Annotated in this window: 43 protein-coding genes and 2 pseudogenes (2 of these 45 cut by a window edge); 35 read left to right on the top strand and 10 right to left on the bottom strand. The window is 71.8% G+C overall.

Going from position 1 to position 57671, the window contains the following annotated elements:
* Both AB0J04_RS02955 and AB0J04_RS02950 read left to right on the top strand, forming a co-directional pair.
* A protein-coding gene (locus AB0J04_RS02955) for a TIR domain-containing protein (protein WP_363166601.1) crosses the window boundary here: on the top strand, positions 1-736 show its 3' portion. The gene continues 5078 nt to the left of window position 1, outside the view; only the last 736 of its 5814 coding nucleotides appear in the window; its start codon lies beyond the left edge, outside the window; its stop codon occupies positions 734-736.
* Positions 737-1137: 401 nt separating this feature from the next.
* Positions 1138-2850 (top strand): sigma-70 family RNA polymerase sigma factor, encoded by a 1713-nt coding sequence (locus AB0J04_RS02950; RefSeq protein WP_363166600.1) that lies wholly within the window; start codon positions 1138-1140, stop codon positions 2848-2850.
* Here AB0J04_RS02950 and AB0J04_RS02945 read toward each other — a convergent pair.
* Together AB0J04_RS02945 and AB0J04_RS02940 are read right to left on the bottom strand one after the other, a co-directional pair.
* Entirely contained in the window at positions 2832-3557 is a 726-nt protein-coding gene (locus tag AB0J04_RS02945; protein WP_363166599.1) for a glycerophosphodiester phosphodiesterase, read from the bottom strand. The two genes, AB0J04_RS02950 and AB0J04_RS02945, sit on opposite strands and share 19 nt — an antisense overlap.
* Positions 3558-3575: 18 nt before the next feature.
* A complete protein-coding gene (locus AB0J04_RS02940) occupies positions 3576-4667 on the bottom strand; it encodes an adenosine deaminase (RefSeq protein WP_363166598.1) in 1092 nt (363 codons plus the stop codon).
* A 215-nt stretch (positions 4668-4882) separates the two neighbouring features.
* Here AB0J04_RS02940 and AB0J04_RS02935 point away from each other — a divergent pair, with 215 nt between their 5' ends.
* Positions 4883-5650, top strand: coding sequence for a DUF4190 domain-containing protein (locus AB0J04_RS02935; protein WP_363166597.1), 768 nt, complete (start codon positions 4883-4885; stop codon positions 5648-5650).
* Positions 5651-5655: 5 nt separating this feature from the next.
* Here AB0J04_RS02935 and AB0J04_RS02930 read toward each other — a convergent pair whose 3' ends face one another.
* A complete protein-coding gene (locus tag AB0J04_RS02930) occupies positions 5656-6219 on the bottom strand; it encodes an NADAR family protein (protein ID WP_363166596.1) in 564 nt (187 codons plus the stop codon).
* Between the two features lie 211 nt (positions 6220-6430).
* Between AB0J04_RS02930 and AB0J04_RS02925 the strand changes: the two genes are divergently transcribed.
* The 7 genes from AB0J04_RS02925 to AB0J04_RS02895 all read left to right on the top strand — a co-directional run bounded on the left by AB0J04_RS02925 (position 6431) and on the right by AB0J04_RS02895 (position 14166).
* On the top strand, positions 6431-7945 hold the full coding sequence (locus AB0J04_RS02925; RefSeq protein ID WP_363166595.1) for a gamma-aminobutyraldehyde dehydrogenase: 1515 nt from the start codon (positions 6431-6433) through the stop codon (positions 7943-7945).
* A gap of 79 nt (positions 7946-8024) precedes the next feature.
* The gene (locus tag AB0J04_RS02920) at positions 8025-9272 is read left to right on the top strand and encodes a spermidine/putrescine ABC transporter substrate-binding protein (RefSeq protein ID WP_363166594.1); all 1248 of its coding nucleotides are present in this window, start codon (positions 8025-8027) and stop codon (positions 9270-9272) included.
* Positions 9269-10429, top strand: coding sequence for an ABC transporter ATP-binding protein (locus tag AB0J04_RS02915; protein ID WP_363166593.1), 1161 nt, complete (start codon positions 9269-9271; stop codon positions 10427-10429). The genes AB0J04_RS02920 and AB0J04_RS02915 overlap by 4 nt, the downstream gene beginning before the upstream one ends.
* A gap of 1 nt (position 10430) precedes the next feature.
* Positions 10431-11360, top strand: a complete 930-nt coding sequence (locus AB0J04_RS02910; protein WP_363166592.1) for an ABC transporter permease — start codon at positions 10431-10433, stop codon at positions 11358-11360.
* On the top strand, positions 11361-12161 hold the full coding sequence (locus tag AB0J04_RS02905) for an ABC transporter permease (RefSeq protein WP_363166591.1): 801 nt from the start codon (positions 11361-11363) through the stop codon (positions 12159-12161). It abuts the gene before it with no gap.
* A gap of 5 nt (positions 12162-12166) precedes the next feature.
* Positions 12167-13570, top strand: a complete 1404-nt coding sequence (locus AB0J04_RS02900) for an FAD-dependent oxidoreductase (protein WP_363166590.1) — start codon at positions 12167-12169, stop codon at positions 13568-13570.
* A 137-nt stretch (positions 13571-13707) separates the two neighbouring features.
* A complete protein-coding gene (locus AB0J04_RS02895; RefSeq protein ID WP_363166589.1) occupies positions 13708-14166 on the top strand; it encodes a hypothetical protein in 459 nt (152 codons plus the stop codon).
* Positions 14167-14432: 266 nt separating this feature from the next.
* Here the strand turns inward: AB0J04_RS02895 and AB0J04_RS02890 are convergent, their stop codons facing one another.
* Complete coding sequence (locus AB0J04_RS02890) at positions 14433-16028, bottom strand: PucR family transcriptional regulator (RefSeq protein WP_363166588.1); 1596 nt, start codon at positions 16026-16028, stop codon at positions 14433-14435.
* Positions 16029-16120: 92 nt separating this feature from the next.
* The gene (locus AB0J04_RS02885) at positions 16121-18469 is read right to left on the bottom strand and encodes an ATP/GTP-binding protein (RefSeq protein WP_363166587.1); all 2349 of its coding nucleotides are present in this window, start codon (positions 18467-18469) and stop codon (positions 16121-16123) included.
* Between the two features lie 237 nt (positions 18470-18706).
* Here AB0J04_RS02885 and gabT point away from each other — a divergent pair, with 237 nt between their 5' ends.
* The 4 genes and pseudogenes from gabT to AB0J04_RS02865 all read left to right on the top strand — a co-directional run bounded on the left by gabT (position 18707) and on the right by AB0J04_RS02865 (position 23765).
* Positions 18707-20041, top strand: coding sequence for a 4-aminobutyrate--2-oxoglutarate transaminase (gabT, locus tag AB0J04_RS02880; protein ID WP_363166586.1), 1335 nt, complete (start codon positions 18707-18709; stop codon positions 20039-20041).
* A gap of 466 nt (positions 20042-20507) precedes the next feature.
* Complete coding sequence (locus tag AB0J04_RS02875) at positions 20508-21473, top strand: alpha/beta hydrolase (RefSeq protein WP_363166585.1); 966 nt, start codon at positions 20508-20510, stop codon at positions 21471-21473.
* A 13-nt stretch (positions 21474-21486) separates the two neighbouring features.
* Positions 21487-22086, top strand: a pseudogene (locus AB0J04_RS02870) (phosphatase PAP2 family protein); the annotation flags it as partial.
* Between the two features lie 233 nt (positions 22087-22319).
* Entirely contained in the window at positions 22320-23765 is a 1446-nt protein-coding gene (locus tag AB0J04_RS02865) for an aldehyde dehydrogenase family protein (RefSeq protein ID WP_363166584.1), read from the top strand.
* A gap of 116 nt (positions 23766-23881) precedes the next feature.
* Here AB0J04_RS02865 and AB0J04_RS02860 read toward each other — a convergent pair whose 3' ends face one another.
* Positions 23882-26737 carry a glycoside hydrolase family 3 C-terminal domain-containing protein gene (locus tag AB0J04_RS02860; protein WP_363166583.1) on the bottom strand — a complete coding sequence of 952 codons (2856 nt, stop codon included), beginning with the start codon at positions 26735-26737 and terminating at the stop codon, positions 23882-23884.
* Positions 26738-27071: 334 nt separating this feature from the next.
* On the opposite strand from AB0J04_RS02860, the gene AB0J04_RS02855 reads away from it, so the two are divergent.
* From AB0J04_RS02855 to AB0J04_RS02825, 7 genes and pseudogenes are all read left to right on the top strand, one after another.
* Positions 27072-28751, top strand: coding sequence for an extracellular solute-binding protein (locus tag AB0J04_RS02855; RefSeq protein ID WP_363166582.1), 1680 nt, complete (start codon positions 27072-27074; stop codon positions 28749-28751).
* A complete protein-coding gene (locus AB0J04_RS02850) occupies positions 28751-29830 on the top strand; it encodes an ABC transporter permease subunit (protein ID WP_363166581.1) in 1080 nt (359 codons plus the stop codon). Before AB0J04_RS02855 ends, AB0J04_RS02850 begins: the two co-directional genes overlap by 1 nt.
* On the top strand, positions 29827-30753 hold the full coding sequence (locus tag AB0J04_RS02845; protein WP_363166580.1) for a carbohydrate ABC transporter permease: 927 nt from the start codon (positions 29827-29829) through the stop codon (positions 30751-30753). The genes AB0J04_RS02850 and AB0J04_RS02845 overlap by 4 nt, the downstream gene beginning before the upstream one ends.
* A gap of 88 nt (positions 30754-30841) precedes the next feature.
* Positions 30842-33034 (top strand): 1,4-beta-glucanase, encoded by a 2193-nt coding sequence (locus AB0J04_RS02840; RefSeq protein WP_363166579.1) that lies wholly within the window; start codon positions 30842-30844, stop codon positions 33032-33034.
* On the top strand, positions 33034-35016 hold the full coding sequence (locus tag AB0J04_RS02835; RefSeq protein ID WP_363166578.1) for a beta-galactosidase: 1983 nt from the start codon (positions 33034-33036) through the stop codon (positions 35014-35016). Before AB0J04_RS02840 ends, AB0J04_RS02835 begins: the two co-directional genes overlap by 1 nt.
* A pseudogene (locus AB0J04_RS02830) lies at positions 35013-37238 on the top strand (glycoside hydrolase N-terminal domain-containing protein); the annotation flags it as partial. The gene AB0J04_RS02835 and the pseudogene AB0J04_RS02830, both read left to right, overlap by 4 nt.
* Positions 37239-37295: 57 nt before the next feature.
* Complete coding sequence (locus tag AB0J04_RS02825) at positions 37296-38009, top strand: hypothetical protein (protein ID WP_363166642.1); 714 nt, start codon at positions 37296-37298, stop codon at positions 38007-38009.
* 27 nt (positions 38010-38036) lie between these two features.
* Here AB0J04_RS02825 and AB0J04_RS02820 read toward each other — a convergent pair whose 3' ends face one another.
* The 3 genes from AB0J04_RS02820 to AB0J04_RS02810 all read right to left on the bottom strand — a co-directional run bounded on the left by AB0J04_RS02820 (position 38037) and on the right by AB0J04_RS02810 (position 42585).
* The gene (locus AB0J04_RS02820) at positions 38037-39263 is read right to left on the bottom strand and encodes a sulfotransferase (protein WP_363166577.1); all 1227 of its coding nucleotides are present in this window, start codon (positions 39261-39263) and stop codon (positions 38037-38039) included.
* Between the two features lie 98 nt (positions 39264-39361).
* The gene (locus tag AB0J04_RS02815) at positions 39362-41410 is read right to left on the bottom strand and encodes a glycoside hydrolase family 31 protein (protein ID WP_363166576.1); all 2049 of its coding nucleotides are present in this window, start codon (positions 41408-41410) and stop codon (positions 39362-39364) included.
* Positions 41411-41571: 161 nt separating this feature from the next.
* Positions 41572-42585: a LacI family DNA-binding transcriptional regulator gene (locus tag AB0J04_RS02810; RefSeq protein WP_363166575.1), complete on the bottom strand. Its 1014-nt coding sequence runs from the start codon at positions 42583-42585 to the stop codon at positions 41572-41574.
* Between the two features lie 554 nt (positions 42586-43139).
* Between AB0J04_RS02810 and AB0J04_RS02805 the strand changes: the two genes are divergently transcribed.
* The 9 genes from AB0J04_RS02805 (at position 43140) to AB0J04_RS02765 (ending at position 53953) form a co-directional block, all read left to right on the top strand.
* Entirely contained in the window at positions 43140-43532 is a 393-nt protein-coding gene (locus tag AB0J04_RS02805; protein WP_363166574.1) for a hypothetical protein, read from the top strand.
* 111 nt (positions 43533-43643) lie between these two features.
* Complete coding sequence (locus AB0J04_RS02800) at positions 43644-45581, top strand: acyl-CoA dehydrogenase family protein (protein ID WP_363166573.1); 1938 nt, start codon at positions 43644-43646, stop codon at positions 45579-45581.
* 84 nt (positions 45582-45665) lie between these two features.
* Positions 45666-46994: a 1-deoxy-D-xylulose-5-phosphate reductoisomerase gene (gene dxr / locus AB0J04_RS02795; RefSeq protein WP_363166572.1), complete on the top strand. Its 1329-nt coding sequence runs from the start codon at positions 45666-45668 to the stop codon at positions 46992-46994.
* Entirely contained in the window at positions 46991-48295 is a 1305-nt protein-coding gene (locus tag AB0J04_RS02790) for a site-2 protease family protein (RefSeq protein WP_363166571.1), read from the top strand. Before dxr ends, AB0J04_RS02790 begins: the two co-directional genes overlap by 4 nt.
* Positions 48296-48522: 227 nt before the next feature.
* Entirely contained in the window at positions 48523-49107 is a 585-nt protein-coding gene (locus AB0J04_RS02785) for an RICIN domain-containing protein (protein WP_363166570.1), read from the top strand.
* Positions 49108-49342: 235 nt separating this feature from the next.
* Complete coding sequence (gene ispG / locus AB0J04_RS02780; RefSeq protein ID WP_363166569.1) at positions 49343-50500, top strand: flavodoxin-dependent (E)-4-hydroxy-3-methylbut-2-enyl-diphosphate synthase; 1158 nt, start codon at positions 49343-49345, stop codon at positions 50498-50500.
* Between the two features lie 259 nt (positions 50501-50759).
* Positions 50760-51608, top strand: coding sequence for a GNAT family N-acetyltransferase (locus AB0J04_RS02775; RefSeq protein ID WP_363166568.1), 849 nt, complete (start codon positions 50760-50762; stop codon positions 51606-51608).
* A gap of 20 nt (positions 51609-51628) precedes the next feature.
* Positions 51629-52165: a GNAT family N-acetyltransferase gene (locus AB0J04_RS02770; RefSeq protein ID WP_363166567.1), complete on the top strand. Its 537-nt coding sequence runs from the start codon at positions 51629-51631 to the stop codon at positions 52163-52165.
* An 84-nt stretch (positions 52166-52249) separates the two neighbouring features.
* Positions 52250-53953: a proline--tRNA ligase gene (locus tag AB0J04_RS02765; RefSeq protein ID WP_363166566.1), complete on the top strand. Its 1704-nt coding sequence runs from the start codon at positions 52250-52252 to the stop codon at positions 53951-53953.
* A 40-nt stretch (positions 53954-53993) separates the two neighbouring features.
* Here the strand turns inward: AB0J04_RS02765 and AB0J04_RS02760 are convergent, their stop codons facing one another.
* Complete coding sequence (locus tag AB0J04_RS02760) at positions 53994-54449, bottom strand: hypothetical protein (protein WP_363166565.1); 456 nt, start codon at positions 54447-54449, stop codon at positions 53994-53996.
* Between the two features lie 15 nt (positions 54450-54464).
* Between AB0J04_RS02760 and AB0J04_RS02755 the strand changes: the two genes are divergently transcribed.
* The 5 genes from AB0J04_RS02755 to AB0J04_RS02735 all read left to right on the top strand — a co-directional run.
* Complete coding sequence (locus AB0J04_RS02755) at positions 54465-55433, top strand: FAD:protein FMN transferase (protein ID WP_363166564.1); 969 nt, start codon at positions 54465-54467, stop codon at positions 55431-55433.
* Positions 55430-56011 (top strand): ferric reductase-like transmembrane domain-containing protein, encoded by a 582-nt coding sequence (locus AB0J04_RS02750; RefSeq protein WP_363166563.1) that lies wholly within the window; start codon positions 55430-55432, stop codon positions 56009-56011. Before AB0J04_RS02755 ends, AB0J04_RS02750 begins: the two co-directional genes overlap by 4 nt.
* A complete protein-coding gene (locus AB0J04_RS02745) occupies positions 56008-57225 on the top strand; it encodes an NADH-ubiquinone oxidoreductase-F iron-sulfur binding region domain-containing protein (RefSeq protein WP_363166562.1) in 1218 nt (405 codons plus the stop codon). Before AB0J04_RS02750 ends, AB0J04_RS02745 begins: the two co-directional genes overlap by 4 nt.
* Positions 57226-57227: 2 nt before the next feature.
* Positions 57228-57449: a ferredoxin gene (locus tag AB0J04_RS02740; protein WP_363166561.1), complete on the top strand. Its 222-nt coding sequence runs from the start codon at positions 57228-57230 to the stop codon at positions 57447-57449.
* 197 nt (positions 57450-57646) lie between these two features.
* Positions 57647-57671, top strand: the 5' end (the start) of a protein-coding gene (locus tag AB0J04_RS02735) for a hypothetical protein (protein ID WP_363166560.1). Its footprint extends 110 nt past the window's final position; the window shows 25 of its 135 coding nt (coding positions 1-25); it begins with the start codon at positions 57647-57649; its stop codon lies beyond the right edge, outside the window.

The following is a 57671-nucleotide window of genomic DNA, read 5'->3' as shown; positions in this document are numbered from 1 at the left end:
CGACACGGTGTGCCTGTGGTACCGGGCGACCGGCGCGCACGTCGTCACCATCGGCGAGCACTTCGGACGGGTCCGCTCGGTCGCCTTCCGGCCCGACGGCGCGCTCCTGGCCACCGGCTGCGACGACCGCAAGGTGCGCCTCTGGGACCTGGCCGAGCGCCGGGTCACCGCCGTCCTCGACGGGCACACCGACCGGGTCTACGCCGTCACGTTCGCGCCCGACGGCTCCTGGCTGGCCAGCGCCTCCTGGGACGGCCGGGCGGTGATCTGGCGCGACGGCGTGGCCGCGCACCGGCTCACCGGCCACACCGGCAAGCTGTGGACGGCCGCGGCTCACCCGAGCCGCCCGCTGCTCGCGACCGCGGGCGACGACCGGACGGTCCGCCTCTGGGACGCCCGCACCGGCCGCCGGCTCGCCGCCCTGACCGGCCACACCGGCCGCGTCCTCGCGGTCGCCTTCAGCCCCGACGGCTCGACCCTGGCCAGCGGCGGCGAGGACGGCACCGTCCGGCTGTGGCAGTTCCCCGCCGACGGCGGCCCGGCCGCGCTGCGCGCCACCCTGGTCGGCCTGCCGGGCGGCTGGGCCGCGCTCGCGCCGTCCGGCGGCTACAAGTACGAGGGCGACGTCACCGGCGAGTTCTGGCACGCGGTGGGCATGTGCCGGTTCGAGCCCGGGGAGCTGGACGGCCATCTCCCGGGCCTGCGCAACGTGGCATTGGAGGACCCGCTGGAGTGAGCCACCGGGAATCATTCGCAGTGCTCCGGCCTTCAGGCCGGGGGTGAAGCGATTCCTGTGGTCGCGTCGCGGAGCGTCGCGGTGGCGTTCCGGCCGGCTGGAACCACGGGAGGCGGCGAGGACGGTGGTGCGGCGCCGAGCGCGCCCGCGGGGACTCCGGGCAGGGGGTGTCGGAAGATTCGTGATGATCCTCCGGCGGTGGGGGACCGTTCCGGATCGTCGCCGAGGGGGGTGCCCGCCCCCGAAGGAACCCTGAGCAACTGCCTTACGAGATGGGCGAGTTGCCAGGAGCGTCCCCTGCGGGTGCCGAAAAACTGTTATCCGGAGGCCGCCCGGCCCGTCCCCTGGGGTGTGATCTGCGACATTGCCAGGAGCGGGGGCCCGGCTGAGAGGGTGCGGGCATGAGGACGTACGCCGACGCCGAGGCCGCCCGGCACTGGCGTGCCACCATCGCCGAGGCGCAGGGAGGCGACCGGCAGGCGATGGACGAGTTGGTGGCGGGCTGGCTGCCGCTCGTCTACAACATCGTCGGCCGCGCCCTGAACGGCCACGCCGACGTCGACGACGTCGTCCAGGAGACCATGCTGCGCGCCGTCGACAACCTCGGCTCCCTGCGCGACCCCGACAGCTTCCGCTCCTGGCTGGTCGCGATCGCCATGCGGCAGATCCGGGACCGCGCCCGCCGTGGGACCACCCAGCGCCTCGACGACAGCGTGCCGCAGGGCGAGACCGCCGACTTCGCCGAACTCACCGTGCTCCGGCTCCAGTTGGAAGGCCAGCGGCGCGAGGTCGCGGAGGCGGTGCGCTGGCTGGACGACGAGGACCGGCAACTGCTGTCCCTGTGGTGGCTGGAGGTCGCGGGCGAACTCAGCCGCCGCGAACTGGCCGCGGCCGTCGGCATCAGCCGGCAGCACGCCGCCGTGCGCGTCCAACGGGTGAAGGAGCGGCTCGAGGTCTCCCGGGGCATCGTGCGCGCCCTCGACGGCGCCTGCCCCGACCTGCGCGAACTGACCGCCCGCTGGGACGGCCGGCCCGACTCCGTCTGGCGCAAGCGGCTGGCCCGGCACATCCGCGGCTGCGGCTACTGCGGAGACACCCGCGAGTCCGTCGTCCCCGCGGAACGGCTGCTCGTCGGGATCGCGCTGGTGCCGGTCCCGGCCGGCTTCACGATCTCCCTCGCCCTCGGCGGCAAGACGGCCGCCGCGGCCGCCGGCACGGCCTCCGCCGGCTGGTCCGCGAAGGTGCTGACCGCGTTGACCAAGCCGGCCGTCGCGGTCACGGCCGGCGCGACGCTCGCCGCGGGCGGCGCCTACGTCGTCGTGCAGACCCCCGACGACCCGCCCGCCCGCGCGGCCGTCTCGCCCACGGCGGCGAGCGCACCGGCCACCGCACCCCCGCCGTTCTCCCCTCCGTCCTCGGCCTCCGCCTCACCGTCGAAGTCCGCGTCCCCGTCCGCGTCCGCTTCGGCGGGCGAGCAGCGGACGGCCCGGTACGGCGGTGTCGTCGACGCCGTCGACAGCGCGCCCGACCCGGCCGCACCGCCGGCCGCCCTGCCGCAGCGGCCCGCGTCCGGCGTCACCAGCAGCGGCGGCGCGCACGCCACCATGAACCACCGCGGGGACAGCGTCACGCTCAGCGGCCAGGGCTATGTCCTCGTGCGCTGGCAGATATCGCCGCAGTACCGGCCCGGCAGCCTGGTCATGCCCAGCTGGACCGGCCTCAAGGGCAAGCTCTTCCACGTCGCCTCGGGCGGCGGTCGCCGAATGGACGACCCCGTCAGCGACACGGACAGCACGGCCACCGGCATGGGCAGCAAGACCACCGGCTACCTCGTGCTGCCGTCCGGCGCCCAGCAGATGTGGCAGAACGAGTACTTCTACGTCGCCGGCACCGTCACCCTCACCGTGAACGAGCGGGGCGGCGACTACGGTCTCAACGTCTTCCCGACGACCTGGGACGCCGTCGAGAAGGACGTCACGACCGGCCCCGCCCAGGGCGCGACCCGCTACGGCCTGGTCCGCGACACCGGCGCGGACGACACCCCGGTCCCGCAGTACCTCACGCGCGCGACCCCGGCCGACCCGGCGACGGTGGCTCAGACCTCGCGCGTGTAGTCCGGCGCGCCGCCACGCTGCCAGCCCTGTTTGCGCAGGGCGGTCAGGACGTCGATGCGGTTGGTGGTGAGGGAGTCGACGCCCGCGTCGATGAGCCGGCGCATGGAGCGGCGGGTGTCGGGGGTCCAGACGGAGAGCAGGTAGCCGTCGTGGTGGACGCGGTCCGCGAGGCCCCGGTCCACCAGGGAGAAGCGGTAGTTGAGCCAGCGCGGCCGCACCGCCGCCAGCAGCGTGGGGCGCGGCGGGGCCAGGCTCGTGCAGGTCAGGGCGATCTCGGCGGCCGGGTCGGCGCTGCGCACGGCCAGCATCGCGGTCGCGTCGGCGCAGTAGTAGACCCGGTCCGCCGCCCCGGCCTCGCGGACGGCGTCGACGATCCGGCGGGCCGTGCCCGCCTCCCGGGTGCCCGGCAGGTCGAGCATCAGCCGGCTGCCCTCGGTCGCCGCGAGCGCCTCCGCGAGGGTCGGCACCGCGCCGGCCGTCAGCCCGTGCACCTCGGCGGCGGACAGCGACCGCAGCGGCCGGTCCAGCTCCCAGAGCCGCTTCAGCGTCGCGTCGTGCAGCAGGACGGGCACGCCGTCCTTGGTGAGCCGCACGTCGAACTCGACGGCGTCCGCGCCCTGGTCGAGCGCGGAACGCAGCGAGTCGATCGTGTTCTCACGGAAGCGGTAGGGGTCGCCGCGATGGGCCACGGCCGTCACGTTCTGCATGGGCCCATTGTGTCCACGTCAGGCATCGAGCCATGCGGTGGTGTACGTGTCGATCTCGTCCTGGACGCCTCGCTTGCCGGCCGCGTCCAGGAAGGAGGCGTCGACCGCGTTCCCCGCGAGGTCGGCGAGACCCCGCTCGTCGAGGTCGAGGAGACGGGCGGCGACCGCGTACTCGGTGTTCAGGTCGGTGCCGAACATGGGCGGGTCGTCGGAGTTGATCGTGACCAGCACGCCCGCCTTCACGAACTCCTTGATCGGGTGCTCGTCGAGGGTGCGGACCGCGCGCGTGGCGATGTTCGAGGTCGGGCACACCTCCAGGGCGATGCGGTGCTCGGCGAGGTGCGCGAGCAGCTTCTCGTCCTGCGCGGAGCTGGTGCCGTGTCCGATGCGCTCGGCGCGCAGGTGGGTCAGCGCGTCCCACACCGTCTGGGGCCCGGTGGTCTCGCCGGCGTGCGGCACCGAGCGCAGGCCGGCGGCGATGGCACGGTCGAAGTAGGGCTTGAACTGGGGGCGCGGTACGCCGACCTCGGGGCCGCCGAGCCCGAAGGAGACCAGTCCCTCGGGGCGGACCCGGTCGTCGGTGGCCAGGCGGGTGGTCTCCTCGGCGGCCTCGAGTCCCGCCTCGCCGGGGATGTCGAAGCACCAGCGCAGGACGGTCCCGAACTCCGCCTCGGCCGCCTTGCGGGCGTCCTCGATCGCGTCCATGAAGGCGAGTTCGTCGATGCCGCGCCTGGTGGAGGAGAACGGCGTGATGGTCAGCTCGGCGTACCGCACCTGCTGGCGGGCCAGGTCCCGGGCGACCTCGTAGGTCAGCAGCCGGACGTCCTCCGGGGTGCGGATCAGGTCGACGACGGACAGGTACACGTCGATGAAGTGGGCGAAGTCCGTGAACGTGAAGTAGTCGACCAGGGCCTCGGGGTCGGTGGGCACCTTGGAGTCGGGGTGCCGGGCGGCCAGCTCGGAGACGATGCGGGGGGAGGCGGAGCCCACGTGGTGGACGTGCAGTTCGGCCTTGGGCAGCCCGGCGATGAAGGAGTGCAGATCTCGGGGGCCGGTGGATCCGGCGGATCCGGTGGCGGCTGCTGCGGCTGCGTCGAGGCGGTCGGTCATGGGGTCCTCCCCGGGACGGCGCCCCGGGCCAGGCGGGCCGGACGGGACGCGGGTGATCGGCTGATCGGCGAGTCGGGATCCCGAGATCCCGGGATCATCGTAGGCGGAGGGGGCGGGAGACCGCCGTGGGCCCCGCCGACTGCGGGCCGTAGCATGACGGAACGCTCGACAGCGGGCGACCGAGGGCGACCGAGTGCGACAGAGGGGATCCACGCATGTCCGACGACGCGCCGACTCCGGCGGACGGTCCGCAGGACGCGGTTCCCGAAGTGCGGTTGGACAAAGGCGCGCCGAACCCCTGGGCGGCGCCGGGCGACAGCGCGCAGAGCGGTCCCGGACACACCGTCGCCGCGAACGAGCCGCTGGCTCCCGAGGACCGACCGCTCCCGACCGTCCACGACCAGCAGACGGTCACCTCTCTGCCCAGCGTGACCCCGCAGCCGCAGCCCTGGGCCACCCCCTTCGGCGGCCCGCAGACCGGCGGCCCGCAGGCAGGCGCCCCGCTCGGCTCCTACCCGCCGCCCAACCCCGCCACGGCGGCGGGCGGCCCGCCCCCCAACCTCTTCGCACCGCCCCCCGTGCAGGGCGGGGCCGTCCCGCCGCCGCCGATAGCCCCCGACGGCCCCGGACAGGTCCCCTACGGCTACCCCGGCGGTTACGCCCATCCCGCCCATCCCTCCCAGCCCCACTACGGGGGCGGCGCTCCGGGCCTCTACGGCTGGGGCGGAAACGGGGCGGGGGACAGCAACGGCATGGGCGTCGCCGGACTCGTGCTCGGGATCCTCGCCGCCGTGGTCTTCTGCCTGTGGCCGCTGGCCATCGTCCTCGGCATCCTCGGCGTCGTGTTCGGCGCGATCGGCCGCGGCAAGGCGCGCCGCGGCGAGGCATCGAACCCCGGCCAGGCCCTGGCCGGGATCATCTGCGGAACCGTCGGCACCGTCCTCGCGATCGCCCTGGGAATCTTCGTCATCGTGTCCCCCTGACCGCCTCAGGCCGTCCCCGCCCGCAGCCGCTCCCGGGCCTGCATCAGGGCGAAGCCCAGGAGGTTCTGGCCTCGCCAGTGTTCCGGGGTCGTCGCCGCCTCGTCGGTCGCGGACAGGCCGATGCCCCAAACGCGGTCCACGGGGCTGGCCTCCACCAGTACCCGGTCGCCGGTGCCCAGCAGGAACGAGCGCAGCGCGGGGTCCGAGGCGAACTTGTGGACGCTGCCCTCGACCACGATCCGCAGCCGCTCCCGCTCCCAGACCGCCTCGTCGAAGCCGCGGACCAGCCGCCCCGCCTTCTTCGCCTGCGAGGGGTGTCCGGCGGCCAGCGCCCGCTGCTCCGCCTCCGCGTCTTCGAAAAGCCTCGCCTTCTGCGCCATCATCCAGTGCTCGGCCGTCGCATACGCGACTGATTCGACCACGAACGGTGACGGCCACCACTGACTGAGGCAGCTCGGGCCCACCCGCCCGCCGGGCAGCGGCCGGTGCCCCCAGAAGTGCAGGTACTTGATCCTCGCCCCCGCCCGGACCGCCCTGACCAGGGCTTCCAGGCCATCGATCTGCTCCATGGACCCGAGGATGGCACGCGCCACTGACACAGCGTCCTGCCTTTTCCCTCTCCGGTTCGACGCCCGCCGACAGATTTCGTCGCGTAACCAAAAGGCAACAACGGAATCCCTTGTTGGAGTGCCCTTGCTCTGTCAGGATCGGCAATCAAATCAGGCTGGAGCTACGCAACCCGCCCCCGCGCACAGCGGGGCGAAGGCGGAGGAGAGCGACATGCAGGACCGGTTCCCCGCGCAGGAGCGCCTCTCGGGCGGCGCCCAGTACATCGCGGGCCGCCTCACCCGCGGCACCTCGGGCCGTGCCCACGCCGTGGTCGACCCGGCCACGGGAGAGGAGGTGTACCGCTACGAGCCGGCCTCCACGGTGGACGTCGACGCCGCCGTCGCCGCCGCCCGCGCCGCCTTCCCGGCCTGGTCCGGCCTCACCCCGGGCGAGCGCTCCGACGCCCTGCACCGCTTCGCCGCCGTCCTCGCCGACCGGGCCGAGGAGTTCGCCCGGGCCGAGTCCCTCCAGTGCGGCAAACCGCTGAAGCTGACCCGGGAGTTCGACGTCCCGGGGACGATCGACAACACCGCGTTCTTCGCCGGCGCGGCCCGCCATCTCCAGGGGCAGGCGGCCGGCGAGTACTCCGCCGACCACACCTCCTATGTCCGGCGTGAGCCCGTCGGCGTGGTCGGCTCCATCGCGCCCTGGAACTACCCCCTCCAGATGGCCGCCTGGAAGATCCTCCCGGCGATCGCCGCGGGCAACACGATCGTGCTCAAGCCCGCCGAGCCGACCCCGCTCACCTCGCTCCTCTTCGCCCTGGCGGCCACCGAGGCCGGTCTGCCCGACGGTGTCGTCAACATCGTCACCGGGACCGGGAAGGAGGCCGGCGAGCACCTGGTCGGGCATCCCGACGTCGCCATGACCTCCTTCACCGGGTCCACCGCCGTCGGCAAGCGGGTCGCCGAGATCGCCACCGGGACCGTCAAGCGCCTCCATCTGGAACTCGGCGGCAAGGCGCCCTTCGTGGTCTTCGACGACGCAGACCTGGAGGCCGCGGCCAACGGCGCGGTCGCGGGCGCGCTCATCAACACCGGGCAGGACTGCACCGCCGCCACGCGCGCGTACGTGCAGCGGCCCCTCTACGAGGCGTTCGTCGAGCGGACGGCGGCGCTGATGGAGACCGTCCGGCTCGGCGATCCCTTCGCCGCCGGCACCGACCTCGGCCCGCTGGTCTCGCACGCGCAGCGCGACCGGGTCGCCGCGTTCGTCGACCGGGCGCGTGCCTACGCGCGCGTGGTCACCGGTGGCGTGGTTCCACAGGGCGATCTGGGGAAGGGCGCGTACTATCCGCCCACCCTGATCGCCGACGCCGCCCAGGACAGCGAGGTCGTCCAGTCCGAGATCTTCGGGCCGGTCCTGGTGGTCCTGCCCTTCGACACCGACGAGGAGGGGCTGGCGCTCGCCAACGACACCCCGTACGGGCTGGCGGCCTCGGCCTGGACCCGGGACGTGTTCCGGGCGAACCGCGCGACACGCGAGCTGAAGGCCGGGTGCGTGTGGATCAACGATCACATCCCGATCATCAGCGAGATGCCGCACGGCGGATACAAGGCCTCCGGCTTCGGCAAGGACATGTCAGCGTACTCGTTCGAGGAGTACACCCAGGTGAAGCACGTCATGTTCGATAACACGGCGGTTGCCCGCAAGCCCTGGCACCGCACCGTCTTCGGGGACGCGTAAGCGAGACGCACCAGCGACGACTCATCAGCGAAGATCGGCCGCCGACCACGGCCGGACCTCCCGAAAGGGCACCACGAGCATGGAGCAGTACGAGCCCGACCGCCTCAGCGCGGCCCAACTGGCCGCCATACGGCGCAGCTTCCGCAACGGCAGGGCGGCCATGACCCGCCGCTCGCTGCTGCGCGCCTCCGCCGGCGGCGCGCTCGCCCTGGGCGGCCTCGGAGCGCTGAGCGGCTGCGGGATCCCCGCGGCCGGCAAGACCGAGGGCGGCACGTCCGCCGACGACCACTCGGCGAAGGAGAAGACCGTCGACTTCTCCAACTGGACCGAGTACATGGACGTCGACGACAGCGGCAAGCGCCACCCCACCCTCGACGCCTTCACCAAGCGGACCGGCATCAAGGTCAAGTACACCGAGGACATCAACGACAACAACGAGTTCTTCGGCAAGATCAAGCCGCAGCTCGCCGCGGGCCAGGACACCGGCCGCGATCTGATCGTCCTCACCGACTGGCTGGCCGGCCGCCTCATCCGCCTCGGCTGGGTCCAGAAACTGGACGCCGCCAACCTGCCGCACGCCTACGCCAACCTGTCCCAGCAGTTCCGCAGCCCCGACTGGGACCCGGGCCGGGCGTACTCCTACCCCTGGCAGGGCATATCCACCGTCATCGCCTACAACAAGAAGGCGCTGGACGGCGTCGAGGTGAAGTCGGTCTCCGACCTGCTCGACAACCCCAAGCTCAAGGGCCGCGTCGGCTTCCTCACCGAGATGCGCGACAGCATGGGCATGACGCTGCTGGACATGGGCAAGGACCCGGCGAAGTTCACCGACGACGACTACGACGCGGCCATCGCCCGCCTCCAGAAGGGCGTCGACAGCGGCCAGATCCGCCGCTTCACCGGCAACGACTACACGTCCGACATCACCAGCGGCGACTTCGCGGCCTGTATCGCCTGGGCCGGCGACGTCGTCCAGCTCAAGGCGGACAGCCCCGACGTCGACTTCGTCATCCCGGACAGCGGCTATCTGACGTCCAGCGACAACATGCTGATCCCCAACAAGGCGCGTCACAAGACGAACGCCGAACGGCTCATGGACTACTACTACGAGCCGGAGCCGGCCGCCGAGCTCGCCGCCTACATCAACTACGTCTGTCCCGTGGACGGCGTGCAGGCGGCGCTCGCGAAGATCGACGAGGATGCGGCGAACAACCCGCTGATCATCCCCGACAAGGCCATGCAGGCGAAGTCGCACTCCTTCCGCTCCCTGAGCTCGAAGGAAGAGACCGACTACGAAGCCAAGTTCGCGAAGCTCACTGGGGCGTGACGACGATGAAGACGAACGACAACGGCAGCGGCGACGTCCGCCTGACCGGCATCAGCAAGACCTACGGCTCCTTCACCGCCGTCCACCCGCTCGACCTGACCGTCCCGCAGGGCTCGTTCTTCGCCCTGCTCGGCGCATCCGGCTGCGGCAAGACCACCACCCTGCGCATGATCGCCGGCCTGGAGGAACCCTCCTCCGGGACCGTCCACCTCGGCGACCATGACGTCACCGCGCTCCCGCCCCACAAGCGCCCGGTGAACACCGTCTTCCAGTCCTACGCCCTCTTCCCGCACCTCGACATCTTCGAGAACATCGCCTTCGGTCTGCGCCGACGCGGCATCAAGAGCGTGAAGAAGCAGGTCGAGGACATGCTGGAGCTGGTCCAGCTCGGCGAGCAGGCGCGCAAGAAGCCGCACCAGCTCTCCGGCGGCCAGCAGCAGCGCGTCGCCGTGGCCCGCGCGCTGATCAACACGCCCAAGGTGCTCCTCCTCGATGAGCCCCTCGGCGCCCTCGACCTCAAGCTGCGCCGCCAGATGCAGCTGGAGCTCAAGCGCATCCAGACCGAGGTCGGCATCACCTTCGTGCACGTCACGCACGACCAGGAGGAGGCCATGACGATGGCCGACACGGTCGCCGTCATGAACGGGGGCCGCGTCGAACAACTCGGCTCGCCGACCGACCTCTACGAGAACCCGCACACCACGTTCGTCGCCAACTTCCTCGGCACATCCAACCTCATCGAGGCCGAGGTCGACTCCAAGAGCGGCGACGACATCGTGCTCAAGGCGGGCGACGGCAAGCTCGTCCTGCCCGAGGCACGCTGCTCCGCGCCGACGACGGCCGGCGGCAAGGTGCTGGTGGGCGTGCGCCCGGAGAAGATCTCCCTCACCCACGCCGACGACGCGGGCGAGGTCCCCGAGGGCCGCAACCGCATCACCGGGAAGATCGCCGACTCGTCGTTCATCGGCGTCAGCACGCAGTACGTGATCGACAGCCAGGTCTGCCCCGAGTTCGAGGTCTACGTCCAGAACATCGACCGCGACGCCCGGCTGAGGCCCGGCGCCGACGTCGTCCTGCACTGGAACCCGGCCCACACCTTCGGCCTGGACGCCGCCCAGGACATCGACGCCGGCATCCAGGAAGAGGCGGCGGTCTGAAATGGCGACGCTCACCGAGGCGCCCCCGCCTCTCTCCCCGACGGCCCCCACGAAGAAGCCGCCGCGCAGACGCGGGCGCTGGACGCCGTACTGGCTGCTGCTGCCCGGTCTGCTCTGGCTGATCGTGTTCTTCGCGCTGCCGATGCTCTACCAGGCCTCCACCTCCGTGCAGACGGGCTCCCTGGAGGAGGGCTACAAGGTCACCTGGCACTTCGCGACCTACTGGGACGCGCTGAGCGAGTACTGGCCGCAGTTCCTGCGCTCGATCCTGTACGCCGGCGCCGCGACGGTCCTCTGTCTGGTGCTGGGCTATCCGCTGGCCTATCTGATCGCCTTCCGCGCCGGGCGCTGGCGCAACCTGATCATGATCCTGGTGATCGCGCCCTTCTTCACCAGCTTCCTGATCCGCACCCTCGCCTGGAAGACGATCCTCGCGGACGGCGGCCCGGTCGTCGGGGCCCTCAACACCCTGCACGTCCTGGACGTCACCAGCTGGCTGGGCTGGACCGCCGGCGACCGGGTCCTGGCGACGCCGCTCGCGGTGGTCTGCGGTCTGACGTACAACTTCCTGCCGTTCATGATCCTGCCGCTGTACTCCTCGCTGGAGCGCATCGACGGGCGGCTCCACGAGGCGGCCGGCGACCTCTACGCCAAGCCGAGCACCACCTTCCGCCGGGTCACCTTCCCGCTCTCGATGCCCGGCGTCGTCTCCGGCACGCTGCTGACCTTCATCCCGGCGGCCGGCGACTACGTCAACGCGGAACTCCTCGGCAGCACCAACACCCGCATGATCGGCAACGTGATCCAGACGCAGTTCCTGAACGTCCTGGACTATCCGACGGCCGCGGCTCTCTCCTTCATTCTCATGGCCGCGATTCTGCTCATGGTCACTTTCTACATCCGCAGGTCCGGGACGGAGGATCTGGTCTAAATGCCCTTCGTCAACTGGCTCAAGCGCCATTTCGCGGTCATCGCGGGACTCATCACGCTCGCGTATCTCCTCCTGCCGAACATCGTCGTCACGGTGTTCTCCTTCAACAAACCGAAGGGGCGTTTCAACTACACCTGGCAGCAGTTCTCCACGGACGCCTGGAAAGACCCGTGCGGGGTCTCCGGCCTGTGCGGCTCGCTGTCGCTCAGCCTCCAGATCGCGATCTGGGCGACCATCGGCGCGACGGTCCTCGGCACGATGATCGCCTTCGCGCTGGTCCGCTACCGCTTCCGCGCGCGGGGCGCCGTCAACTCGCTGATCTTCATGCCGATGGCGATGCCCGAGGTCGTCATGGCGGCCTCGCTGCTCACCCTCTTCCTCAACCTGGGCGCACAGCTCGGGTTCTGGACGATCCTCATCGCGCACATCATGTTCTGCCTCAGCTTCGTCGTGACGGCGGTCAAGGCGCGCGTGATGTCCATGGACCCGCGGCTGGAGGAGGCCGCCCGCGACCTCTACGCCGGGCCCGTGCAGACCTTCGCCAGGGTGACCCTGCCCATCGCCGCCCCCGGCATCGCGGCGGGCGCGCTGCTCGCCTTCGCGCTCTCCTTCGACGATTTCATCATCACCAATTTCAACGCCGGCTCGACCGTCACCTTCCCCATGTTCGTCTGGGGTTCGGCACAACGCGGAACGCCCGTGCAGATCAATGTCATCGGCACGGCGATGTTCCTGGTCGCCGTAGTGCTGGTCCTTCTCTCGATGGTCATCGGAAACCGCCGCAACCGGCAGAAGGCGTGATTCCCGTGAACCGGTGGATCGACTCCCTCTCCGACGCGCAGCCGGTCCCCTACTGGCTGGAGGACTCCGGCAGGCCGCGTCCCGAGCCGGCGCTCACCGGCGCCGAGAGCTGCGATCTGCTGGTCGTCGGCGGCGGCTACAGCGGACTGTGGACCGCGCTCGTCGCCAAGGAGCGCGACCCGGGGCGGGACGTGGTGCTGCTGGAGGGCCGCGAGGTGGGCTGGGCCGCCTCGGGACGCAACGGAGGCTTCTGCGCAGCCTCCCTCACCCACGGTCTGCCCAACGGGCTGGCCCGCTGGCCCGACGAGATCCACACACTCCAGGAACTGGGCGCGCGCAACCTCGACGAGATCGAGGCGGCGATCGCCCGGCACGGCATCGACTGCGACTTCGAGCGCACCGGCGAGATCGACGTCGCCACCGAGACGTACCAGGCGTGGGAACTGCGCGACTGGTACGAGGAGCTCGAGCGCAAGGGCCTCGCCGACGGCATCGAGTTCCTCGACGCGGACGCGGTGCGCGCACAGGTCGCCTCGCCCACCTTCGAGGCGGGACTGTACGACCGCCGGGGCGTGGCCATGCTCCACCCCGCCAAGCTGGCCTGGGGTCTGAAGCAGGCGTGCGTGCGGCTCGGCGTCCGCGTCCACGAGCACACGCCCGCCCTGACGCTGAAGCCGTACGGCGCCGGGATGGCCGTCCGCACCCCCTACGGGCAGGTCCGCGCCCGGCAGGTCGCGCTCGGCACGAACATCTTCCCCAACCTGGTCAAGCGGGTGCGCGCGTACACCGTCCCGGTCTACGACTACGCGCTGATGACCGAACCGCTGACCGCCGGGCAGCTCGGCTCGATCGGCTGGAAGAACCGGCAGGGCCTCGGGGACTCGGCCAACCAGTTCCACTACTTCCGGCTGTCCGCCGACAACCGGATCCTGTGGGGAGGCTACGACGCCGTCTACCCCTACGGGGGCCGGGTGCGCGCCGAGTACGACGACCGGCCGGAGACCTACGCCAAGCTCGCCGGACACTTCTTCACCTGCTTCCCGCAGCTGGAGGGCGTCCGCTTCACGCACGCGTGGGGCGGCGCGATCGACACCTGCTCGCGGTTCTCCGCGTTCTTCGGCACCGCGCACCAGGGGAGGACCGCGTACGCGGCCGGGTACACCGGCCTGGGCGTCGGGGCCACCCGCTTCGGGGCCGAGGTGATGCTCGACCTGCTCGCGGGCGAGAGCACCGAGCGGACGCGGCTGGAGATGGTCCGCAAGAAGCCGCTGCCCTTTCCGCCCGAGCCGTTCGCCTGGACCGGCATCGCTCTCACCAAGTGGTCGCTGGCCCGCGCGGACGCGCACGCCGGCCGCCGCAACCTCTGGCTGAAGACGATGGACCGACTGGGCCTGGGCTTCGACAGCTGACGCCCGGCGGGTGACCCGCCCGACCAGGTGTGACCTGGTTCACCCCTACGGGTCGTCGAAACCCGCGTAATGCTCGGCCCGGACCTCCCTCTCCCTCCTGACGCGATCGCGTCCAGAAGCGAAAGGGAGGTCTTCACATGGCTGGGGCGAAGACGGCAGTCGAATGGCTGGCATCCGTCGCACCGGATCCCGAGGCATGCCGCTGGGAATGGGAGCGCAACCCGATGGGGGTGGCGCTGCTGCCCGCCGGCCGCGCCTGGGACGTACTCATCCTGCCGGGCCGGCTCGGCTATCCCACCCTCGACGTGCTCACCCGGATCCTCGACCGGCCGGGCCCCGTGCTCGTCGACTTCGGAGACGACCGCATGGGCTTCTTCGTGGCGCCCGGCACGGCCGCCCGCTGGCTCGGCACCGGCATCCGCACGGCCGGGGCCGGCACCTGGATCGTCGTGCCCTACCCGGGCCGCTCGACCGGAAGCGTGCGCTGGCTGGTCCCGCCGGACGGCTCCGGCACCCTGACCGACGCCGCGCTCCTCGAACTGGCGATGCACGAGGCGGCCGCCGGCCTGGCAGGCGGAGAGGACCTGGACGGCTGACCGACCCGGACCACCCGGCCCCGCCTCCGGCCACCGACCTGGTCGGGGTCCCCGAGCCTCCACGTTCCCCGGACCGGGAGGCCCGCCAAACGCTCCGCGGGGAGCGCCGCGCTACGCCCCGGGTTGTCTGCGGCGCCATCGTGGCCGGTCGCGCAGCTCCCCGCGCCCCTTCAGAGCACCGTCCGCTCGGACCCCTTCACGTCGGCCGCCCGTGCGGCCGACGCGGGGTACCTGACAACAGCCCAGCCGGCCCCCAGCCCCGCACTTCAGTCCGACGACGTCGCCTTCAGGGCCAGCCACAGCTCCATGCGGACGTCCGGGTCGTCCAGGGAGCGGCCGAGGATCTCCTCCACCCGGCGCATCCGGTAGCGCAGGGTGTGGCGGTGGACGCCCAGATCGGCGGCTGCCGCGTCCCACTGGCCGTGGCGGGAGAGCCAGGCGCGCAGGGAGGCCACCAGATCGCCGCGGCCGGTCGCGTCGTGGTCGTGCAGGGCGCGCAGCAGACCGTCCGCGAACGCCTTGACCGCGTCGTCCGCGAGGAGCGGCAGGACCGAGCCCGCCGCGAGCTGCTCGTGCTCCACGAAGACCCGGCCCCTGCGCCGCGCCACGGACAGCGCCTGCTCCGCCTGCTTGTACGCCCCTGCCGCCGTGATCGGCCCGGCCGGCGCGGACAGCCCCACGACGAGCCCGTCCTCGTCGGCGGGATCGGGCGCGCCGTCCCCGGAGGACCGGGCGCAGGCCGCCGCGGCCGCGCCCCCGTCCCTGACCAACGCCACCAGCCGACCGCCCTCGGGCACCGCCAGGACGGCCTCCCCGGCCCGGGCCGCCGCCGACTCGACCGCCTCGACGAGGTCGCCGAAAGGGTCGGCGGAGGGGTCGGTGGAGGGCTCCACCGACGTCGACGCCGGCTCGGCGAGCAGCATCCGGAACGGGGCGTCGAGGAGATCGCCGTACAGGTCGCCGGCCACGGCCCTCGCGTGGTCCGGCTCGCCCGCCAGCAGCATCCGCAGCACCGCCGCGCCGATCCGCTGCTGCGCCGCGTGCAGCGGGCGCGAGCGCTCCGTGGTGAGGGTGAGCAGGGCGATCGCCGAGTGGACGGCGTACCGCTCGGCGGTGCCCAGGGCCGACGCGGTGCCGACGGCGAGCGCGGCGCGCGGGCGCCGGCCGGTGCCCAGGGAGTGCAGCTCGACCCGGTCGTCCTGCCCGGGGTGCTCCGGTCCGCCGCCGCCCCCGACCACCGCCGAGGCCGGGGCGGGCCGCTCCCGCAGCCGCTCCACCTCCGCCGTGAGCCGCGCGGCCCGCCGGACCGCCCACTCCGGCGCGGCCGCCACGACGGCGCCCGAGGCGTCGTACAGCGCCGCCCACCCGTCGACCTGGGCGGCGAGCGCGCCGAGCAGCCCCTCCGGGCCGTCCGTCAACGCCTGCTTCGTCAGCTCGCGCTGGGCCGCGAACCCGGCCGTGACCGCCCGGTACTGGTCGGCCGCGATCGCCGCCGACACCGCCTTGCTTATCGCGAGGAAGGGCGTGCGGCGCGGCACCTCCAGCAGCGGCAGGCCCTCCTCCTCGGCCGCGTCCACCAGCGCCTCGGGGATCTCCTCGTAGTTCACGCCGACGGCGAAGCCGAGCCCGACCACACCCGCCTTGGCCAGCCTCCGCACATAGCGCCGCATGGCCTCCGGGTCCTCCGCGTCCAGCTTGAGCGCGGTGATCAGCAGCAGCTCCCCGCCCTCCATGTAGGGCACGGGGTCCGCGAGCTCGCTGACGTGCGCCCAGCGCACCGGCACGTCCAGCCGGTCCTCGCCCGCCCGCACGGTGAGCTTCAGCGCGGAGTGATGGACGAGCGAGGCGAGCGTGGGGGGCATGGGGCCTTCAGTGGGAGAGCGTGATCATTTGGCCACCGCGTATGAACGGGCTGTATCGATTCTGCCTCACCGGCGGAGTCCCAGGGGACTCTTCAGCCCCGCAGGTCCACCAGCAGCGGCGGTGCGTGCTCGCCCCGCACGCTCGTCAGGGACAGCACCGCGTGTCCGGGCGGGACCTCGTGCGCCAGCTGGGACGCCGACCACCGCTCCCGCTCGACCTGGCGCACGGTCACCGCGTCCGTGGTCACCGCCTTGCCGGTCACCAGCTTGCGCAGCGCGTGGATGGCACGGGTCATCGGCTGGTCGGCGAAGACCGTGTGCTTGGCGACCTCCGTGGTCTCCACCCACTCGGTGCCCCAGGTCTGCGCGAACCTGCTGCCGTCCCAGGTGGTGATGCCGGAGAACGCCATCCGGCAGCCGACCGCCCCGTACAGCGGCCCGTGCAGGGCCTCGGGGACGTCGCCGACCGTGCGCAGCGCGAGCACCACGCCCGCGTTCTGCGAGCGCAGCCGCTGCAACCTGCGCACCGACCCGTCGGTGATCGTCCCGGTGGCGTCGTCCAGGACCAGACAGACGAAGTGGTCGTGCCGCTCCCGTACGACCGTGTGGAACTGGGCGAGGACCAGCCGGGTGATCAGTCGGGCGGCCTCCTCGTGCCCCCGCTCGGGCAGGTCGACGCGGACCCGCAGCGGGTGATGGGCGACGGCGCGCAGCGAGAACGCCCGGTGCGCCTCGCCGCCCCCGCCGAAGAACTCCGCGAACACCGGACGGTTCAGCAGCGCCAGCCGGTCGGCGAGCGCACGGCCAGGGTCGCCCGCCGACCCGGTCTGGCGGACGCGCGCCTCCAGCTCACGGCGCATCACGTCGTCGTCGGCCACCGCCTCGCGCAGCGCGGACAGCGCGCCCGGCTCGCCCTCCAGGAGCTCGCGCAGCTCGGGGAACGTGGGGAAGCGGGCGTGCGCCGCCCGGTAGGGGCCCAGCAGCTGGGCCAGCGCCGTGGCCGCGCCCTGCCCGCTCACCGCGTCGAGGTCGCCGACCAGCGCCTCGGCGAGGATCCCGGCCGCCTCGTCCGGGTCGTCGGAGCCCGCGTACGGGTCCAGGTCGTGCACGGACGACGGGTCGCCGATCCGGACGATCACGTCGAACGCGGAGTCGGCGCCGAGCGGTCCGCCGCCGGGCGACGACACCGCGACGACGGCGCACGCCCCGGTGAGCGCCTGGAGCGCCAGCGCCTCGGTCAGCGGTTCGAGCAGGGTCCGCGTCTTGCCGGAACCGGACGGTCCGACCGCGAGCAGCGAGGTGCCCAGCACGTCCGGGTCGAGCGCGGCGCCCGCGTCCCGGTAGCCGACCGGGGTGCGCTCGGCGGCCGCCCAGCGGCCGATGCGCACCTGCCCGGCGAGCACGTCGTGGCGTGCGCCGCGCCGGGGCAGGTCGCGGGCGCCGGAGGGGTGGGTCCAGGCCGCCCCGCCCTGGCGCAGCACGGTCTCCCGGAAGTCCGGGAGCCTCGCCGTCCACGCCCGCCGCACGCGCACGCAGTCCACGTCGTTCATCCGGCCGGCCGTGACCTCGCCGGTGAGCAGGTCGGCCGCCTCGTACTGTCCCGCGTCCCGCAGCTCGGGCCACTGGGAGCGGGGGCGTTCGGCGGCGGGGGCGGCGGCCTGGGGCCCACCACCGGTGGCGCGTCGTGCCTTCAGATACGGCAGCCAGTCGCCGACCTTCGCGAACGGCCACACCACCAGCAGGGCAATTGCCGCATACAAGGTGTTGTCGAACAGTGGAGATTGGAAGAGTTCGTAGCCGCCGGAGACCAGTGAAATCAGGGCGAAGATTGGTTTTTGGACCGGCAGCGCGTCCCAGCCGACCCCGAAGGTGCCGGGGAACACGAGACTGAGAGAGGCTAGCGCGCACAGCAGGGCGAGCAATGCACGCGAGGGCTGGGAACGTCGGCCCACGAAGTGCCGTAGGGCGTCCGGCCAACTGCCCAGTCGCCCCATGGCGTAGACGAGAGCCGCGAAGAAGAGGCCGTCATAGAGGACTCGGGCTTCTTCGCCCTCCCAAGTCTTGTCGGAGGCGATCGTGCCGCCCCACCACCAGTCCTCGGGGGTGAACAGCCGCAGCAGCGTGAACTGGTACGGCAGAGCGCCCCTGCGCCACAGGGACCACAGCACGAGCGCCACGACGAGCGGTACCAGCATCCCGACGACCGTCACCGGCGCGAGGCGCTCCGCCGCCCGCGCCGCCGTCTTCGGCAGCCGGTACCCGAACCGCCAGACACCCGGCTTCGCGGTCGGCCGCTCCTCGTTCAGCCATTCGGCAGTGGAGGAGAAGGACTGTGCGGCCGGCGCTTGCGCCGGCCGTGGCGGCACCTGCGGAGGCCCCGCCGGGCGCGGCACAGGATTCGCATGCGTACCCCGCATGTCCTGCGTCCCGTCGCTGTCCATCGCCCCTGCCCCCTGACCAGCCGTTCCGTGTGCACTCAGCGAGTCAATCTAACGCGCCCACAACGGGAGTTCACCGTTTACCTGGCCGGACCCGCGACGATCGCCGTCCACCGGCACTGTCCACGACGGACAAGCCTGCCGGCCGACACCGCCCACATGGAGCATGCCCACCCCCCTCGCCCCGTCCTAGCCTGCGAGAAAAGAAGGCACGTGTCCGCGAAACCCCAGGAGCCCCTCATGACCGCCCTTCCGCAGGAGCGCCGCGTCGTCACCGCCATCCCCGGCCCGAAGTCGCAGGAACTGCAGGCCCGCCGCACCGCCGCGGTCGCGGCCGGGGTGGGCTCCGTGCTGCCCGTCTTCACCAAGCGCGCGGGCGGCGGCATCATCGAGGACGTCGACGGCAACCGTCTGATCGACTTCGGCTCCGGCATCGCGGTGACCTCCGTCGGCGCCTCCGCCGAGGCCGTCGTACGCCGGGCCACGGCCCAGCTCGCCGACTTCACCCACACCTGTTTCATGGTCACGCCGTACGAGGGCTATGTGGAGGTCGCCGAGGCCCTCGCCGAGCTCACGCCGGGCGACCACGCGAAGAAGTCCGCGCTGTTCAACTCGGGCGCCGAGGCCGTCGAGAACGCCGTCAAGATCGCCCGGTCCTACACCAAGCGCCAGGCGGTCGTCGTCTTCGACCACGGCTACCACGGCCGGACGAACCTGACGATGGCGCTCACCGCCAAGAACATGCCGTACAAGCACGGCTTCGGCCCGTTCGCGCCCGAGGTCTACCGCGTCCCGGTCGCCTACGGCTACCGCTGGCCCACCGGCGCCGAGAACGCCGGCCCCGAGGCCGCCGCGCAGGCCGTCGACCAGATCGTCAAGCAGGTCGGCGCGGAGAACGTGGCCGCGATCATCATCGAGCCGGTGCTCGGCGAGGGCGGCTTCATCGAGCCCGCCAAGGGGTTCCTTCCGGCCATCAGCAAGTTCGCCTCCGACCACGGCATCGTCTTCGTCGCCGACGAGATCCAGTCCGGCTTCTGCCGCACCGGCCAGTGGTTCGCCTGCGAGGACGAGGGGATCGTCCCGGACCTGATCACGACGGCCAAGGGCATCGCCGGCGGGCTGCCGCTCGCCGCCGTCACCGGTCGCGCCGAGATCATGGACGCGGCGCACGCGGGCGGCCTGGGCGGCACCTACGGCGGCAACCCGGTGGCCTGCGCGGGCGCGCTCGGCTCGATCGAGACGATGAAGGAGCTCGACCTCAACGCCAAGGCCAAGCACATCGAGTCCGTCATGAAGGCCCGGCTCACCGCCATGGCCGAGAAGTTCGAGGTCATCGGCGACGTCCGCGGCCGGGGCGCGATGATCGCCATCGAGCTGGTCAAGGACCGTACGACGAAGGAGCCGGACGCCGCGTCGACCGCCGCGCTCGCCAAGGCCTGCCACCAGGAGGGCCTGCTGGTCCTGACCTGCGGCACCTACGGCAACGTGCTGCGCTTCCTGCCCCCGCTGGTCATCGGCGACGATCTGCTGACCGAGGGCCTCGACATCATCGAGCAGGCCTTCGCCCGCATCTGACGCGTATCCGGGCAGGGGCGCCGCACAGCGGACTCCCATCCGCCGCAGAGCGTGTGAAGAAGGTGTGGGAGGAGGATGGCGGGACGGAATACGGTCTGTCGTACCGCCTGTCACTGCCGTACGTTCTACCCAGATGAGAGATACACCCCGTCCACAGGGAACTGTGGACGGAACCCAGGCCGGGGCCTCCCCAGCTTCGACCTGGTCGTGCCCTCGCGCACACAACCGGAGTTTCCGGCTTCGGATCTCCACACCGATCGGACGGCCGCCCGCCCCAAACCCCCCGGGGCGGCCGGCATTCCGGTCCGGACGGCCACCCCGGAACTACCCCCCCCTGTTCCGGGGTGGCCGACCTCCTTCTCTCCTGGCGCAGACCCCGGACTCGTTCCGGGGTCTTTTTGCAGGGTTTTTTCGGAGGCCATGCGATACGGTGCGTATCGTCTCGCATCGCCGGCCGGAGGAACCGATGGAACGCTTTGTCGACGCAGCGCCCGGCATCCGGCTCTGGGCGGAGGAACGCGGCCCCGCCGGGGCGTCGCCCCTGCTGCTCGTCATGGGTGCGCAGGCATCCGGGCTCGGCTGGCCGGACGAGTTCGTGGACCTCCTCGCCGCCCGCCACCGCGTGATCCGCTACGACCACCGCGACACCGGCCGTTCCACCTGGGCGTACGACGAGCGTCCCTACCCCCTCACCGCGCTCGCCGAGGACGCCGTCGCGGTCCTGGACGCCTTCCGCGTCGACCGGGCGCATGTCGTCGGCATGTCGATGGGCGGCACGCTGGCCCAACTCCTGCTCGCCGACCACCCCGACCGGCTGCGCACCGCCACCCTCATCGGCACGGGCGCCCTGAGCGGCACGCCCTACCGGGCACCGGACGGCAGCCGGGTCCCGGTGGAGGAACTGCCCGGCCCCGCACCCCGGCTGCTGGAGCTGTGGACACATCTGGAACACGAACAGGAGGGCCCGGAACAGGAGGGAGCTGGACACAAGGGCCTGGAACTGGACGGCTCGGAGTCGGAGGGCCCGGAGAGGGAGGCGGAACTCGACCGGCGGGTCGAGCACTGGCGGCTGCTCGGCGGCGACGGGATCCCCTTCGACGCCGAGGACGCCCGCGCCCTGGAACGCAGGATCATCGCGCACACCGGACACCACCGCTCCGGCACCGCGCATGCCCGCGCCGACACCTCCGGTCTGCTCCGTACCGAACAGCTCGCCCGCAACACCGTCCCCACCCTCGTCGTGTCCGGGCCGGCCGAGCCCGTCTACCCGCCGCCCCACGCCCGGCACCTCGCCCAGGTGATCCGGGGCGCCCGCCTGGTGGAGATCCCCGGCATGGGGCACGCCCTGCCCCGCCCGGTGCACGCCCCGCTGGCCGCCGCGGTCCTGGACCACACCGCCCGGACCCCCGTTCCCGAGGGTGGCCGCTCCTGAGAGGCTGGAGCCCATGTCGCCCCGCTCCCGCCCAGGCCCGCGCGCACTCCTGCTCGGCCTGCCCGCGCTGCTCTTCGCGCTGATCACCTGGCAGGTGGCCGCCGACGGCCCTCTCCTGAGCCTGGACGAGCGCGTCAGCCGCGCCCTCGTCCACCCGGACCGGGCCTCCGAACTGCTGTCCGACCTGGGGAACGTGCCGGTCGCGGTGCCCGTCCTGGTGCTGGTCGCGGCCTACGTGGCATGGCGACGGAGAGCGGCGGGCGAGACGCGGTGGTGGGCGCCGTCCGTCGCCGCGCTCGCTCTGCTGGTGCTGGTGCCGCTGATCGTCGTCCCCCTCAAGGAGTGGACCGACCGGCCCGGCACGCCCGCCGTGCCGCCGGCCACCGGCTACTACCCCTCCGGGCACACGGCGACGGCGGCCGTCGTCTACGGCTCCGCGGCGCTGATCCTGCTGCCCTGGCTGCGCACCGCGGCCGCCCGGCGGCTGGCCGTCGCCGTGAGCGCGCTCCTCGTGCTGGCCGTCTCCTTCGGACTGGTCCGGCGGGGCTACCACTGGCCGCTGGACGTCGTGGCCGGCTGGTGCCTGTGCACGGTGCTGCTGGGCGCGCTGTGGCTCTTCCTGGAACGGGAACGGGAACGGGAACAGGAAGGGCAAGGGCGAGGGGAGCGGCAACGCGGGCGGGAGCAGGGGCGGCAGCGGGAACCGGGCCGTCGACCGCGCCAAACCGGCGCACCCTCGCCGCCCACCCGTACGACTCGGACAAGCGCTCCTTCGGCTTCCCGCCCCTACCGTGGTGCACGCAAGCCACAGGACACCCCCAACGCGGAAGGGCCGGGAACGCCACTATGACTTCCACCCATGCCTTCTGGCTCGCCGGCCGCCAGGCCACCGGCGAGGAAACCTTCGACGTCACCTCCCCGTGGGACGGTCGGCTCGTCGGGAAGGTCAGCGTGCCGACGGACGCGCAGGTCGAGGAGGCCGTCGCCGCCGCCCACGCGGTGCGGGACGAGTTCGCCGCCACCCCGGCCCATGTGCGCGCCGCCGCCCTCGACCACGTCAGCAGGCGTCTCGTCGAGCGCACCGAGGAGATCGCGCAGCTGATCTCCGCCGAGAACGGCAAGCCGATCAAGTGGGCGCGCGGCGAGGTCGGGCGCGCGGTCTCGGTGTTCCGGTTCGCGGCCGAGGAGGCCCGGCGGTTCAACGGCGGCGAGGCCCAGCGCCTCGACACCGACCTCGGCGGCCAGGGGCGCCTCGCCCTCACCCGGCGCTTCCCGAAGGGCGTCGTGCTCGGCATCGCGCCGTTCAACTTCCCGCTGAACCTGTGCGCCCACAAGATCGCCCCGGCGATCGCGGCCGGTGCGCCGATCATCCTGAAGCCCGCCCCGGCGACCCCGCTCTCCGGCCTGCTCATCGGCGATCTGCTCGCCGAGACCGAGCTGCCCGCCGGCGCCTGGAGCATCCTGCCGGTCGCCAACGACCGGATGCCGGCCCTCGTCCAGGACGAGCGGCTGCCGGTCATCTCCTTCACCGGCTCCGAGAAGGTCGGCTACGCGATCATGGACTCGGTGCCGCGCAAGCACTGCACCCTGGAGCTGGGCGGGAACGGCGCGGCCGTGGTCCTCGGGGACTACGCGAGCGACGCAGACCTGGACTGGGCCGCCGGCCGTATCGCGACCTTCTCCAACTACCAGGGCGGCCAGTCCTGCATCTCCGTGCAGCGGGTCATCGCGGACGCCGCCGTCTACGACCGGCTGCTGCCGCGCATCGTCGCCGCCGTCGAGGCCCAGGTCCCCGGCGACCCCGCCGACGAGGCGACGGACGTCGGCCCGCTGGTCAGCGAGGACGCGGCCAAGCGCGTCGAGACCTGGGTGGACGAGGCCGTCGCGGCCGGCGCCTCCCTGCTCGCGGGCGGCAAGCGGGACGGCGCCTCCTACGCGCCGACCGTGCTCGCCGACGTGCCAGCCGACACCACGATCGCCTGCGAGGAGGTCTTCGGGCCGGTCCTCACCGTGCGCAGGGTGGACGGCGAGGCGGAGGCCTTCGCGGCGGTCAACGAATCCAAGTACGGCCTCCAGGCGGGCGTGTTCACCCACGACCTCCAGGTCGCCTTCCGCGCCCACCGCGCGCTGGAGGTCGGCGGTGTCGTCGTCGGCGACGTGCCCTCCTACCGCGCCGACCAGATGCCGTACGGCGGCGTCAAGCAGTCCGGGGTCGGCCGAGAGGGCGTCAGGTTCGCGATGGACGACTACACGTACGAGCGGGTGCTGGTCCTGACCGGGCTGGCGCTCTAGCCCGTCCCGCTCTGGCTAATGGGAACCATTTTCAGATAGGCTTCTCGAAGAAGGGGCTCGGCGCCGATGCCTTCCGGTGCCGAGCCCCTTCTCCGTGTCGGCTCTGTCCGGGCCCCTCAACCGGTGAAGCCGACATGCGCGAGCCGCAGCGGGCCGCGCAAGCGGAGGCGCAGGTCGTGGACGCCCTCGGCGGGGAAGGGAGCGTCGACGCTCACATAGTCGTACGGGCCCGGGGTGGGCGTCGCGACCGTCAGCGTGGCCAGGGTCGGACCGCCGTCCAGGGCGAGTTCCACCGTGCCCGCGCCGGCCACCGCCAAGGCCGCCACCGCCGTCGCGCTGCCGAAGTCGCAGGCGCGGTAGACCAACTCGCCCGTCCCGCCCGCGACCGGGGACACCGCGTCGCCCGACGTCTTCGTGCGGTCGACGATCTCGGTGCCGCTCTGCTCGTCGAAGTCGACGGCCGCCAGGCCGCGCCCGCGGACCGGGCGGGGCACGGACGGCTCGCCCTCCAGCGTGATCGTGGCGCGCAGGCGGATGTCCGCGCTGGACGCGCCGACCAGCAGGTCGTAGGGGCCGGATTCCAGCCGCCACCGGCCCTGTGTCACGTCCCAGAACGCGAACGCGGACAGCGGGACCTCGAAGGACAGCTCCGCCTTCGCGCCCGGGGCGAGCCGCACCCGGCGGTGGTCGAGCAGCTCGCGGCGCGGGCGGGTGACCGAGGGGTCCACGGCGCGCGTGTAGAGCTGGACGACCTCGTCGGCGGCCCGGTCCCCGGTGTTGGCGACCGTGCAGGCGAGGTGCGCCGAGCCGTCCTCGACGCGCACCGCCAGGTCGGCGTAGGAGAACGACGCGTACGACAGGCCGTGCCCGAAGGGGAACAGGGGGGCGCCCTCGAAGTACAGATACGTCTGGCGGGCGCCGATCACGTCGTAGTCGAGGAGGTCGGGCAGATCGGCGTCGTCGGCGTACCAGGTCTGCGGCAGGCGGCCCGCGGGGGAGACGTCGCCGGCCAGGACGCGCGCCAGGGCGGTCCCCGCGGCCTGGCCGCCGTGCGCCGTCCACAGCACCGCCGACAGCGGGCCCGGCTGAAACGCGTACGGATACGCCGACACCAGGGCCAGCACCGTGCTCGCGTTCGCCGCCCGGGCGGCCGCCAGCAGCCGCTCCTGGTGGGGCGGCAGCCGCAGCGTCGTGCGGTCCTCCGTCTCCCGGCCGTTGATGTGCGGGTCGTTGCCCGCCACCACCACGACCACATCGGCCTCGGCCGTGACACGGGTCACTGCGTCCTCGCCGGATTCGACGACGATGAGCTCGAAGACCTCGGGATTCGCCCCGCTCCGCTCGTCCTCCCCGGCAACCCTGACGCCGTCGGCGGCGACACAGACATGGCGACCCGTTCCCACGTGCAGCAGGAGGTGACCGTTTCCATGGGGTTCGAGGCGGAACGTCTCCTGGACCACCCAGCCGCCGGGCTGGTCGGCGGCGGCGCGCAGGAAGCCGTCCTCGGCGACCGAGAGATAGCGGCCGTCGGGCGCGCGGAGCGTCAGCACGTCCTCGCCCCAGTCGACGAGCGCGAGCTCCGTGCCGACGGCGTCCGTGGTCAGCGGCGGGAGGTCGGTGCGGCCGGCGAGCAGCGCCGGGTCGAGGGCGCCTTCCGCGCCGCGCACCTCGTCGGCGGCCTCGGGGGCGGTGGGGACCTTCAGGAACGTGTCCGCCGAGGTCTTGAGCAGGACCCGGTCCACGCCCTCCGCGAACGCGACGCGCTCCGCGCCGAACCGCTCGTACAGCCCCTCCAGGGGAGTGGAGCGGTGGAGCAGCGTGCCGCTGTACCAGTCGAGCTTGCACTCGTCGGCGAGCAGGCCGACCACCGCGATCCGGGTGTCGGCGGCCAGCGGCAGCACCCCGTCGTTGCGCAGCAGGACGACGGCCTGCTCGGCGGCCTCCCCGGCGAGCGTGCGGTGGGCCGGGGTGTCGAACTCGCCGGTGCCCGCGTGCGGGTCGTAGTGCGGGTCGAACTCGCCCAGCCGGAAGCGGACCGAGAGCTGGCGGCGCACCGCCGCGTCGACGTCGGCCTCCGTCAGCAGGCCCTGCTCCAGGGCGCCGGTGATCCGGGCGACGATCTTCGAGCCGTCGGTGCCGTGGTCGGTGAAGCTGTCCACCCCGGCGACCAGCGCCGCCGCCGTCGCCGCCTCGTGGGTGTCGAAGTAGTGCTCGGAGTCCACCAGGTTGGAGGGCGCGCCCGCGTCCGAGCAGACCAGCAGCTCGTCGTCGGTCCAGGCGCGCAGATGCTCGCCCAGATACGGCGAGACATGGTTCGGCCGGCCGTTGACCAGGTTGTACGCGGGCATCACGCCGGCCACCGCGCCCGCCTCGACGGTCTCCTTGAAGGCGCGCAGGTCGTACTCGTGCAGCACGCGCGGGCGGACCGAGGACGAGGTGACGTCCCGGCCCGTCTCGTTGTTGTGGGCCAGCCAGTGCTTGAGCACCGGGGCCGTGCGCCAGTACGTCGGATGATCGCCGCGCAGACCGTGCGTGTAGGCGGTGGCGATGGCGGAGGTCAGCTTCGGGTCCTCGGAGTAGCCCTCCTCGTTGCGGCCCCACAAGGGGTGGCGCAGCAGGTTGACCGTGGGGGACCAGACGTTGAGGCCGACCCGATCGTCGCGGGCGCGCATCGCCCGGACCTCCTTGGACACCGCCTCGCCGACCCGGTGCACCAGGTCCGTGTTCCACGTCGCGGCCAACCCCACGGCCTGCGGGAACACCGTCGCCGGGCCCATCCACGCGACGCCGTGCAGCGCTTCTTGGCCGGTGCGGAACGCGGCGATGCCGAGACGTTCGACGGCGGGGGCGAACTGGTGCAGGAAGGAGACCTTCTCCTCCAGGGTCAGTCGGGACAGCAGATCGTCGATGCGCTTCGCGAACGGCAGCTGCGGATCGCGGAAAGGCGGCGTGGGCGGCGTGTGTGCGGTCACGTGGGGATCCCTTTGCGGTGGAGCGGGGAGGGCTCTTTCGAAGCGCTTCGATGCTCATTCGACGGTGGGGTGGGTGTCAAGGGACCTCGCCACTATTTCAAGTGGCGCATAAGAACAGGTCACTCCCCGATACCTCGGAGGAATTTGGATGCGACCCTTGTGCGCCCCTTCCCCTTCACTTAACCTCGCAGCAACATCGAAGCGCTTCGACTAAGAGCCCTGGTCAAGGGTCGGTAATGGTCGGAGGACCGCTTCAGCTCAGCCAGATCCACTGAAGACACCGCAGCCGACGGCCACCGCCGGGTGTCCTGGTGCGCCATGAAGGGTTGACGCAATGACGCCGAACGCCGCTTCCGCCTCCTCCGGACCCAGCCGGAGAAGCTTCCTCGCCTCCACCGCGGTAGCCACCGCAGCGGTGGCGGGAGGGATGCCGCTGCTAGCCGCCTGCGGCGGCACGGAGAGCGGCTCGCGAGACGGCACCACGTCGGGCAAGGACGCGAACAAGCTGCTGCCGACGTACGTCGCCAGCACGGTCGCCCAGCCGGACCTTCCGTCGAAGAACGGTTCGGCGTCCGGCTACACCGGCAAGGTCGACCTCGCGGCCCTGACCGCCTCGGTCCCGAAGAAGCTCGGCACCGGCGCCTCCTTCAAGATCATGTCCCCGTTCTGGGGCTCCCCGCCGAAGGCCGGCTGCGCCTACTACACGGCGCTCGACGCCGCCGCGGGCACCAAGATCACCTGGCAGAACCAGGACGGCAACACCTACGGCCAGAAGCTCGGCGCCGTCCTCGCCTCCAGCTCCGTACCCGACATGGTGGTCGTGCCCGGTTGGGAACTGGTCGGCAAGATCGCGAACGCGGTCACCGCGAAGTTCATGGACCTCGGCCCCTACCTGGCGGGCGACAAGGTCAAGAAGTACCCGAACCTGGCCGCGATCCCCTCCGACGCCTGGCGCATGGGCATCTTCGGCGGCGCGCTGCGCGGCATCCCGATGCCGGCCGCCACCGCGTCCTTCATCGTGCCCTACTACCGCAAGGACATCTTCGACAAGAAGGGCTACTCCGTCCCCAAGTCGCCCGACGAGTTCCTCAGCTGGGCCAAGGAGGCCACCAGCGCCAAGGCCAAGGTGTGGGCCTGCGGCGACATGAACTGGACCGCGTGGAACATCTTCGGCGTCCGCGCCTCCGGGACGGCCGGCTGGAACATCGGGGACGACGGCAAGCTGACCTACCGCGTCGAGCAGCCCGAGTACCTCGAAGCCCTGGAGTGGACCCGCAAGCTGTTCGACGCGGGCGTGGTGCATCCCGACGACAAGGCGCGCTCGGGCGACGCGGGCAATCGTTTCACCGCCGGGCAGATCCTGGTCTTCAACAACGACATGTCCCACTGGTACGGCAAGACCGCCGAACAGGCCGCGTCCAACCCGGACTTCGTGATCGAGGGCATGGACATCTTCGGCGCCGGCGGCGGCGACCCGAAGCTGTGGGCGGCCCAGCCCGCCGGCATCTGGTCGCTGATCCGCAAGGGCGCCTCGAAGACGACGGTCGAGAACGCCCTGGCCGCCGCCGACTTCGCGGCCGCGCCCTACGGCACCAAGGAGCGGATGCTCGTCGACTACGGCGTCGAGGGCACCCACTACACGGTCAAGGACGGCGTCCCGGTCAAGAACGACCTCGGCAACTCCGAGGTGGTCAACGCCTGGGTGATGCTGTCCGCGCCGGCTGCCTACTACGCCCACCCCGACTACCCCGACGTCGCCCGCAAGCAGGTCGAGTGGCAGCAGCGGATGGGCGCCTTCATGAAGAAGACGTCCACGTACGGCATGAACATCGTCGAGCCGACCCAGTACGCCAACCTCTCCAGCCAGTTCGAGCAACTGGAGATCGACTACGTGCGCGGCAACAAGAAGCTGTCCGACGTGCAGGCCGCCGTCTCCACCTGGAAGTCCTCCGGCGGCGACAAGCTGCGCGACTGGTACAAGCAGCTCATCGACCAGAACGGCAGCGGCAACTGATGTCCCTCACGGCCGGGAGCAGGCCCGACGGAACCCGTCCCCCCGCGGCCGTCGAGGAACCGGCGGCCGCGGTCGCCACGGCCACGGCGCAGGAGCGGGCGGCGCGCAAGGGCGGCAAGCTGGGCAAGGCGAGCAAGGCGAACAAGGCCGCCAAGGTTCCGTGGCGGATCCGGCTGCGCCGCGACCGCGCGCTGATCCTGATGACGCTGCCCGTCATCGTGCTGCTCCTGCTCTTCAACTACGTCCCGTTGCTCGGCAACGTCGTCGCCTTCCAGAACTACGACCCGTACGTCTCCAGCAACGGCGTCACGGCGATCTTCCACAGTCCCTGGGTCGGGGTGGAGCAGTTCTCGCGGATGGTCGACGACCCGCTGTTCTGGGACGCCGCCCAGAACACCATTCTCCTGTTCGTGCTCCAACTGGTGCTGTACTTCCCGATCCCCATCGCCCTCGCACTGCTCATCAACAGCGTGGTCCGGCCCCGGGTCCGGGCCGTGGCGCAGGCGATCATGTACTTGCCGCACTTCTTCTCGTGGGTCCTCGTGGTCACCGTGTTCCAGCAGATGTTCGGCGGCGCGGGCATCATCGCGCAGACCCTCGAGGACCACGGGTGGAGCGGCTTCGACCTCATGACCGACGCGGACCTCTTCAAGTACCTGGTCACCGCGCAGACCGTCTGGAAGGACGCCGGCTGGGGGATCATCGTCTTCCTCGCCGCGCTGGCCGCCGTCAGCACCGACCTCTACGAGGCCGCCGCCATGGACGGCGCGGGGCGCTGGCGGCGCATGTGGCACGTGACGCTGCCCGCGCTGCGCCCGGTGATCGCGTTGCTGCTGGTCCTGCGGGTGGGTGACGCGCTGAGCGTCGGATTCGAGCAGTTCCTGCTCCAGCGGGACGCGGTCGGAGTGGGCGCCAGCGAGGTCCTCGACACGTACGTGTGGAACATGGGTATCCAGAACGGCGACTTCAGCTACGCGGCCGCGGTCGGCCTCGTCAAGGGAGCCATCGGAGTGTGCCTCGTCCTGGCCGCGAACAAGTTCGCGCACCTGCTGGGCGAGCAGGGGGTGTACCAGAAGTGAGCCTCAACACGCAGCTCGTCCGCAGCCTCCAGGCTCCCGCCCGCCCCGTGTGGGAGGAGCCGCCGGGCAAGGCCGGACTCACGTTGAAGAGCGCCTTCCTCGCGCTCTGCTGCCTGGGCGTGCTCGGTCCGCTGTGGATCGTGATCGTCACCAGCCTCTCCCCGAAGCCGGTGATCGACCGGGCCGGCGGCCTTGTCGTGATCCCCGAGGGCATCACCTTCGTCAACTACACAGAACTGCTCAGCGGCGGCCAGGTCAGCCGGGCGATCATGGTCTCGGTCGGCGTCACGCTCTTCGGCACGCTGTTCTCGATGACGGTGTCGGTGCTCGCGGCCTACGGGCTGTCGCGGCGCGGGAGTCTGGGACACCGGTTCTTCCTGGTGACCATGTTGGCGACGATGTTCTTCGGGGCCGGGCTCATCCCGACGTACCTTCTGGTGCAGTCGCTGGGCCTCACCGACACCTATCTGTCCCTGGTCCTGCCCAGCGCGGTCAGCGTCTTCAACATCCTCGTCCTGCGGGCCTTCTTCATGGGGATCTCCCCCGAACTCACCGAGTCCGCGCGCATCGACGGGGCCAGTGACCTGCGCATCCTGCTGACCATCATCATGCCGTTGTCGCGGGCCGTGCTGGCCGTCATCTCGCTGTTCTACGCGGTCGGGTACTGGAGCGCCTGGTTCAACGCGTCCATCTATCTCACCGACCAGCAGATGATGCCGCTGCAGAACGTGCTCATCCAGCTGGTCCAGAAGAACACCGAGGCGCCGACCGGTCTTCAGCAGGCCGTCCGGACCGGGCAGCTCTCCGCCCTCGGCCTGCAGATGGCCGTCATGGTCCTCGCGCTGATCCCGGTCGCGGTCGCGTCGCCGTTCGTCCAACGCCACTTCAAGAAGGGGATGCTGACGGGCGCGGTGAAGGGCTGAGTTCCGGCTGCGCGAGCAACCACGAATCATCCGCAGGCGAACTGCGACCGGACGTCCCCGAACTCACTTCACCCACCCGAGGTACTCCATGCACGTCACCCACCTCACGCGCCGCACCGTCCTCGCCGGCACCGCAGCCGCCGCCGCGCTCGCGAGTCTCCCCGCAGCGCAGGCCCGCGCGGCCGGCGCGGGCGCCCCCGCCTACCGCTGGCGCAACGCCGTGGTCGGCGGCACCGGCTTCGTGACCGGCGTCCTCTTCCACCCCGCCGTCCGCGGTCTCGCCTACGCCCGCACCGACATCGGCGGCGCCTACCGGTGGGACGACAGAGCCGCCCGCTGGACCCCGCTCACCGATCACCTCGGCTGGGACGACTGGAACCTCCTCGGCGTCGAGGCCCTCGCCGTCGACCCGGCGCACCCGAACCGCGTCTACCTCGCCCTCGGCGCCTACGCCCGGTCCTGGGCCGGCAACGGAGCCGTCCTGCGCTCCGAGGACCGCGGCGCGACCTGGACCCGTGCCGACCTCACCGTGAAGCTCGGCGCGAACGAGGACGGCCGGGGCATGGGGGAGCGGCTGCTGGTCGATCCGCGGGACAGCGACACCCTGTGGCTGGGCACGCGCCACGACGGGCTACTCAAGTCGACCGACCGGGGAGCCACTTGGGCCGTCGCCGACGGCTTCCCGGGCGCCCCCACCGCCTCCGGGCAGGGCGTCTGTCTCCTCGTCGCCGTCGGCCGCACCCTCTACGCCGGCTGGGCCGACTCCGACGGGACGACGCCCAACCTGTACCGCACCGCCGCCGACGGCGTCACCTGGGAGGCCGTCCCGGGCGCCCCCGCCGGCGCCGCCGCCGCCAAGGTGCCCGTCCGCGCCGCCTACGACTGCCACACCCGTGAGCTGTACGTGACGTACGCCAACGCTCCCGGCCCCAACGGCCAGTCCGACGGCAGTGTCCACAAACTGGCCGTCACCAAGGGCACATGGACGGACGTGACTCCCGTCGAGCCCGGCGGGACCGACGCCTTCGGCTACGGCGGCGTCGCCGTCGACGCCCGCCGCCCCGGCACCGTCGTCGTCTCCACCAACAACCGCTGGGCGGCCGTCGACACCCTGTACCGGACGACCGACGGGGGCCGCACCTGGACGTCCCTCAAGGACTCCGCCGTCCTCGACGTCTCCGAGACGCCCTATCTCAAGTGGGGCGCCGACGCGCCCAAGTTCGGCTGGTGGATCCAGGCGGTCGCCATCGACCCGTACGACTCGAAGCACCTCGTCCACGGCACCGGCGCCACCCTCTACGGCACCCGGGACCTGAAGCACTGGGCGCCGCAGATCCGGGGCCTGGAGGAGGCGTCCGTCGTCCAGCTGGTGTCGCCGCCGGTCGGCGAGGCGCACCTGCTCAGCGGGTCGCGGGACATCGGCGTGCTCTACCACGACCGGCTCACGGCCTCGCCCTCGCGCGGCATGGCCACGAACCCCGTCTTCGGGTCGGCGACCGGGCTCGCGCAGGCCGCTGCGAAGCCCTCCTACGTCGTGCGCACCGGCTGGGGCGACCACGGCAACGGCGCGTACTCCGAGGACGGCGGCCGGACCTGGGCGCCCTTCACGGCCCAGCCCGCCCTCGCCGAGGAAGCCCCCGGACCGATCGCCACGAACGCCGACGGCAGCGCGCTGCTGTGGTCCTTCGTGCACTGGGACGGCACCCGGTACCCCGCCCACCGCTCGGCGGACAACGGCGCGACCTGGACCGAGATCGCCTCCTTCCCGAAGGGCGCCACACCGGTCGCCGACCCGGCCGACCCGACCGTCTTCTACGCCTACGACATGGACGCCGCAACCGTGCTCGCCAGCACCGACAGCGGCCTCACCTTCACCGCGCGGGCGACCGGACTGCCCTTCGGGGACAGCCAGTTCAAGCTGGTCGCGGCCCCCGGGCGCACCGGCGACCTGTGGCTGAGCACCAAGTGGAACGGGCTCTACCGGTCCACCGACGGCGGCGCGACCTTCGCCGAGGTCGACAGCTGCCGGGCCTCCTACACCCTCGGCTTCGGCAAGGCCGCCGCCGGCGCGGACTACCCCGCGATCTACCAGGTCGGCTCGACCGAGGCGATCACCGCCGTCTACCGCTCCGACGACGGGGCGAAGAGCTGGGTGCGGATCAACGACGACGCCCACCAGTGGGGCTGGACCGGCGAGATCATCGTCGGCGACCCGCGCGTCCACGGCCGGGTCTACCTCGCCACCAACGGACGCGGCATCCAGTACGGGGAGCCCGTCTGATGCCCGGACACAAGCGGCCCACCCTCGGCGACGCCACCCGCGGCCGCATCCTCTTCGGCGGCGACTACAACCCCGAGCAGTGGCCCGAGGAGACCTGGCACGAGGACGTCCGCCTGATGAAGGCCGCCGGCGTCAACTCCGTCACCCTCGGCGTCTTCTCCTGGGCGAAACTCGAACCGGCACCGGGTGCACGGGAGTTCGGCTGGCTCGACACCCTGATGGACCTGATGCACACGGCCGACGTCGGCGTCGTCCTGGCCACCCCCACCGCCTCCCCGCCGCCGTGGATGGGCCATCTGCACCCCGACACCCTGCCCGTCGACAGGGACGGCCGCACCGAATGGTGGGGCGGCCGCCAGCACTTCTCGCACTCCAGCGCCACCTACCGCCGCTACGCCGCCGCCATCACCGAGGACCTCGCCGCCCGCTACGGCGACCACCCGGCCCTCACGATGTGGCACATCAACAACGAGTACTGCACCTACGACTGGAGCGAGCAGGCCGCCGCCCGCTTCCGCGACTGGCTCCGGGAGAGGTACGGCGACCTCGCCGCCCTCAACGAGGCCTGGGGCACCGCCTTCTGGAGCCAGGGCTACGGCGACTGGGCCGAGATCCACACGCCCCGCCACGCCCACTACATGAAGAACCCCGGCCAGGTGCTGGACTTCAAGCGGTTCACCTCCGACATGCTGCTGGAGTGCTACACCGCCGAGCGGGACATCGTCCGCCGGGCCACCCCGCACCTCCCCGTCACCACCAACTTCATGCCGCTGTGGGTGGGCCAGGACGCGTGGCGCTGGGCCGAGGAGGAGGACGTCGTCTCGGTCGACCTCTATCCCGACCCGCGTGACCCGCTCGGCGCGCAGCACGGCGCCCTCGTCCAGGACCTGACCCGTTCGCAGGCCCGCGGCCCGTGGATGCTGATGGAACAGGCCGCCGGACCGGTCAACTGGCGGGGCGTCAACCATCCCAAGCCGCACGGCCTCAACCGGCTCTGGTCGCTCCAGGCCGTGGCCCGGGGTGCGGACGCCGTCTGCTACTTCCAGTGGCGGCAGTCCCGGCAGGGCGCGGAGAAGTTCCACTCCGCAATGGTCAGCCACGCGGGCGAGGAGGGCCGGACCTACCAGGAGATCAAGCGGCTCGGCGCCGACCTGGCCAGGATCTCCGCCGAGGTGACCGGCAGCCACAGCGCCGCCGAGATCGCGATCCTGCACGACTGGCACGCCTGGTGGGCGGGCGACCAGGAAGGCCGCCTCTCCCACGAGGTCGACCACCCCGCCGTGCTGCGCGCCTGGCACCGCGCGCTGTGGGAGGCCGGTCTGGCCACCGACTTCGCCCACCCCGAACACGACCTCACCGGTTACAAGCTGGTCGTCGTCCCCCAGCTGTACGCCGTGACGGACACGGCGATCGACAACCTCCTCGCCCACGTCCACGCCGGCGGCGCTCTCGTGGCCGGCTTCCTCACCGGCGTGGCCGACGCGGACGACCGGGTCCGCCCCGGCGGCATGGACGCCCGCCTGCGCGAGCTGTTCGGCATCCGCACCCTGCACGAGTGGTGGCCGCTGGACGCGGACGAGCGCGTCGAGACCGACGGCTTCCGCGGCACCCTGTGGTCGGAGGAGCTGGAACAGACCGGGGACGCCACGGTCGAGGCCGCCTACAAGGGCGCCGAGCTCGACGGTCTGCCCGCCGTGCTGCGCAACGGCCGCGCCTGGTACGTCTCCACGCTCCCCGAGCCCGACGCCTTCCGCACGCTGCTCGCCCGCATCGCCGCCGACGCGGGCGCCCGGCCGGTCCTCGACGGCCTCCCGCCGGGCGTCGAGGCCGTACGCCGGGGCGAGCTGCTGTTCCTGCTCCACCACGGCCGCGACCCGGTGACCGTCCGGCTCCCGGGCGCCCACCACGACCTGCTGACCGGGACGACCTTCACGGACGAGGTCACCCTCGGCCGCTACGGCGTGGCGGTGCTGCGCCCGTGACCGACGTCCCCCACAACCTCGTCACCGGCGACCCGACCGCCACCGGCCCCGTGCACGGAACCTGGGAGTACCGGCCCGCCGCCCGCTGGGAGGACGCCTTCCTCAGCGGCAACGGCCGACACGGCGCCCTCGTGTTCGGCGACCCGTACGACGACCGGGTCGTCGTCACCCACCACACCCTGGTCCGCCCCAACGGCGCCGAACACGCCCGACCGCCCGAGCTCGCCGCCGAACTCCCGGCCCTCCAGGACAAGTTGCTGGCCGGCGAGACGGCCGCCGCCGAAGGCTTCACCGACCACCGCCCCCTGCAGTGGGTCCAGCCCTTCCACCCGGCCTTCCAGCTACGGCTGTGCCGAACGCCCTCGACCGAGCCGCGCCGCCACCGCCGTTACCTGCGCACCGTGGACTTCACCACCGGCGAGACCACCGCCGGCCGCGTGAGCGGCGCGAGCCGGGTCTTCGTCTCCCGCGCCGACGACGTGATCGTCCAGCAGGTCACCGGCCTCGACCTGGACGTCTCCCTGGACCACCGGCTCCCGGGCGCACCCGACGACCTCGCCGTCGGACAGGGCGCGGTCCTCACCCCGGACGGCGCGCTGCTCACCCTGCGCGCCCGCTACCCGGACAGCGACCGCGCGTACACGGGCGTGACCCTCGTCGTCGCCGGCGGCGGCCGCACCGAACCCGTCCACCCCGGCGTGCGGGTCACCGGCGCCGAGTCCGTCCTGCTGCTCACCCGCGTGCACCGGCACACCGGCGAGTTCGACGTCACCCGCGAACAGCGCGCCCTGAGCGCCCTGCCGCACCGCTACGACGACCTGCTCGACCGCCACCTCGCCCGCCACCGCACCGCCTACGACCGCGTCCGTCTCGACCTGCACGCCGACCCGGCCGAACGTGCCCTCCCCGGCTCCGAACTGCTGGAACGCCCCCGCAGCACGGCCCTCCTGGAGCGCCTCTTCGCCTCCGGCCGCTACCACCTGCTGTCCTCCTCCGGCCTCAACCCGCCCCGGCTGCCCGGCCTGTGGACCGGCGACTGGGACACCGCCTGGTCCGGAGCGTTCACCAACGACGCCAACGTCAACCTCCAGACCGCCTCCGCCACCGCCGCCGCACTCCCCGAAGTCACCGACGCCCTCGCCGAGTTGATCCACCGTCAGTTCGACGACTGGCGGGAGAACGCCCGCGCCGTCTTCGGCGCCCGGGGCGCGGTCGCGCCCGCGCACAGCGACGGCGAGTCCGGGCTGACGTACCACTTCAGCCGCGAGTACCCCCTCCACCTGTGGACCGCCGGGGCCGACTGGCTGCTCAAACCGCTCGTCGACCACGACGAGGCCCGTGGCGACCGCGACCCGCGCACCGCCGCCGCCCTCGCCGAAGTCGCCCTGTTCTACGAGGACTTCCTCACCCGCACCGACGCCGACGGCCGACTCGTCGTCGTCCCCTCCTACTCGCCCGAGAACCGTCCGGCGAGCGCCGGTCGGGGGACCCTCAACGCGGCTATGGACCTCTCCGCCGCCCGGCACGCACTGCGCACCGCCGCCGCCTACCACCCCGACCGGGCGCCCGGATGGCTGGCCCTCGCCGACCGCCTCCCACCCCACCGGGTCAACGCCGACGGCGCGCTCGCCGAATGGGCCCGGCCCGGCCTCGACGACACCTACGACCACCGCCACCTCAGCCATCTCTACGGCGTCTGGCCGCTCGACGAGATCACCCCCTACGACACCCCGGACCTCGCGGCCGCCGCCCACCGCGCCCTGGAACTGCGCGGAGCCGAGAACGACTCCGCGCACGGCCATCTCCACCACGCCCTGATCGCGGCCCGGCTGCGCGACGGCCGGCGGGTCGCCGACGCCCTCGGAAGCGTCCTGGACGGCGACTTCTTCCACGCCTCCCTGATGAGCGCCCACTACCCGCGCCGGGACGTCTACAACGCGGACGCCGCGCACACCCTCCCCGCCGTGCTCGTCGAGGCGCTCGTCCAGTCGACCCCCGACCGGCTGGTCCTGCTGCCCGCGCTCACCGCCGCGACTCCCTCGGGCGAACTCCGGGGCGTCCGCACCCGGTTCGGCGCGGAAGTCGACCTCGCCTGGGACCCCGACGGCGCACGCGCGGTCGTCCGCCCGCACCGCACCCACCGCATCGAACTGAGGACTTCCGCCGACGACAAGGAGTTCCTCGACCTGGTCGCCGGAGAAGACCACGTCCTCACCTGGGGACGCGGCAACCCCCCCATGAAAGACACCGCACTTCCCCCCACCCATGGAAGGGACACCATGGCAACACGCACCCGCAGCAAGGTCGCCAAGGCACTGCTCGCCCCCGCACTCGCTCTCGGCGTCACCGTCACAGCGGCCTCCGCCCCCGCCTCGGCCGCCGTCTGGAGCTCCTGCGATCAGTGGGGCAACACCAGCCTGAACGGCTACACCCTCTACAACGACATCTGGGGCTCCGGCGCCGGCAGCCAGTGCGTCTGGGCGAACTCCGGCACCAACTGGGGCGTCTGGGCCAACCACCCGAACACCGGCGGCATCAAGTCGTACCCCAACTCCAAGAAGGTGATCAACAAGACGATCACCTCGCTCGGCTCGCTCTCCAGCGGCTACAACGTCACGGTCCCGTCGTCCGGCGCCTACAACACGTCGTACGACATCTGGGACACCGACTACGACTACGAGATCATGCTCTGGGTCAACTACAACGGAGCCGTCGGCCCCCTCGGCACCTCCCAGGGCAATGTCACCCTCGGCGGCCACACCTGGACCGTCTACAAGGGCGACAACGGCGCGAACGAGGTGTTCTCGTTCCTGCGCACGTCCGACTCGTCGTCCGGCACCGTCAACATCCTCCCGATCCTCAAGTGGATCAAGGACACGAAGGGCTGGTTCGGCAACGAGACCATCGGTGACGTGCAGTTCGGCTTCGAGATCACCTCGTCCTCGGGCGGGCTGGACTTCGTGACCAACAACCTGACCGTCAGCAGCAGCTGACGGACGGCGCGCCGAGGCCGGCCGTCCCTACACCCGGTCGACCTCGGCGCGCAGCGCGTCGTATTCGGCGAACGCCGAGTCGACGTCGGCGCGGGTCAGTCCGTACCGGGACAGGTCGTAGCTGTGCGGCCGGGCGCCCTTGGGCCGGGCCGCGACCCGCGGGAGCCGCGCCGCGTCGGCCTCGGTCCACGGGGCGCCGACGGCGTCGTAGAGCTTGGGGGCGCCGCTCGCCGGATCGGAGCCCAGCCAGGAGTAGGGGACGTCGACGAGCGCCTCGCGGGGGATCGAGGCCCGGGCGGCGAGGCCGCGCCGCGCGGAGTCGCTCAGCAGCTCCAGCCAGGTCGCGCCGAGGCCGTGCAGGTCGAGCGGGCGCAGCGTGATGGCCATCCCGTGCTCGATCAGACTGCAGAAGGACGCCACGACGGCCGCCGGTTCACGGTGCGTCCACACGAGCGTGGCATCGGGGAAGACGGCGAGCAGCGCGTCGAGGTTGCCGGTGTGCAGCGGCGACTTCAGCACCCAGCGTCGCCGCGGCCGCCCGTACTGGAGCACCTGGTAGATCTGCTTGAGGTACGCGTAGTCGGGGACGAAGTCCCGCGCGTCGAGCGCCGCCCGGTACGCGGGGATACGGGCCTGGGACAGCGGCATGATCGTGTGCGGGAGGGCGAAGGTGCACTCCTCGGGGCCCTCCGCGACCAGCGGATGGATGTCGCGGTAGCGCGGTGCGAAGAGGTCGATGCCGCCGACCATCAGACGCGCGGCCCGGACCGCCTTCCGGCGCTGCTCGGGCGTGCCCTCCAGATCCGGTGTCAGTAACTCCCACAACAGGGGACATCGGTGCTGCTCCGACAGGGACAGCACCCCGTGGGTGAGCGTGGTGGCGGTGCGCGGCAGGCCGACGACGAACACCGGCCGCTCGATGGGTTCCCGCGCGATCTCGGGGTGCTCGGCGATCAGCCGCCGGACCCGGGCCCGGTTGGCGAGATGTCTGCGGACATGGCCCTGCGCCGACATCCAGCCGACCGGGGTGAGGTTCTCGTCCCGGGCCCAGTGGTCGAGCAGCAGCCGGAAGTCGTCGGAGAAGCCCGCGTCCACCGGGCCGGCGTCGGCGGCCAGCCGGTCGAAGACGGGGTCGGGGGTGCGGCGGGAGGAGAACCCCGGTCTGAGGAGCAGATTGGCCAGGGCGAGCGGGAGGGGGACGGGGAGCGGGACGGAGCCGGAGGACGCGGAGGACACAGCGGACGCGGCGAACACGGCGAACACCCTTTCGTGGAGCGGTGGAGGTAGCGGATCCCAGCCCTCTACCCCACCGACCCCCTTCTGTCACACGGGTGTTCACCCGCTCCTGGTGACTATTCGGCCACCGGCAGCCGCGCCCCGTCCCGCAGGAACAGCGGGAGACGGTCCAGCGGGGCGTCGACCGTCACCGCCGTGCCGCCCTCGTACGTGTCGCCCGTCCACGCGTCCGTCCAGGTCGCGCCCGCCGGAAGGTAGGCCGTGCGGGCCGTGGCGCCCGCCGTGAGCACCGGGGCGACGAGCAGGTCCCGGCCGAACAGGTAGGAGTCGTCCACCGACCAGGTCGCCGGGTCGTCCGGGAACTCCAGGAACAGCGGCCGCATCGGCGGCAGCCCCTCCTCGTGCGCCTCCCGCATCACCTGAAGGACGTACGGCCTGAGCCGCTCGCGCAGCCGCAGGTACTTCTCCAGGACCGCGCCGGCCTCGTCGCCGTACGACCACACCTCGTTCGGGCCGCCGGTCATGTCCGGGCCCAGCGGCATGCCCGGGTCGCGGAAGCCGTGCAGCCGCATCAGCGGGGACAGCGCCCCGAACTGGAACCAGCGGACCATCACCTCCCGGTACGCCGGGTCGTCCGGGTCGCCGCCGTGGAAGCCGCCGATGTCGGTGTTCCACCACGGGATGCCGGACAGCGCGGTGTTGAGACCGGCCGCGATCTGCCGGCGCAGGGTCGGGAAGTCGGCGCCGATGTCACCGGACCACAGGGCCGCCCCGTAACGCTGACTGCCCGCCCACGCCGAGCGGTTCAGGGTGATGATCTCGTCGTCCCCGGAGCCGGACGCGCGCAGCCCGTCGTAGAACGTGCGGGCGTTGTCGGCCGGGTAGACGTTGCCGACCTCCAGACCCGGGCCCGCCCAGTAGCGCAGGTTCTCCTGGAAGCCGGGCTTCAGCTCGGGCTCGCAGGCGTCCAGCCAGAACGCGGTGATCCCGTACGGGGCGAGGTAGTTGTCGCGGATCCGCGACCACACGAACTCCCGGGCCTCGGGGTTCGTCGCGTCGTAGAACGCCACCTGGACCGTCGAGGCGACCCCCTTGTCCGGCCAGTCGGCGTGCGCCATCGGACCGTACTGCGTGCCGATGAGGTAGCCGCGCTGCTCCATCAGCTGGTGGTTCTCGCTCAACGGCGACACCGACGGCCAGACGCTCACGACCAGCTTGACGCCGAGCTCCTCCAGCTCCCGGACCATCGCCGCCGGGTCGGGCCACTCGCCGAGGTCGAACTTCCAGTCGCCCAGGTGCGTCCAGTGGAAGAAGTCGCAGACGATGACGTCCAGGGGCAGGCCCCGGCGCTTGTACTCCCGGGCCACGCCGAGGAGTTCGTCCTGCGTGCGATAGCGCAGCTTGCACTGCCAGAAGCCGGCCGCCCACTCCGGCAGCATCGGCGTACGGCCGGTGGCCGCGCTGTAGCGGCGCTGGGCGTCGGCCGGGGCGCCGGCGGTGATCCAGTAGTCGATCTGGCGGGCCGAGTCCGCGACCCAGCGGGTGCCGTTGCCGGCCAGCTCGACCCGGCCGATCGCCGGGTTGTTCCACAGCAGCGTGTAGCCGCGGCTGGAGGTCAGCACCGGGATGCCGACCTCGGCGTTGCGCTGGATCAGATCCAGGACCAGGCCCTTCTGGTCCAGTCGGCCGTGCTGGTGCTGGCCGAGCCCGTACAGCTTCTCGTCGTCGTAGGCGGCGAAGCGCTGCTCCAGCCGGTGGTGGCCGTTGCCGACGGCCGTGTAGAGGCGCGAGCCCGGCCACCAGAAGTGGGCGCGGTCCTCGGCCAGGATCTCCGCGCCGTCGTCGGTGCGCAGGAAGCGGATCAGCCCCTCGGCGTTCACCTCGACGGTCAGCGCGCCGACCGTCAACTGCCCTTCGCCGTCGACGATCTTGACGCTGCTCTCGGTGGCCGGCGGCTCGTCGAGCAGTGCGCCCGGCAGCCCGTCGAGGATCGGCCCGCCGAGCCGGGCCCGCACCCGGACGGCGTCCGGACCCCACGGCTCGACGCGCAGGGTCTCCTGGCGGCCGCTCCACTCCAGCGCGCCGCCGCGCTCACGGAAGATGCCGACGGTGGGCGACGACTGCGCGAGACTGACCTGAGACTGGTGTTCGACAGGCTGGTTCACGTGGGGTGCTCCCTTGAAGGAGTGCAGGCAGAAGTGGTGCAGGCAGAAGGGGTGCAGACATGGGGGTGCCCTGAGGCACTGCTGGTGCGGCCCGGCGTCAGGCAGGTCGGGGAAGCCAGGCGGGTCAGGCAGGTCGGGCAGGTCGCGCAGGCCGGGCGGGGTCAGGAAGCGGCGGGCGCCGGTCCCGTGCTCGCCCGGACCGTCAACTCGGGGGAGATCAGCACGACTTCGTCGCTGCCGCGGCCCTCCAGCTTGGCCACCAGGCGTTCCACGGCGTGCCGGCCCATCTCCTGCGCGGGGATGGCGACCGAGGTCAGCCGCACCGAGGCCTGGACGGCGACCTGGTCGGGGCAGATCGCCACCACCGACACGTCCTCCGGCACGGCCCGGCCCTGCTGGCGCAGCAGCGCGAGCAGCGGCTCGACCGCCGACTCGTTCTGCACGACGAATCCGGTGGTGCCGGGCCGTTCGTCGAGCACCCGGGCCAGTGTCACGGCCATCGCGTCGTACCCGCCCTCACAGGGGCGGTGCAGCAGCCGCAGGCCCAACTCCCTGGCCCGGTACCGGAGTCCGTCGAGCGTGCGCTCGGCGAAGCCGGTGTGCCGTTCGTAGACCGCCGGCGCCTCGCCGATGACAGCGATGTCGCGGTGGCCGAGCGTCGCCAGATGCTCCACGCACAGCGCGCCGGTCGCCGCGAAGTCGAGGTCCACGCAGGTCAGGCCCAAGGTGTCGGCCGGCAGCCCGATCAGCACGGACGGCTGGTCGGTGGAGCGCAGCAACGGCAGCCGCTCGTCGTCGAGTTCGACGTCCATCAGGATCATCGCGTCGGCGAGCCCGCTGCCGGTGACGCGACGGACGGCGTCGGGACCCTCCTCGCCGGTGAGCAGCAGGACGTCGTAGCCGTGGCTCCGCGCACTGGTGGCCACCGCGATGGCGATCTCCATCATCACCGGCACGTACATGTCGGTGCGCAGCGGGATCATCAGCGCGATGATGTTCGACCGGCTGCTGGCCAGCGCGCGGGCGCCCGCGTTCGGGTGGTAGCCGAGCGTGCGGATGCTCTGCTCGACCCGCTGCCGGGTGGTCGTGGAGATGGACCGCTTGCCACTGAGGACATAGCTCACCGTGCTCGCCGAGACTCCGGCGTGCTGGGCGACCTCGGCGAGGGTGACCATCCAGCTCTCCAAGTTTTGTGAAGCGCTTCGACAGTGCGCATTGCGAACAGGGGCGGGTGAGGGTGGTTCGACAGTAGCTCTAGCGGGAGTGGGTGTCCATAGGTTGTCGAAGCGCTTCGACAGCGAGTTGCGGGGGATTGGTGGAGAAGGGTACGGCAACCTGTTCCGGCCCCGGCGGCCACTGGAGTCACGTAAGCACGATCCGCCCCCGGAAGGACCCCCGTGCGGCACCGTCGTCCCCGCCTGTCGAAGAAGGCCAGGGCGCTCACCGCCGCCGCGGTCGCCCTCGCGGCCGCCGCAGGCGTCACCGTCGCCGAGGCGGGCGAGTCGAGCGGTGTGGCTACGCCGTCGTGCGCGAATCGCGCGGGGTGGCGATCGTTGCGCTGCGCGCTCCACCGTGCGCAAGGGGTGATGTCGTCGGAGCGCTCTGATCGACGTCAACGCAGTCGGCCAGGCCTGCCGCCGGGCTGGCGGAACGTCAGGTCTGTGGAGCTGACGTAAGACCGATGGTCCGCACTCCGACCCTTGCCGTTCATCCGGGTCCGCGGCTGGCGATGAAGCAGAGAGCTCAACCCGCGAGGACAGAGCGCTCCCGGCTACGGCTGGGGGAGAAGCCGAGATCTGGCTCAATCGCCACCGTCGCCCCCACCCTTGTCGGTGGGGGCCAGGGCGGCGCGGGCCCGCTGGGCGCCAAGTACGGCAGCGCCGGCCTGGGCGGCGCGATGTGGGACATCTACCAGGCAGACATCGGCTGGAAGGTCTTCGCCTTCGTCCGCCGCGCCAACACCACCGAGGCCACCCTCGATCGGGACGACTTCACCCAGGCACTCGTTCGGCGCAAGCTGCCGAGCAACGACAACTACGTCTCCGGCATCGAGTCCGGCACCGAGGTCTGCAAGGGAACGGGCCGTCTGGACACCAGGTCCTGCTCGGTCGCCATCGGCTGAACCCCCGCGTGCGGGGTGGCCACCTCGCCCCGGATCGGGTACCAACGATCGAGTAGCACTCATCGGTAACCAATGTGGTCCGAGATCCCGATTCGCGGCGAGGTGAGCCTCATGTCCGCACCACCCCTCAAGAAACCCACCGTCACCGAGCGCGAGGCCCGCCAGGTCGCCGAGGCCGCCCGGGAGCAGGACTGGCGCAAGCCCAGCTTCGCCAAGGAACTGTTCCTGGGACGCTTCCGCCTCGACCTCATCCACCCCCACCCGGTGCCCTCCGAGGAGGCCGTCCGGCGCGGCGAGCAGTTCCTGACCAAACTCCGCGACTTCTGCGAGACGAAGGTGGACGCCGCCCGCATCGAGCGCGAGGCCCGCATCCCCGACGAGGTCATCAACGGGCTCAAGGAGCTCGGCGCCCTGGGTATGAAGATCGACCCCAAGTACGGCGGCCTCGGTCTCACCCAGGTCTACTACAACAAGGCGCTCGCCCTGGTCGGCTCGGCCAGCCCCGCGATCGGCGTGCTGCTGTCGGCGCACCAGTCGATCGGCGTGCCCCAGCCGCTGAAGCAGTTCGGCACCGACGAGCAGAAGCAGCGGTTCCTGCCGCGCTGCGCCACCACCGCCATCAGCGCCTTCCTCCTCACCGAGCCGGACGTCGGCTCCGACCCGGCCCGCCTCGCGACCAGTGCGGTGCCGGACGGGGACGACTACGTCCTGGACGGCGTGAAGCTCTGGACGACCAACGGCGTCGTCGCGGACCTGCTGGTGGTGATGGCCCGGGTGCCGAAGAGCGAGGGCCACAAGGGCGGCATCACCGCCTTCGTCGTGGAGACGGACTCGCCCGGCATCACCGTCGAGAACCGCAACTCCTTTATGGGCCTGCGCGGCATCGAGAACGGCGTCACCCGCTTCCACCAGGTCCGGGTCCCGGCCGCGAACCGCATCGGCGCCGAGGGCACGGGCCTGAAGATCGCCCTGACCACCCTCAACACCGGCCGGCTCTCGCTGCCCGCGTCCTGCGTGGCCGCCGGCAAGTGGTCGCTGAAGATCGCCCGCGAGTGGTCGGCGGCGCGCGAGCAGTGGGGCAAGCCGATCGCCCACCACGAGGCGGTGGGCGCGAAGATCAGCTTCATCGCCGCGACGACCTTCGCCCTGGAAGCCGTCCTGGACCTCTCCTCCCAGATGGCCGACGAGGACCGCAACGACATCCGCATCGAGGGCGCGCTGGCCAAGCTCATCGCCTCCGAGCTGGGCTGGCGGATGGCCGACGAACTCGTCCAGATCCGCGGCGGCCGCGGCTTCGAGACGGCCGAGTCGCTCGCCGCCCGCGGAGAACGCGCGGTACCGGCCGAACAGGTCCTGCGCGATCTGCGCATCAACCGCATCTTCGAGGGCTCGACGGAGATCATGCACCTCCTGATCGCCCGTGAGGCCGTCGACGCCCACCTCTCGGTCGCCGGCGACCTCATCGACCCCGACAAGTCCCTCCAGGACAAGGCGAAGGCGGGCGCGAACGCCGGCGTGTTCTACGCCAAGTGGCTGCCGAAGCTGGTGGCGGGATCCGGCCAGCTGCCGGGCACCTTCGGCGAGTTCAAGAACGGCGGGGTCGACCTCTCCCCGCACCTGCGCTACGTCGAACGGCACGCCCGCAAGCTCGCCCGCTCCACGTTCTACGCCATGTCGCGCTGGCAGGGCCGGATGGAGACCAAGCAGGGCTTCCTCGGTCGGATCGTCGACATCGGCGCGGAGCTGTTCGCGATGAGCGCGGCCTGTGTGCGCGCGGAACTGCTGCGCTCGCGCGGCGAGCACGGTCGCGAGGCCTACCAGCTCGCCGACGCCTTCTGCCGTCAGTCCCGCGTCCGCGTCGACGAGCTCTTCACCCGCCTGTGGAGCAACACCGACGGCGTGGATCGCAAGGTCGTCAAGGGCGTCATGGCGGGCGCCTACGAGTGGCTGGAACAGGGCATCGTCGACCCCTCGGGCGAAGGCCCCTGGATCGCCGAGGCGGTCCCCGGCCCGAGCGAACGGGAGAACGTCCACCGCCCGATCAGGTGACCGACCGCACACCAGAGCGCAGGGTGTCCCCCTTGGGGGGACACCCTGTCCCGGCGACCGCCCCGTGCGGCGACAATGGGGGGCATGAGTGACAGTCCACCCCCCCCAGGCGCCGAGAGCACGCACCTGACGCCGCAGGGCCCGCCCTCCGGGCGGACGACGGGGCTTTCGGCCCCTGCCCTGGCCGACCCGCACCTCGTCTACGATCCCGTCGCGGGCGACGGCCCCAAGGACGTCGTGATCCTCGGCTCCACGGGTTCGATCGGCACCCAGGCCATCGACCTCGTGCTGCGCAACCCGGACCGGTTCCGGGTGACCGGCCTGTCCGCCAACGGCGGCCGGGTCGCGCTCCTCGCCGAGCAGGCCCGCCGGCTGCGGGTGCGGACCGTCGCGGTCGCCCGCGAGGACGTCATACCCGTCCTGCGCGAGGCGCTCGCCGCCGAGTACGGGGCGGGGGAGCCGCTCCCGGAGATCCTGGCCGGCCCGGACGCGGCCGCCCAGCTCGCCGCCGCCGACTGTCACACCGTCCTGAACGGCATCACCGGCTCCATCGGCCTCGCGCCCACCCTCGCCGCCCTGGAGGCGGGCCGCACCCTCGCGCTCGCCAACAAGGAGTCGCTGATCGTCGGCGGCCCGCTGGTGAAGGCGCTGGCCGAGCCCGGCCAGATCATCCCGGTGGACTCCGAGCACGCGGCGCTCTTCCAGTCCCTGGCCGCCGGCACCCGCGCCGACGTCCGCAAACTGGTCGTCACCGCCTCCGGCGGCCCCTTCCGCGGCCGCACCAAGGCGGAACTGGCGAACGTCACCGTCGAGGACGCCCTCGCCCACCCCACCTGGTCCATGGGCCCGGTCATCACGATCAACTCCGCGACGCTGGTCAACAAAGGGCTGGAAGTCATCGAGGCGCACCTCCTCTACGACATTCCCTTCTCGCGGATTGAGGTGGTCGTGCACCCGCAGTCGTATGTCCACTCGATGGTTGAGTTCACGGACGGATCGACACTGGCCCAGGCGACGCCCCCCGACATGCGCGGGCCCATCGCCATCGGCCTCGGCTGGCCCCGGCGCGTCCCAGAGGCGGCGCCCGCCTTCGACTGGAGCAGGGCGTCGACCTGGGAGTTCTTCCCGCTCGACAACGAGGCTTTTCCCTCGGTGAACCTCGCCCGGCACGTGGGCGAGCTCGCGGGCACGGCCCCGGCGGTGTTCAATGCCGCCAACGAGGAGTGCGTGGAGGCGTTCCGAAAGGGCGCGCTCCCGTTCAACGGGATCATGGAGACCGTCACCCGGGTCGTGGAGGAGCACGGCACGCCGGTCACGGGAACTTCACTGACCGTGTCGGACGTCCTCGATGCGGAGACCTGGGCACGGGCCCGGGCCCAGGAACTGACGGCTACTGCGGAGGCGCGTGCATGACAGCCCTGATGATGATCCTCGGCATAGTCATTTTCGCGGTCGGCCTGCTCTTCTCGATCGCCTGGCACGAGCTGGGACACCTGTCCACCGCCAAGTACTTCGGCATCCGCGTGCCGCAGTACATGGTCGGCTTCGGCCCGACGATCTTCTCCCGCAAGAAGGGCGACACCGAGTACGGCGTCAAGGCGATCCCCTTCGGCGGCTACATCCGCATGATCGGAATGTTCCCGCCGGGCGACGACGGCAAGATCACCGCCCGCTCCACGTCACCCTGGCGCGGCATGATCGAGGACGCCCGCTCGGCCGCCTACGAGGAGCTCCAGCCGGGCGACGAGACCCGCATGTTCTACACCCGCAAGCCGTGGAAGCGGTTCATCGTGATGTTCGCGGGCCCGTTCATGAACCTGGTGCTCGCGGTGGCCCTGTTCCTCACGGTCCTGATGGGCTTCGGCATCCAGCAGCAGACCACCACGGTCAGCTCGATCTCCCCGTGCGTCATCTCCCAGACCGAGAACCGTGACGCGTGCAAGTCGACCGACCCGGCCTCCCCGGCCGCGGCCGCCGGCATGAAGCCGGGCGACGAGATCGTCTCCTTCGCCGGCCGGCGTACGGACGACTGGAACACCCTCTCCGACCTGATCCGCGTCAGCGCCGGCAAGGAAGTGGCCATCGTCGTCGACCGCAAGGGCCAGGAAGTGACCCTGCACGCGAAGATCGCCACCAACCAGGTCGCGAAGAAGGACGGCGACGGGGCGTACGTCCAGGGCGAGTACGTCAAGGCCGGCTTCCTCGGCTTCAGCTCGGCCACCGGCGTCGTCAAGCAGGACTTCGGCGACTCGGTGTCCTGGATGACCGACCGGGTCGGCGAGGCCGTCGACTCCCTGGCCGCCCTGCCCAGCAAGATCCCGGCCCTGTGGAACGCGGCCTTCGACGGCGCGCCCCGCGAGCCCGACTCACCCATGGGCGTGGTCGGCGCGGCCCGCGTCGGCGGCGAGATCTTCACCCTGGACATCCCGGCCTCGCAGCAGCTCGCCCTGGCCGTGATGCTGGTCGCCGGCTTCAACCTCTCCCTCTTCCTCTTCAACATGCTCCCGCTGCTGCCCCTGGACGGCGGGCACATGGCGGGCGCCCTGTGGGAGTCGCTGCGCCGCAACCTCGCCAAGGTCCTGCGCCGCCCCGACCCGGGCCCGTTCGACGTGGCGAAGCTGATGCCGGTGGCGTACGTGGTGGCCGGAATCTTTATCTGCTTCACGGTCCTCGTCCTGATCGCAGATGTCGTCAATCCGGTCAGGATCAGTTAGAAATCGGCCGTTCTCTGTGGTGGCGGCTGTGACCCCGCGCCCCTTGCTCGCGTACCTCACGTGGGCGAAGGGCGCGGGGTTGTTTGCATGGCATGGATGGCGTGATGTGGCCAAGTTCCGCTGCTCCGAAGGGCGTTCGAGGCGGCAACTGGCCAACGAGTGGAACCGATGGATCAGGATGGCGGTCTGGCATGTCGACATCGAGAGAAAGCACGAGGACATCGAACATGCTGGACATGAAGAGGCCGGACGTGGTCCGCGCGGCTGATGTGCAGGCGCCCACCCGGACTGCGGGCCTGGGGCTGTCGTCGCGCCGCCGGTGGACAGGGGCGCTCGCTGTGACCCTGTCGCTGGGGTTCGCGTTCATGAACGCGAACACCGCGTCTGCCGCGGGCGGTATCTACGTAAAGACGGACATCCTGCGTAACTGGGAGACCGGGCGCTGTCTGGACAGCAACAGTGTGGGCCAGGTCTACACAAACCCCTGCGACCAGGGCAACGACTACCAGAGGTGGACCGTGGTCTACAAGGGGCACAGCGCCTTTGACGAGGTGCAGATCGTGAACAAGGCGACCCAGCGCTGCCTGTACTCGAACGACTATCCGTCCCTGGTGCTCGCCACCGTCCCCTGTGAGGGTGTCGGGGCGGGGCAGACGCCCGGCGCGGGCCAGGTGTGGGGGGCGGACGGATCGGGCTGGGACAATGTTCAGCTCAAGAAGCGGCAGTGGTGCCTGGACAGCAACCGCGGCGGCAGCGCCTACATGCAGGATTGCAACGGTGGCAATTACCAGCATTGGAAACTGGGCTTCTGAGCCAGACCGCGCCGGGGCGGATCTGACCGTGTCGGGCCGGGGCCGGGCGTGGCGACGAGCCGGAGATCATGTCCTCTGGTTCGGTCGTCATGCCCGGCCCGCTGCCGTCGGGCACCATCGGGTGAACCCTTGGGACGCTGTGTGCTCTCCGTTCACGTCCGTGGCGTAATCTCAAGGCTTGGAGCCCGCCGTTCCGGGACCGGACCTTGATCCACAACTTGGGGTTGCACAGCAGATGACTGCGATTTCTCTCGGCATGCCGTCCGTTCCGACCAAGCTCGCCGAGCGCCGCAAGAGCCGGCAGATCCAGGTCGGAACCGTGGCAGTGGGCGGAGACGCCCCGGTCTCCGTGCAGTCGATGACGACCACGCGTACGTCGGACATCGGTGCGACCCTCCAGCAGATCGCGGAGCTGACCGCGTCCGGCTGCCAGATCGTCCGGGTGGCCTGCCCGACCCAGGACGACGCCGACGCCCTGTCGACGATCGCCCGCAAGTCGCAGATCCCGGTGATCGCGGACATCCACTTCCAGCCGAAGTACGTCTTCGCCGCGATCGAGGCGGGCTGCGCGGCGGTCCGCGTCAACCCCGGCAACATCAAGCAGTTCGACGACAAGGTCAAGGAGATCGCGCGCGCCGCGAACGACCACGGCACCCCGATCCGCATCGGCGTCAACGCCGGCTCGCTGGACCGCCGCCTCCTCCAGAAGTACGGCAAGGCGACCCCCGAGGCCCTGGCCGAGTCGGCGCTCTGGGAGGCGTCCCTCTTCGAGGAGCACGGCTTCCGGGACATCAAGATCTCGGTCAAGCACAACGACCCGGTGATCATGGTCGAGGCGTACCGGCAGCTCGCCGCACAGTGCGACTACCCCCTCCACCTCGGCGTCACCGAGGCCGGACCGGCCTTCCAGGGCACGATCAAGTCGGCGGTGGCCTTCGGCGCCCTCCTCTCCCAGGGCATCGGCGACACCATCCGCGTCTCGCTCTCCGCCCCTCCGGTGGAGGAGGTCAAGGTCGGCAACCAGATCCTGGAGTCCCTGAACCTCAGGCAGCGCGGCCTGGAGATCGTCTCCTGCCCGTCCTGCGGCCGGGCCCAGGTCGACGTCTACAAGCTGGCGGAGGAGGTCACCGCAGGCCTCACCGGCATGGAGGTCCCCCTCCGCGTGGCCGTCATGGGCTGCGTCGTGAACGGCCCCGGCGAGGCCCGGGAGGCCGACCTCGGCGTGGCCTCCGGCAACGGCAAGGGCCAGATCTTCGTCAAGGGCGAGGTCATCAAGACCGTCCCGGAGTCGAAGATCGTCGAGACCCTGATCGAGGAAGCGATGAAGCTGGCCGAACTGATGGAGGCGGACGGCGTCATGTCCGGCGAGCCGTCGGTGTCGGTAGCAGGCTGAGGTCTCCTCAAGCGGCCGGGGCGACCTTTGAGCGGCCGGGGCGACTTTCCAGCCCCGGTCACGGCAACTCAGCCCGTCCGGCGTTTGAGGACGAGGCCGTTCAGGCCGACAGCGGGGGTCTGGGGGCGGCAGCCCCCAGGCACGGCAACACCAGCCGACGGTGAGCGCCGACCTCCGGTAACCAGAACACAGGGCGGCACCACCAAGCTTCCGCAGGTACAGTGCGGGGATCAGCTGACCTGAGTGTGAGGCCCCGCGCGTGTTGACCCAGACGACCTCCCGGGTCCTCGAACCGAGCGACCTGGACGCCGCGCTCGCCGTCCTCGACCGCGAGCCCGTAGCCAACGCCTTCGTGACGTCCCGTGTGCAGGTCGCGGGCCTCGACCCCTGGCGGCTCGGCGGCGAGATGTGGGGCTGGTACGAGGACGGCATGTTGACGTCCCTCTGCTACGCGGGCGCCAACCTGGTCCCGATCTGCGCCACCCCCCGCGCTGTCCGCGCCTTCGCCGACCGCGCCCGCAGGGCAGGCCGCCGCTGCTCCTCGATCGTCGGCCCCGCCGAGCCGACGACCCAGCTCTGGCGTCTCCTGGAGACCCACTGGGGCCCGGCCCGAGAGGTCCGCACCCGTCAGCCCCTCATGGTCACCGACCGCATGCCCGCCGACATCGCCCCGGACCCCTACGTCCGCCGCATCCGCAAGGACGAGATGGACACGATCATGCCGGCGTGCGTGGCGATGTTCACCGAGGAGGTCGGCGTCTCCCCGATGGCCGGCGACGGCGGTCTGCTCTACCAGGCGCGGGTCGCCGAACTCGTGGGCTCCGGCCGCTCGTTCGCCCGTCTCGACGACCGGGGCCGGGTCGTCTTCAAGGCGGAGATCGGCGCGGCGACGAACCAGGCCTGCCAGATCCAGGGCGTCTGGGTGGCCCCGGAGTACCGCGGCCAGGGCCTGGCGGCCCCCGGCATGGCGGCGATCCTGCGCTACGCCCTGGCGGACGTGGCCCCGATGGTGAGCCTCTACGTGAACGACTTCAACACGGCGGCGCGTCGGACCTACCGGAGAGTGGGGTTCCAGGAGGTCGGCGCATTCATGAGCGTGCTGTTTTAGCCCCCTGTAGGCTCCCCGCCATGGACCTCGTCATCGGCCCCCTGGACCTCCCCGCGCACGTGGACGAGGCCCTGGCAGTCCAGGCCGTCGCCTTCGGACTGGGCCCCGACGAAGTGGCCGTGAGACGCCAGATCGTCCTGCGCCACATGACGAACCCGGGCGCGCGGGCCTTCGGAGCGACGACCCCCGAGGGCCGTCTGATCGGCTTCGTCTACGGCATGCCCAACGACCGCACCCACTGGTGGTCCACCGTCGTCCAGCCCTACCTCCGGGCCCAGGGCAACGAGCACTGGCTGGACGACTCCTTCGTGATCACGGAGCTGCACGTCCACCCCGGGTACCAGAACCGCGGCGCGGGCCGGTCCCTGATCACCACGATCACCGACACCGCGACCGAACCCCGCTCGATCCTCTCCGCGATCGACACGGACAGTCCCGCCCGCGCCCTCTACCACGCCCTGGGCTACCAGGACCTGGCCCGCAGGGTCCTCTTCCCCAGCGCCCCCCGCCCGTACGCGGTGATGGGCGCGGCGCTCCCCCTCCTGCGCCGTGCATAACGGATTTCCGGGCTTGCCGCGCTCCCGGCTAACCTCCTAGCCATCACCCTTGACCCAGCAGGTACCCAGCAGGAGTACGAGAACATGGCGAACGCACCGGTCCAGCGTATGTCCCAGTTGATGGCGAAGACGCTGCGCGACGACCCTGCGGACGCCGAGGTGCTCAGCCACAAGCTCCTCGTGCGCGCCGGCTACGTCCGCCGCACCGCCGCCGGCATCTGGAGCTGGCTGCCGCTCGGCAAGAAGGTCCTGGCCAACGTCGAGCGGATCGTCCGTGAGGAGATGGACGCGATCGGCGCCCAGGAGGTGTCGCTCCCGGCCCTGCTGCCCCGCGAGCCCTACGAGGCGACCGGCCGCTGGGACGAGTACGGCCCGGAGCTGTTCCGCCTGAACGACCGCAAGGGCGGCGACTACCTCCTCGGCCCGACCCACGAGGAGATCTTCACGCTGATCGTGAAGGACCAGGCGTCCTCCTACAAGGACCTGCCGGTCATCCTCTACCAGATCCAGACGAAGTTCCGTGACGAGGCCCGCCCCCGCGCCGGCATCCTGCGCGGCCGCGAGTTCCTGATGAAGGACTCCTACTCCTTCGACACCGAGGACGAGGGCCTCGCGAAGTCCTACGCCCTGCACCGCGAGGCCTACCAGAAGGTGTTCGCGCGCCTCGGCCTCGACTACCGCATCTGCGCCGCCACGGCGGGCGCGATGGGCGGCTCGAAGTCGGAGGAGTTCCTCGCCCCGGCCGAGGCCGGCGAGGACACCTTCGCGGACTGCCCGAACTGCGACTTCGCGGCGAACACCGAGGCGATCACGTACGAGCTGAAGACGGTGGACGCCGACGGCGTGCCCGCGCTCGAGGAGATCCCGACCCCGGACACCCCCACCATCGAGACCCTCGCCGCCCACCTCGGCGTGCAGCCTGCCGACACCCTCAAGAACCTCCTCGTGAAGGTGGACGGCGAGATCGTGGCCGTCGGCGTTCCCGGCGACCGCGAGGTCGACCTGGGCAAGGTCGAGGCGCACTTCGCCCCGGCCGCCGTCGAGCTGGTCACCGCCGAGGACTTCGTGGGCCGCCCGGACCTGGTCCGCGGCTACGTCGGCCCGCAGGGCCTGGGTGAGAAGGTCACGTACATCGCCGACCCGCGGGTGGCCCCCGGCACCTCCTGGATCACGGGCGCCAACAAGGAGGGCACGCACGCGAAGAACGTCGTCGCGGGCCGTGACTTCGAGGTCGGCGAGTACGTCGACGTCGTGGTCGTCCAGGAGGGCGACCCCTGCCCCAACTGCGGCACCGGCCTCAAGCTGGACCGCGCCATCGAGATCGGCCACATCTTCCAGCTGGGGCGCAAGTACGCGGACGCGCTGAAGCTCGACGTCCTCGGCCAGAACGGCAAGCCGGTCCGCGTGACCATGGGCTCCTACGGCATCGGCGTCTCCCGCGCGGTCGCCGCCCTCGCCGAGCAGAGCGCCGACGACAAGGGCCTGTGCTGGCCCGCCGAGGTCGCCCCGGCCGATGTGCACGTCGTCGCGGCGGGCAAGGCCCTCCAGACCGAGCTGGCGCTCGACGTCTCCGAGAAGCTGCGCGCGGCCGGTCTGCGCGTCCTGGTCGACGACCGGGCCGGCGTCTCCCCGGGCGTGAAGTTCACCGACTCCGAGCTGATGGGCGTACCGAAGATCCTGGTCGCGGGCCGCCGCTCGGCCGAGGGCGTCCTGGAGCTGAAGGACCGCAGGACCGGCGAGCGCGAGGAGCTCACGGTCGACGAGGCGATCGCCCGCCTGACCGTCTGAAGGAACTCCTCAGAAACGTCTCTGGGAGACTGAAGGAAGCTCACAGACTTCTCTCAGGCCGTTCCCCGACCGTAGTGCGTGACAGAGCGTCACTCGGGAGGGGAACGGTCATGGCGACCAGAGAAGACGAACGGGGGGCCGCGGCGGCGGTCCGCAGAGGCGCACGGCGCACGGCGGCCTTCGCCGCGGCCGTGACGCTGGCCGCGGCGGCCGGGGTGTTCGCCCTGGTCGGCACAATGCAGGCGGACGCCACGACGGCGAGCGGCAGCAGCTCCAGCACGAGCAGCAGCACGGACTCCACGTCGAGCAGCTCGTCCACCGACAGCACCACGTCCACCGACAGCACGACATCGACCGACAGCGACACCAGCTCGTCCGCGGACGACTCGACGACGTCGGACGACTCGACGAGCTCCGACGGCTCCAGCAGCTCCGACAGCTCGGACAGCGGTCTCACCTCGTCCTCGTCGTCCTCCGGCGGCTCCACCGACTCCACGTCGGGAGCGTCGTGATGAGTACCTCGCTCGCGTCCCGCACCACGGCCGCCGCGCAGTGGCGGGCGCTCGGCACCACGGTCCGCGTGGTCGTCACCGACCCGGCCCTGCTGGAGTCCTGCAACCTGCTCCTGGCCCGGCACCTCGCCGAGGTCGACGCGGCTTGCAGCCGCTTCCGCGCCGACTCCGAGCTGGCCGCCCTCGACACCGCCGCCGGCCGCCCGGTCCGGGTCAGCCCGCTGCTCGCCGAGGCCCTCGACGTGGCCCTGCGCGCGGCCGAGGCCACCGACGGAGCCGTGGATCCCACCGTCGGCTCCGCGATGGACGCCATCGGCTACGACCGCGACTTCCAGCTCGTCCGCGAGGACGACCGTCCGGTCCGGCTCACGGTCCGACGCACCCCCGGCTGGCGCACCGTGCGCCTCGACCGCGCGACCGGCACGGTCACCGTCCCCGAGGGCGTCCGCCTCGATCTGGGCGCCACCGCCAAGGCCTGGGCCGCCGACCGCGCCGTCAGGACGCTGGCCGAGGCGGCCGGCTGCGGAGTCCTGGTGAGCCTGGGCGGAGACACGGCCGTCGCGGGGGAGGCCCCGGCGGGCGGCTGGCAGATCCGCGTCCAGGACGTCACGGGACCCGTCGACGAGACGCCCGCCCAAGGCCCGTACGACTCGGTGGGCCTGCACAGCGGAGGTCTCGCCACCTCCGGCACCGCCGCCCGCAACTGGCGCCGCAGCGGCCACGACCTGCACCACATCGTCGACCCCCGCACCGGCCTCCCCGTCCGCACCCCGTGGCGCACGGTCTCGGTCGCCGCCCGCACCTGCGCCGACGCCAACACGGCGACCACGGCCGCCCTGGTGAAGGGCGCGGGCGCGGAACGCTGGCTGACCCGGCTCGGCCTTCCGGCGCGGCTGGTGAGTCAGGAGGGCCTGGTCGTCACCACGCCGGGCTGGCCGACCGACTCGGCCCGGGGAGCGGCCGCGTGACCTCCGAGACCCTCTGGTACGCCAACCGTGCCACCGGCGCCGTCTGCCTCGTCCTCTTCACGGTCGTCGTCCTGCTCGGCGTCGCGGTGCGGCTCAAGGCCCGCGTCCCCGGTCTGCCCCGCTTCGGCACGATGAGCCTGCACCGCACGCTGTCGCTCTCCGCGACCGCCTTCCTGGCCCTGCACATCTCGTCGGCGACCGTGGACGGCTACGTGAACATCACGGTCGTCGACGCCCTGATCCCCTTCGTCTCCGACTACCAGCCCCTCTGGCTCGGTCTCGGCACGGTCGCCTTCGACCTGATGCTGGCCGTCCTCGTCACCAGCCTGCTGCGCGAGCGCCTCGGCCACCGCACCTGGCGGGCCGTCCACTGGCTGGCCTACGCCTCCTGGCCGGTCGCCCTCGTGCACGGCATCGGCATCGGCACGGACACCGGCGCCGACTGGATGACCTGGCTGACCGTCGCCTGCGTCGCCACCGCGGTCGCCGCGTGCGCAGCCCGACTGGCGCATGCCGCCCGCGCCGCCCGCCGCACCCCCGCAGCCCTCCTGCGCACCGCCGAAGGAGCCCGACCGTGACCACGACCTTCCCGGACCTGTACATGCCTCCTCGGCTGCTCGCCCCCGGCGCCGTCCCCGCCGACCTCGCCACCCACCGTCAGCGCTACGGCCCCCTGGTCCTCGGCGACCCCGAGAGCGTGCTCCGCACGGTCGCCGAGTCCGGCCTCACCGGCCGCGGCGGCGCCGGTTTCCCGACCTACCGCAAGCTCGTCTCCGTCGCCGAGGCCGGCCGGCGCACCGGCCGCGCTCCGGTGGTCGTGGCCAACGGCGCCGAGGGCGAACCGGCCGGCCACAAGGACAAGACCCTGCTGCGCCTGTCGCCCCATCTCGTCCTGGACGGCCTCCAGACGGCGGCCCGGGTGATCGGCGCGGGGGAGGCCTGCATCGCCGTCGAGGACGGCGCGACCTGGCTGGAATCGGCGCTGGCCCAGCGCACCGCGGACCCGCTGCCCGTGAAGGTGGTCCGGCTGCCCAAGTCGTTCCTGTCCGGGCAGGCCTCCGCCCTCGCCCGGTACGTCTCCGGCGGGCCGGCCCTGCCCACGCACCAGCGCCCGCCGGTCCGCGAGCGCGGGGTGCACCGGGCCCCGACGCTCGTGCAGAACGTGGAGACCCTGGCCCACCTCGCGCTGGTCGCCCGTTACGGCGCCGACTGGTACCGCACGGCGGGCACCCCGGCCCAGCCCGGCAGTGTCCTGTGCACGGTCCATGTGCCGGGCCGCGAACCCCGGGTGGTGGAGGCCCCCTACGGGCTGTCCATCGGACGGTTGCTGCCCCTGGAGGGCGCCCAGGCGGTCCTGGTCGGCGGCTACCACGGCACCTGGATCCCGGCCCGGGAGGCGGCCCGACTCGCCCTGGACTCAAGCTGCTTGGGCGCCGGAGTGCTCGCCGCGCTCCCGGTCGACCGGTGCGGCCTCGCCGAGACCGCCCGCGTCCTGCGCTATCTCGCCCTGCAGTCGGCCGGCCAGTGCGGCCCCTGCCTCAACGGTCTGCCCCGCATCGCCACCGGCTTCCGCGCCCTCGCCGCCCCCGGCCCCCAGGGCACGGTGCGCGCCGACCTCGCCCGCTGGTCGGGCCTGGTCGAGGGGCGAGGCGCCTGTCACCACCCCGACGGCACCGTCCGTCTGGTCCGCAGCGCCCTGACGACCTTCGCCGCCGAGGTCGACGCCCACGCCCGAGGGCGCTGCACCGCGACCGATCACACCCCCCTGCTGCCCGTCCCCCAGGAGGCCTGACGATGAGCACGGCCGAGCGTCTCGAGATCGACGTCGACTGGACGTCCTGCCAGGGCCACGGCCTCTGCGCGGACTTCCTCCCGGAACACATCACCCTGGACGAGTGGGGCTACCCGATCGTCGACGGCGCGCCCGTCCCCGCACGGACCGCGAAGCGGGCCCGTCGGGCCGCGGCCGACTGCCCGGTGCTCGCCCTCAGGCTCGCCCCGGCACCGGCCGGCTGACGGCGGGTCGGGCGCACCTCCTCGCCCGGCCCGCCGCACTGCACCCGGCGAGCGCCGTCATCACCCCGGTCGCCGACGAGGGACCGGGCGGCACGCACCTGCTGCGGCTCGTCGCCGGGGAACGGCCGCTGTCCTGGCGCCTCCCGCCCGTCGACCTCCCCCTGTTCGCACACGTCCCCCACGAGGACCCCGCCGCCGTGCAACTCCCACGGGACGGCCCCC

The organism is Streptomyces sp. NPDC050263 (genome assembly GCF_040655955.1).
Taxonomy (GTDB): Bacteria; Actinomycetota; Actinomycetes; order Streptomycetales; family Streptomycetaceae; genus Streptomyces.
This window is presented reverse-complemented; position numbering and strand designations above follow the sequence as displayed.

Bases quoted from the DNA above. Each gene is read 5' to 3' on its own strand.
- AB0J04_RS02950 (WP_363166600.1), top strand. From the start codon at position 1,138: ATGAGGACGTACGCCGACGCCGAGGCCGCCCGGCACTGGCGTGCCACC.
- AB0J04_RS02945 (WP_363166599.1), bottom strand. From the start codon at position 3,557: ATGCAGAACGTGACGGCCGTGGCCCATCGCGGCGACCCCTACCGCTTC.
- AB0J04_RS02940 (WP_363166598.1), bottom strand. From the start codon at position 4,667: ATGACCGACCGCCTCGACGCAGCCGCAGCAGCCGCCACCGGATCCGCC.
- AB0J04_RS02935 (WP_363166597.1), top strand. From the start codon at position 4,883: ATGTCCGACGACGCGCCGACTCCGGCGGACGGTCCGCAGGACGCGGTT.
- AB0J04_RS02930 (WP_363166596.1), bottom strand. From the start codon at position 6,219: ATGGAGCAGATCGATGGCCTGGAAGCCCTGGTCAGGGCGGTCCGGGCG.
- AB0J04_RS02925 (WP_363166595.1), top strand. From the start codon at position 6,431: ATGCAGGACCGGTTCCCCGCGCAGGAGCGCCTCTCGGGCGGCGCCCAG.
- AB0J04_RS02920 (WP_363166594.1), top strand. From the start codon at position 8,025: ATGGAGCAGTACGAGCCCGACCGCCTCAGCGCGGCCCAACTGGCCGCC.
- AB0J04_RS02910 (WP_363166592.1), top strand. From the start codon at position 10,431: ATGGCGACGCTCACCGAGGCGCCCCCGCCTCTCTCCCCGACGGCCCCC.
- AB0J04_RS02905 (WP_363166591.1), top strand. From the start codon at position 11,361: ATGCCCTTCGTCAACTGGCTCAAGCGCCATTTCGCGGTCATCGCGGGA.
- AB0J04_RS02895 (WP_363166589.1), top strand. From the start codon at position 13,708: ATGGCTGGGGCGAAGACGGCAGTCGAATGGCTGGCATCCGTCGCACCG.
- AB0J04_RS02890 (WP_363166588.1), bottom strand. From the start codon at position 16,028: ATGCCCCCCACGCTCGCCTCGCTCGTCCATCACTCCGCGCTGAAGCTC.
- AB0J04_RS02885 (WP_363166587.1), bottom strand. From the start codon at position 18,469: ATGGACAGCGACGGGACGCAGGACATGCGGGGTACGCATGCGAATCCT.
- gabT (WP_363166586.1), top strand. From the start codon at position 18,707: ATGACCGCCCTTCCGCAGGAGCGCCGCGTCGTCACCGCCATCCCCGGC.
- AB0J04_RS02875 (WP_363166585.1), top strand. From the start codon at position 20,508: ATGGAACGCTTTGTCGACGCAGCGCCCGGCATCCGGCTCTGGGCGGAG.
- AB0J04_RS02865 (WP_363166584.1), top strand. From the start codon at position 22,320: ATGACTTCCACCCATGCCTTCTGGCTCGCCGGCCGCCAGGCCACCGGC.
- AB0J04_RS02855 (WP_363166582.1), top strand. From the start codon at position 27,072: ATGACGCCGAACGCCGCTTCCGCCTCCTCCGGACCCAGCCGGAGAAGC.
- AB0J04_RS02850 (WP_363166581.1), top strand. From the start codon at position 28,751: ATGTCCCTCACGGCCGGGAGCAGGCCCGACGGAACCCGTCCCCCCGCG.
- AB0J04_RS02840 (WP_363166579.1), top strand. From the start codon at position 30,842: ATGCACGTCACCCACCTCACGCGCCGCACCGTCCTCGCCGGCACCGCA.
- AB0J04_RS02835 (WP_363166578.1), top strand. From the start codon at position 33,034: ATGCCCGGACACAAGCGGCCCACCCTCGGCGACGCCACCCGCGGCCGC.
- AB0J04_RS02825 (WP_363166642.1), top strand. From the start codon at position 37,296: ATGGCAACACGCACCCGCAGCAAGGTCGCCAAGGCACTGCTCGCCCCC.
- AB0J04_RS02810 (WP_363166575.1), bottom strand. From the start codon at position 42,585: ATGGTCACCCTCGCCGAGGTCGCCCAGCACGCCGGAGTCTCGGCGAGC.
- AB0J04_RS02805 (WP_363166574.1), top strand. From the start codon at position 43,140: ATGAAGCAGAGAGCTCAACCCGCGAGGACAGAGCGCTCCCGGCTACGG.
- AB0J04_RS02800 (WP_363166573.1), top strand. From the start codon at position 43,644: ATGTCCGCACCACCCCTCAAGAAACCCACCGTCACCGAGCGCGAGGCC.
- dxr (WP_363166572.1), top strand. From the start codon at position 45,666: ATGAGTGACAGTCCACCCCCCCCAGGCGCCGAGAGCACGCACCTGACG.
- AB0J04_RS02790 (WP_363166571.1), top strand. From the start codon at position 46,991: ATGACAGCCCTGATGATGATCCTCGGCATAGTCATTTTCGCGGTCGGC.
- AB0J04_RS02785 (WP_363166570.1), top strand. From the start codon at position 48,523: ATGCTGGACATGAAGAGGCCGGACGTGGTCCGCGCGGCTGATGTGCAG.
- ispG (WP_363166569.1), top strand. From the start codon at position 49,343: ATGACTGCGATTTCTCTCGGCATGCCGTCCGTTCCGACCAAGCTCGCC.
- AB0J04_RS02770 (WP_363166567.1), top strand. From the start codon at position 51,629: ATGGACCTCGTCATCGGCCCCCTGGACCTCCCCGCGCACGTGGACGAG.
- AB0J04_RS02765 (WP_363166566.1), top strand. From the start codon at position 52,250: ATGGCGAACGCACCGGTCCAGCGTATGTCCCAGTTGATGGCGAAGACG.
- AB0J04_RS02755 (WP_363166564.1), top strand. From the start codon at position 54,465: ATGAGTACCTCGCTCGCGTCCCGCACCACGGCCGCCGCGCAGTGGCGG.
- AB0J04_RS02740 (WP_363166561.1), top strand. From the start codon at position 57,228: ATGAGCACGGCCGAGCGTCTCGAGATCGACGTCGACTGGACGTCCTGC.